This window comes from Shewanella sp. 10N.286.51.B8, from assembly GCF_041469325.1.
Classification (GTDB): domain Bacteria; phylum Pseudomonadota; class Gammaproteobacteria; order Enterobacterales; family Shewanellaceae; genus Shewanella.
Map to the genome: position 1 here is coordinate 1 of NZ_JBFRKG010000050.1, position 50,301 is coordinate 50,301.

At 43.6% G+C, this 50,301-nt stretch carries 45 protein-coding genes and 1 pseudogene; 32 read left to right on the forward strand and 14 right to left on the reverse strand.

The features are described from left to right. The 4 genes and pseudogenes from AB4160_RS17380 to AB4160_RS17395 form a co-directional block, all read right to left on the reverse strand. Positions 1-185: pseudogene (locus tag AB4160_RS17380) on the reverse strand (hypothetical protein); the annotation flags it as partial. Between the two features lie 17 nt (positions 186-202). Further along, positions 203-472: a transposase gene (locus tag AB4160_RS17385; protein ID WP_157936128.1), complete on the reverse strand. Its 270-nt coding sequence runs from the start codon at positions 470-472 to the stop codon at positions 203-205. A gap of 67 nt (positions 473-539) precedes the next feature. Continuing rightward, positions 540-1,166, reverse strand: a complete 627-nt coding sequence (locus AB4160_RS17390) for a tyrosine-type recombinase/integrase (RefSeq protein ID WP_372005671.1) — start codon at positions 1,164-1,166, stop codon at positions 540-542. Between the two features lie 200 nt (positions 1,167-1,366). Next, complete coding sequence (locus AB4160_RS17395; RefSeq protein WP_102440189.1) at positions 1,367-2,230, reverse strand: YicC/YloC family endoribonuclease; 864 nt, start codon at positions 2,228-2,230, stop codon at positions 1,367-1,369. A gap of 304 nt (positions 2,231-2,534) precedes the next feature. On the opposite strand from AB4160_RS17395, the gene lgt reads away from it, so the two are divergent. After that, positions 2,535-3,317: a prolipoprotein diacylglyceryl transferase gene (gene lgt, locus AB4160_RS17400; RefSeq protein ID WP_102520343.1), complete on the forward strand. Its 783-nt coding sequence runs from the start codon at positions 2,535-2,537 to the stop codon at positions 3,315-3,317. A gap of 165 nt (positions 3,318-3,482) precedes the next feature. On the opposite strand, the gene AB4160_RS17405 is transcribed toward lgt, so the two are convergent. Next, positions 3,483-4,547, reverse strand: coding sequence for a 2-dehydropantoate 2-reductase (locus tag AB4160_RS17405; protein WP_372005674.1), 1,065 nt, complete (start codon positions 4,545-4,547; stop codon positions 3,483-3,485). A 156-nt stretch (positions 4,548-4,703) separates the two neighbouring features. On the opposite strand from AB4160_RS17405, the gene rph reads away from it, so the two are divergent. Continuing rightward, complete coding sequence (gene rph / locus AB4160_RS17410; RefSeq protein WP_102440192.1) at positions 4,704-5,417, forward strand: ribonuclease PH; 714 nt, start codon at positions 4,704-4,706, stop codon at positions 5,415-5,417. Between the two features lie 83 nt (positions 5,418-5,500). Continuing rightward, positions 5,501-6,142, forward strand: coding sequence for an orotate phosphoribosyltransferase (pyrE, locus tag AB4160_RS17415; RefSeq protein WP_372005676.1), 642 nt, complete (start codon positions 5,501-5,503; stop codon positions 6,140-6,142). A 100-nt stretch (positions 6,143-6,242) separates the two neighbouring features. Here the strand turns inward: pyrE and folE are convergent, their stop codons facing one another. From folE to coaBC, 5 genes are all read right to left on the reverse strand, one after another. Then, positions 6,243-6,896 (reverse strand): GTP cyclohydrolase I FolE, encoded by a 654-nt coding sequence (folE, locus tag AB4160_RS17420; RefSeq protein WP_303459391.1) that lies wholly within the window; start codon positions 6,894-6,896, stop codon positions 6,243-6,245. 189 nt (positions 6,897-7,085) lie between these two features. Then, positions 7,086-9,050: an alpha/beta hydrolase family protein gene (locus AB4160_RS17425; protein WP_372005678.1), complete on the reverse strand. Its 1,965-nt coding sequence runs from the start codon at positions 9,048-9,050 to the stop codon at positions 7,086-7,088. Between the two features lie 191 nt (positions 9,051-9,241). Then, positions 9,242-9,835 carry a nucleoid occlusion factor SlmA gene (gene slmA, locus AB4160_RS17430; protein WP_076538032.1) on the reverse strand — a complete coding sequence of 198 codons (594 nt, stop codon included), beginning with the start codon at positions 9,833-9,835 and terminating at the stop codon, positions 9,242-9,244. A 34-nt stretch (positions 9,836-9,869) separates the two neighbouring features. After that, positions 9,870-10,328, reverse strand: coding sequence for a dUTP diphosphatase (gene dut, locus AB4160_RS17435; RefSeq protein ID WP_076538029.1), 459 nt, complete (start codon positions 10,326-10,328; stop codon positions 9,870-9,872). Further along, on the reverse strand, positions 10,325-11,524 hold the full coding sequence (gene coaBC / locus AB4160_RS17440) for a bifunctional phosphopantothenoylcysteine decarboxylase/phosphopantothenate--cysteine ligase CoaBC (protein WP_372005681.1): 1,200 nt from the start codon (positions 11,522-11,524) through the stop codon (positions 10,325-10,327). The genes dut and coaBC overlap by 4 nt, the downstream gene beginning before the upstream one ends. Positions 11,525-11,750: 226 nt before the next feature. Between coaBC and radC the strand changes: the two genes are divergently transcribed. The 5 genes from radC to AB4160_RS17465 all read left to right on the forward strand — a co-directional run bounded on the left by radC (position 11,751) and on the right by AB4160_RS17465 (position 15,430). Then, the gene (gene radC, locus AB4160_RS17445) at positions 11,751-12,428 is read left to right on the forward strand and encodes a DNA repair protein RadC (RefSeq protein ID WP_102440196.1); all 678 of its coding nucleotides are present in this window, start codon (positions 11,751-11,753) and stop codon (positions 12,426-12,428) included. 122 nt (positions 12,429-12,550) lie between these two features. Further along, positions 12,551-12,787, forward strand: coding sequence for a 50S ribosomal protein L28 (gene rpmB / locus AB4160_RS17450; protein ID WP_055025225.1), 237 nt, complete (start codon positions 12,551-12,553; stop codon positions 12,785-12,787). 6 nt (positions 12,788-12,793) lie between these two features. Continuing rightward, positions 12,794-12,967 carry a 50S ribosomal protein L33 gene (gene rpmG / locus AB4160_RS17455; RefSeq protein WP_011494790.1) on the forward strand — a complete coding sequence of 58 codons (174 nt, stop codon included), beginning with the start codon at positions 12,794-12,796 and terminating at the stop codon, positions 12,965-12,967. A 394-nt stretch (positions 12,968-13,361) separates the two neighbouring features. Beyond that, complete coding sequence (gene argA / locus AB4160_RS17460; RefSeq protein WP_102440197.1) at positions 13,362-14,687, forward strand: amino-acid N-acetyltransferase; 1,326 nt, start codon at positions 13,362-13,364, stop codon at positions 14,685-14,687. A gap of 218 nt (positions 14,688-14,905) precedes the next feature. Continuing rightward, positions 14,906-15,430, forward strand: a complete 525-nt coding sequence (locus tag AB4160_RS17465; RefSeq protein WP_102440198.1) for a PH domain-containing protein — start codon at positions 14,906-14,908, stop codon at positions 15,428-15,430. Positions 15,431-15,444: 14 nt separating this feature from the next. On the opposite strand, the gene rarD is transcribed toward AB4160_RS17465, so the two are convergent. After that, positions 15,445-16,341 (reverse strand): EamA family transporter RarD, encoded by an 897-nt coding sequence (gene rarD, locus AB4160_RS17470; protein WP_372005683.1) that lies wholly within the window; start codon positions 16,339-16,341, stop codon positions 15,445-15,447. A gap of 195 nt (positions 16,342-16,536) precedes the next feature. Beyond that, positions 16,537-17,001 (reverse strand): thioesterase family protein, encoded by a 465-nt coding sequence (locus AB4160_RS17475; protein WP_102440200.1) that lies wholly within the window; start codon positions 16,999-17,001, stop codon positions 16,537-16,539. 156 nt (positions 17,002-17,157) lie between these two features. Here AB4160_RS17475 and recQ point away from each other — a divergent pair, with 156 nt between their 5' ends. The 7 genes from recQ (at position 17,158) to glpK (ending at position 27,983) form a co-directional block, all read left to right on the forward strand. Further along, positions 17,158-19,029, forward strand: coding sequence for a DNA helicase RecQ (recQ, locus tag AB4160_RS17480; protein ID WP_102440201.1), 1,872 nt, complete (start codon positions 17,158-17,160; stop codon positions 19,027-19,029). A 764-nt stretch (positions 19,030-19,793) separates the two neighbouring features. Beyond that, positions 19,794-21,362: a 2-isopropylmalate synthase gene (gene leuA, locus AB4160_RS17485; protein ID WP_102440202.1), complete on the forward strand. Its 1,569-nt coding sequence runs from the start codon at positions 19,794-19,796 to the stop codon at positions 21,360-21,362. Next, a complete protein-coding gene (gene leuB / locus AB4160_RS17490; RefSeq protein WP_102440203.1) occupies positions 21,359-22,453 on the forward strand; it encodes a 3-isopropylmalate dehydrogenase in 1,095 nt (364 codons plus the stop codon). The genes leuA and leuB overlap by 4 nt, the downstream gene beginning before the upstream one ends. Then, positions 22,453-23,856, forward strand: a complete 1,404-nt coding sequence (gene leuC, locus AB4160_RS17495) for a 3-isopropylmalate dehydratase large subunit (RefSeq protein WP_372005686.1) — start codon at positions 22,453-22,455, stop codon at positions 23,854-23,856. The genes leuB and leuC overlap by 1 nt, the downstream gene beginning before the upstream one ends. A 24-nt stretch (positions 23,857-23,880) precedes the next feature. After that, the gene (gene leuD, locus AB4160_RS17500; RefSeq protein WP_102440205.1) at positions 23,881-24,486 is read left to right on the forward strand and encodes a 3-isopropylmalate dehydratase small subunit; all 606 of its coding nucleotides are present in this window, start codon (positions 23,881-23,883) and stop codon (positions 24,484-24,486) included. Between the two features lie 531 nt (positions 24,487-25,017). Further along, entirely contained in the window at positions 25,018-26,343 is a 1,326-nt protein-coding gene (locus tag AB4160_RS17505; protein ID WP_372005688.1) for an outer membrane protein transport protein, read from the forward strand. A gap of 158 nt (positions 26,344-26,501) precedes the next feature. Further along, complete coding sequence (glpK, locus tag AB4160_RS17510) at positions 26,502-27,983, forward strand: glycerol kinase GlpK (protein WP_372005690.1); 1,482 nt, start codon at positions 26,502-26,504, stop codon at positions 27,981-27,983. Between the two features lie 28 nt (positions 27,984-28,011). Here glpK and AB4160_RS17515 read toward each other — a convergent pair whose 3' ends face one another. Further along, positions 28,012-28,257 (reverse strand): hypothetical protein, encoded by a 246-nt coding sequence (locus AB4160_RS17515; protein WP_303412500.1) that lies wholly within the window; start codon positions 28,255-28,257, stop codon positions 28,012-28,014. A 543-nt stretch (positions 28,258-28,800) separates the two neighbouring features. On the opposite strand from AB4160_RS17515, the gene mraZ reads away from it, so the two are divergent. The 15 genes from mraZ (at position 28,801) to lpxC (ending at position 45,835) form a co-directional block, all read left to right on the forward strand. After that, a complete protein-coding gene (gene mraZ, locus AB4160_RS17520; RefSeq protein WP_102440224.1) occupies positions 28,801-29,259 on the forward strand; it encodes a division/cell wall cluster transcriptional repressor MraZ in 459 nt (152 codons plus the stop codon). 22 nt (positions 29,260-29,281) lie between these two features. Further along, complete coding sequence (gene rsmH / locus AB4160_RS17525) at positions 29,282-30,223, forward strand: 16S rRNA (cytosine(1402)-N(4))-methyltransferase RsmH (protein ID WP_102440209.1); 942 nt, start codon at positions 29,282-29,284, stop codon at positions 30,221-30,223. A gap of 14 nt (positions 30,224-30,237) precedes the next feature. After that, positions 30,238-30,552: a cell division protein FtsL gene (gene ftsL, locus AB4160_RS17530; RefSeq protein WP_102440210.1), complete on the forward strand. Its 315-nt coding sequence runs from the start codon at positions 30,238-30,240 to the stop codon at positions 30,550-30,552. A gap of 10 nt (positions 30,553-30,562) precedes the next feature. Then, positions 30,563-32,299, forward strand: coding sequence for a penicillin-binding protein 2 (locus AB4160_RS17535; RefSeq protein WP_102440211.1), 1,737 nt, complete (start codon positions 30,563-30,565; stop codon positions 32,297-32,299). Next, entirely contained in the window at positions 32,296-33,831 is a 1,536-nt protein-coding gene (gene murE / locus AB4160_RS17540; RefSeq protein WP_372001912.1) for a UDP-N-acetylmuramoyl-L-alanyl-D-glutamate--2,6-diaminopimelate ligase, read from the forward strand. Before AB4160_RS17535 ends, murE begins: the two co-directional genes overlap by 4 nt. After that, positions 33,828-35,201 carry a UDP-N-acetylmuramoyl-tripeptide--D-alanyl-D-alanine ligase gene (gene murF / locus AB4160_RS17545; RefSeq protein WP_372001909.1) on the forward strand — a complete coding sequence of 458 codons (1,374 nt, stop codon included), beginning with the start codon at positions 33,828-33,830 and terminating at the stop codon, positions 35,199-35,201. Before murE ends, murF begins: the two co-directional genes overlap by 4 nt. Further along, positions 35,202-36,284, forward strand: coding sequence for a phospho-N-acetylmuramoyl-pentapeptide-transferase (mraY, locus tag AB4160_RS17550; protein WP_102440214.1), 1,083 nt, complete (start codon positions 35,202-35,204; stop codon positions 36,282-36,284). A 6-nt stretch (positions 36,285-36,290) separates the two neighbouring features. Next, positions 36,291-37,616: a UDP-N-acetylmuramoyl-L-alanine--D-glutamate ligase gene (gene murD, locus AB4160_RS17555; RefSeq protein ID WP_102440215.1), complete on the forward strand. Its 1,326-nt coding sequence runs from the start codon at positions 36,291-36,293 to the stop codon at positions 37,614-37,616. Further along, positions 37,603-38,817, forward strand: coding sequence for a cell division protein FtsW (ftsW, locus tag AB4160_RS17560; protein WP_372005693.1), 1,215 nt, complete (start codon positions 37,603-37,605; stop codon positions 38,815-38,817). Before murD ends, ftsW begins: the two co-directional genes overlap by 14 nt. An 8-nt stretch (positions 38,818-38,825) precedes the next feature. Beyond that, the gene (murG, locus tag AB4160_RS17565) at positions 38,826-39,914 is read left to right on the forward strand and encodes an undecaprenyldiphospho-muramoylpentapeptide beta-N-acetylglucosaminyltransferase (RefSeq protein WP_372005699.1); all 1,089 of its coding nucleotides are present in this window, start codon (positions 38,826-38,828) and stop codon (positions 39,912-39,914) included. Between the two features lies 1 nt (position 39,915). Further along, entirely contained in the window at positions 39,916-41,382 is a 1,467-nt protein-coding gene (murC, locus tag AB4160_RS17570) for a UDP-N-acetylmuramate--L-alanine ligase (protein WP_372005695.1), read from the forward strand. Positions 41,383-41,495: 113 nt separating this feature from the next. Further along, a complete protein-coding gene (locus AB4160_RS17575) occupies positions 41,496-42,263 on the forward strand; it encodes a cell division protein FtsQ/DivIB (protein WP_372005697.1) in 768 nt (255 codons plus the stop codon). Next, positions 42,264-43,499, forward strand: coding sequence for a cell division protein FtsA (gene ftsA, locus AB4160_RS17580; protein WP_076537973.1), 1,236 nt, complete (start codon positions 42,264-42,266; stop codon positions 43,497-43,499). It begins immediately after the preceding gene. 26 nt (positions 43,500-43,525) lie between these two features. After that, positions 43,526-44,704, forward strand: coding sequence for a cell division protein FtsZ (gene ftsZ, locus AB4160_RS17585; protein WP_102440219.1), 1,179 nt, complete (start codon positions 43,526-43,528; stop codon positions 44,702-44,704). A 210-nt stretch (positions 44,705-44,914) separates the two neighbouring features. Beyond that, positions 44,915-45,835 carry a UDP-3-O-acyl-N-acetylglucosamine deacetylase gene (gene lpxC, locus AB4160_RS17590; RefSeq protein WP_076537968.1) on the forward strand — a complete coding sequence of 307 codons (921 nt, stop codon included), beginning with the start codon at positions 44,915-44,917 and terminating at the stop codon, positions 45,833-45,835. Positions 45,836-45,840: 5 nt separating this feature from the next. Here lpxC and AB4160_RS17595 read toward each other — a convergent pair whose 3' ends face one another. After that, entirely contained in the window at positions 45,841-46,293 is a 453-nt protein-coding gene (locus AB4160_RS17595) for a DUF721 domain-containing protein (protein WP_076537966.1), read from the reverse strand. A 27-nt stretch (positions 46,294-46,320) separates the two neighbouring features. Between AB4160_RS17595 and AB4160_RS17600 the strand changes: the two genes are divergently transcribed. Both AB4160_RS17600 and secA read left to right on the forward strand, forming a co-directional pair. Further along, on the forward strand, positions 46,321-47,220 hold the full coding sequence (locus AB4160_RS17600; protein WP_102440220.1) for a M23 family metallopeptidase: 900 nt from the start codon (positions 46,321-46,323) through the stop codon (positions 47,218-47,220). A 58-nt stretch (positions 47,221-47,278) separates the two neighbouring features. After that, positions 47,279-49,999 carry a preprotein translocase subunit SecA gene (secA, locus tag AB4160_RS17605; protein ID WP_102440221.1) on the forward strand — a complete coding sequence of 907 codons (2,721 nt, stop codon included), beginning with the start codon at positions 47,279-47,281 and terminating at the stop codon, positions 49,997-49,999. Positions 50,000-50,301: the final 302 nt, after the last annotated feature.

The following is a 50,301-nucleotide window of genomic DNA, read 5'->3' on the forward strand; positions in this document are numbered from 1 at the left end:
CGTTTAAATATCTTTCGAAAACCATAAGCCCTATGCTTCTCTGCGATGCCTGATACGGCCTCAATGATGTCATTATCATCGATACGCTTGAGTTGGTAATAAAATGTGCAACGACTAATACTTAGCGCATCACAAGCCAACACAACACCTAGGCCAAATTCATTAATGGCATAGTGGGCTAACACCTTCCGCTCTGCTGGCTTTATAGCTTTTTTTCAACAATGTCTTTTAACGCCATGTTTTGCAAACTGACATCTGCAAACATCTTTTTAAGCTTGGCATTTTCGGCTTCTAATTCACGCATACGGGTTAAATCAGAGGCTTGCATCCCACCGTATTTCGATTTCCATTTGTAATAGGTACTTTGACCAACATTATGTTTGCGGCATAACTCAGGCACAGTAAGGGCGCCTGATTCACCTTCTTTGAGGATGTTGATGATTTGGCTTTCTGTAAAACGTGTCTTTTTCATGTGATTCTCCATTTGGTTTAGTGTAAATGGAAAACTCTATTTAAAACATTCTGATTTTAAGGGAGGGTTACATGAGCTCTTCGATGGTTAAGGCTCTGTCTTTACTCTTTTCTACTCCACCAGCATCAGAAACAGAAAATGCACTCGCTGGATTTGCGCCAAGCAGATCCAGTTTTATGCCGTGATTGAAAAGTTGCTTGCTGTACATCAGAGCATCGTTAGCTATTGCTGGTCGGTTAGAGGCTGCGATAGTCTGTAATACTGCTCTTATGTCTCTGGCGGTGACGCTATCTACGTTGAAGCTACCTATATGGGGAGCAATGTCTTTACGGTAGATACGTTCGGGGATTTCGTGATGTTTGAGTCTTTTGATATTACCTAAATGCCAATCGGCAAAGAGATCATCAACGGTTTTAATTTCGGCTTGTTCGGCGCGTTTCTTGGCAACGAGAGGATCTAGACCATCACGAAACTGCTTCATTTTAATTGCGGCTTCAGCGCGTGCATCTGCTAACGAAAGATCACTGTATTTAGCCAGTGTCATCTCTTTGCGTTTCTTGTTGGCGGTGTAGCGGAGCATCCAAAATGGTTTGCCGGATTTGGGAACGACAAAATATAAACCTTCACCATCAGCGAATCGGCCAGGTTCTCCTTTAGATTTTGCTGCAACTTCCTTTGCGGTTAACTTTCCCATAAGCCCCTTAGTCTCCAGTCAAATACAAGGGTGGGTGTTTTTACCCACCGCCATGCATTGACTATATACTAAGTTACTCACCATATCACCCACCATTTAGTGTTGGAAAGTGGTGGGTGTATATGGACCTCTTTGGACCGATATTTAATTAAATTGTTTAAAATCAGTGGTAAAAGGTTTTGTTTGGACTCTATTGGATATCATTCAACGTTTTGGATCTGCTCGCGCATTTGCTCAATAAGCACTTTAAGTTCTACCGCTGCGGCGGTGACTTCTGCACTGATTGATTTAGACGCTAAGGTGTTAGATTCGCGGTTAAACTCTTGCATCATGAAATCTAAGCGGCGGCCTTGTGCGCCACCTTTTTTGAGGATTAAGCGCGTTTCTGCAACGTGTGCATCAAGGCGATCCATTTCTTCTGCGACATCCATCTTTTGTGCAAGTAGCACCATTTCTTGCTCCATACGAGCAGGATCAAGTTCGCCGGTGATTTCAGCTAAACGGTTGGTTAGCTTGTCACGTTGCCATTGCATCACGGCTGGCATGTGCTCGCGCACGATGGCCACTTGTTCAACAATTTGGTCTAGGCGGGTTTGCAGCATAGTGTTGATTGCTTCACCTTCACGGCCGCGAGCTTCGATAAATTGCGCTACAGCGCCATCAAAAGCCACCAGTAAGTCTTTATTGATGTCGCCCATGTCTTGCTCTGCGCCAGACATCACACCAGGCCAGCGTAGAATGTCGGCTAAGTTAAGCTCGCCATGGCTAGATTCTTTCTTTAACCACTCTGCTGCGTTAAGTAGTTGCTTGGCCAAGTCTTGGTTTAGGCGCATTTCACTGCTGCCAGACTCTGATAGTTCATAACGTAAGTTGACCTCAACCTTGCCGCGGTTTAAGCGTTTACGTAGGCGATCGCGCAATACTGGCTCTAGGCTACGCATTTGCTCTGGTAAGCGTAAGTAGGTTTCTAAGTAGCGTTGATTGACTGAGCGGATTTCCCACGAGGCTGTGCCCCATTCGGCTTTGTGCTCAATGCGAGCGTAGGCGGTCATACTTTGGATCATTGTGAACCCTGATTAATTAGCAACGTAAATAGTGTGTCGATTATAGTCTGCTGATTGTGAAGGTCAAAGCTTAGCAAGTTTTATCAACTGGCTTTTGAGCTATTTATACTGGTTAGTGTGCAACTTAAGCGGCTTTTATCAGTCACAGCATTGCGATTAAGGTACGAGTGTCGTCTACCTATCATGGAAATAGTCTGCTGTGGTGACCATAGTCATCGAATTAAGCCGATGAATTGTTTATAGTAGCGGCAATTATTTGCTCACGCCTGCTGCGTGAGTGGTTGTTAATGTTTGGAGTAGTCAATTGGACCATTTTGTGTGGAATCTCGACCCAGTATTAATTTCATTTATGGGTTTACAAGTACATTGGTATGGGGCTTTGTTTGCGGTAGCCATTGCCAGTGGTTTTCAAGTTATGAAGCACATGTACAAAAAAGAAGGTTTAGATGTCGCATCGCTAGATAATTTACTGACTTATTGTGTGGTGGGGATTATTGTTGGCGCCCGTTTAGCGCACTGTTTCTTTTACGATCCAAGTTACTATTTTGCCAATCCAATGAAGATTTTGGCCATTTGGGAAGGCGGTTTAGCCAGCCATGGCGGCGGTTTAGGTGCCATTTTAGCGCTTTACTATTACAAGCGTAAAACCGATATGCCGTTTTTGTTTTTACTTGACCGCTTAGCCATTGCGACAGCGATATTTGGCTTTTTTGTACGGATGGCAAACTTTGCCAATTCAGAGATTTTAGGGCTACCGACCACTAAACCGTGGGGCATTATTTTCGAACGTATTGATATGCTGCCGCGCCATCCGGCGCAGTTATATGAGGCCATTAGCTATTTAGTTATCTTTATTGCTTTGTTTGCTGTGTATAAATTTACCAACTTAAAACAAAAGCACGGGGTTATTTTTGGACTGTTCTTGTGTAGCGTATTCAGCGCACGTTGGGCCATCGAAATGGTCAAGGTTAAGCAAGCCGCTTATGCCACAGATTGGACAATGAGTGCAGGGCAATTATTGAGTATTCCATTTTTAGTGGTAGGTGTGGCGCTGTTGGTGCTGCCTATGATTAAAAAGACTAAGTAGATTTAGCGAGACTATTTACGACTATTAATTGTTTTAAGGCGTTAAAAAGCCGAGTTGGTTGCTGCATGCAGTGATGAGCTCGGCTTTTTTGTATCTAGCTGAAAGCAATGCTAGCGGTATATCAGGGCTAACTTTCTGTAAGTGCTGGCGCTATATAGGTGCGAGTTAAGCTCGGATCATGAGGTAAATCTCATCGATACTGATTGTCTTGCCTTGCTCTAATTTTTTAATTCCTGCGACTATAGCGCTGTTTACTGGGGTTGCCACTTGGTGGTTGAGCCCAAGCTTTACGACTGCGCCATTTAGGTAATCAATTTCTGTGGGGCGCTGTGCTTGTATATCTTGCCACATCGATGAACGTGCGTGCGGGTCGATTGCCAACATGGGTTTTGCTATCAAGGTAAATAAGCTATCAGGTAGCGATAAAATCAGCGGTAGCAAGCTGGGTTTAACTTTGGCGAATTGGGCCAGTGGTAAGTGTGCTTGTTTGCAGACCTTAAGCCACTCTTGCATTGCCATGGCCAGCAGTTTTCGGGTTTTGCGCTGGCTTAATTGCTGCTTTATCGGTACATCACATATGGCGTTTAAGGCGTTATTGAGGTTGAGCAGTAATTTACCATTAATAATGGCCGCCATATCGGTTGCTAATGTGCAGCTGATATTTGCCTGTGCTTTGTTCATCGCGGTGTCAATGGCGTGAGTTTGCGGGCATGTTTCGAAGGTAAATACCCCTTCAGTGCCTTTATGAAAGCTGGCGTTGTCTTGCTGCAATACATTAAACGGGGTGATGCCCTGAAAGATTTGCCTTACTTGATTGCGGTTTTTAAAGGCTTGCTGAAGGATTTCAAGGCTACCTAGGCCATTTTGCATTAATACGATGGCGCTTTGCTGGGTTGATATTGCTAATAAGTCATCGATGATGCTGGTAAGTTGGTGGCATTTTAGGGTGACAAAGATGACATCGAATTGCGTTATTTGCTCATTATCGCCGCTATTATTATCACTTTTATTACGGCTCTTATTAACAGACTGGTTGATATCGGTCATCAGTGCATCTGGCATGACGCGTTGATCTAAGCCTTGATAGTCGGTAAGCCGAATACCGTTATTTTCAATAATGCTGTGTTTAATCCGTGGCCGGCAAATAACACTGACATCAAGCTTAGCGAGCTTGAGTTCGCCTGCTAAAAAACAGCCTGTTGAGCCGGCACCAAAGATGGCAATTTTCATGTGTCTCACATCATTTAAACAATATTTAATCCCTCAGTGTGCCGTTTTGTTAATAAAAATCCAATAAGGGTTTTGTTAAGCGTGGCATCCACTGAAACAAGTCACTATAATATGCTGCGAAATTAAGTCATCAATTCCACACTATAGGAAATGCATATGCGTCCAAGCGACAGAACACCTGCACAATCTCGTCCAGTTACGATTACTCGTCAATTTACAGCTCACGCTGAAGGTTCGGTGTTGGTTGAATTTGGTGACACAAAAGTTTTATGTACTGCCAGTTTTGAAGAAGGCGTACCACGTTTTCTTAAAGGCCAAGGCCAAGGCTGGGTAACTGCTGAATACGGTATGCTTCCGCGTTCGACTCATAGCCGTATGCAACGTGAAGCTGCTCGTGGCAAGCAGTCTGGTCGTACTCAAGAAATCCAACGCTTAATCGGCCGTTCATTACGTGCAGCTGTTGATATGAAAGCATTGGGTGAAAACACTATCGTTATCGATTGTGACGTGATTCAAGCTGACGGCGGAACACGTACTGCAGCGATTACTGGTGCTTGTGTTGCATTAGTTGACGCGCTGAACTGGGCTCGTGGTAAAGGCATTTTAAAAACTAACCCGCTTAAGTTCTTAATTGCTGCTGTTAGTGTTGGTATTTATAAAGGTGAGCCAATCTGCGATTTAGAATATATCGAAGATAGCGCTGCTGAAACTGACATGAACGTTGTGATGACTGAAACTGGCAAGATGATTGAAATCCAAGGTACTGCTGAAGGCGAGCCATTCAGTCATGAAGAGCTATTAAGCTTACTTGAGTTAGCCAAGCACGGCATCCGCGAAATCGTGGACATTCAGAAAGCGGCATTAAGCTAAAAATTGATTTGAATTAAGGGCCCATTAGGGCCCTTTTTTAAAATGTATTCTACAAAAAATGATAACAGTATAAAGGAGATAATGTGAAAGCATATCAACGTGAGTTTATTGAATTTGCGCTTGAGCGTCAGGTATTACGCTTTGGTGAGTTTACCCTGAAATCAGGCCGTACTAGCCCATACTTTTTTAATGCGGGTTTATTCAATACGGGTCGTGATTTAGCACGTCTTGGTCGCTTTTATGCTGCTGCATTAGTTGATTCTGGTATCAATTACGATTTAGTGTTTGGCCCTGCTTATAAGGGCATTCCAATTGCAACGACCACAGTGGTTGCCTTGTGCGATCATCATGATAAAGATGTGCCATATTGCTTTAACCGTAAAGAGGCGAAAACTCATGGTGAAGGCGGCTCATTAGTGGGTAGTGAACTTGCTGGCAAAGTGATGTTAGTGGATGATGTGATCACCGCGGGCACCGCAATTCGTGAATCGATGGAAATCATTGAAGCCCATGATGCAAGCCTTGCAGGCGTATTGATTGCCCTAGACAGACAAGAAAAAGGCAAAGGCGAGTTATCAGCTATTCAAGAAGTTGAGCGTGACTTTGGCTGTGACATCGTTTCTATCGTTAAGCTGTCTGACTTGATTAGCTATTTATCTGAAAAACCTGGCATGGAAAAAGAGCTAGCGTCAGTGAGTGCTTATCGAGCGCAATACGGTATTTAATCTGTTTTGTATTAATAGCGAGAAAGCAAAAGCCAGACATGATGTCTGGCTTTTTTGTGTTTGGTTGTGCAATTACCATCTTCTAATCAATAGTATTTAATTAGCACTTAGACTGATGTAAAAACTCAGCGCGGGTAGCAGGATTTGATTTAAACACCCCACCTAACGCTGTGGTGGTGGTTGAACTGGTTGAGTCCATAACGCCACGGGATTTAACGCAGTAATGCACTGCATCCATTTTTACCGCCACATCTTTGGTTTCAAGCAAGGTTTGCAGGGCAACCAGCACTTGCTGAGTCAGTCTTTCTTGTACTTGTGGACGCTGGGCAAAGAAGCGCACGATGCGGTTAATCTTCGACAGGCCAATAATCTTAGTACGGGGCAGATAAGCAACTGTAGCAAAGCCATCAATGGTCACTAAGTGATGCTCACAGGTGCTGGTGAGGCTGATGTCTTGCACTCGTACCATTTCATCAACGCCCATCTTATTATCGATGACAGTGATTTTAGGGAAGTTCTGGTAATCAAGGCCGGAGAAGATTTCATCAACATACATTTTGGCAATGCGGCGTGGGGTGTCCATCAAGCTATCATCCGATAAATCCAGCGACATTAATGTCAGGATTTCTTTCATATGATGCTCAATTTTCTGCTTACGCTCTTCTGCTGTGTAAGTTTGAGGCAGCATTGGGGTTTCAAGCCCTTGTTCAGTTAGTGCTGCTTTAACTTTCAACGCGGCTTCACTTAGTGCCATCTTATCCTCCAACCACAGGGGTAATACTTAATGAGTGTATGCTAAAAATGACGTTAACGCTTTATGGGCAAGCGCTGCATCAAAGATCAGGGACGGGATAATAACGTGATTTAGGTCAAATTAATATTATTGAAATAAAAAAAGCCGACCTTTTTAGTCAAGTATCGGCTTTGGTGTGAGGCGACAAAATTACAACTTGAGATTATCTTTCAAAAAACTCAACATCTTATTGTAGTATTTGGCTCTATGTTCATCATTATAAAAGCCATGACCCTCATCATCCATGACTAGTTTTTGATAAGGGTATTTGTGCTGCTTTAAGCCTTTTTCTAATGACTCTAACTGCTCAATGGGTGCTCTCTCATCATTGCCGCCATGAACGAGTAATAAGCTGGCTTTAAGCTTATCGGTATTAAAGGCGGGTGACATGGCTTTAAGTTGTTGAGGGTTTTCCCCAAGCACATCTTTTAAATAGCTAGTGCCACTTCGAGATTCTTGTACATCACCTTCTTCAAACATCATTTCTAAATCGTAAACACCGGCAAAGCCAATGGCGCACTTGAATAAATCAGGCTCAATAATGGCACTTTGTAGGGCGCTGTAGCCGCCAAAACTGCCGCCCACAATACAAATGCGATCTTTATCTGCAAAACCTTGGTCAACTACATATTTGGTGCCATCAATGATGTCGTATTGAATCTCAGAGCCCCACTTTTGATAACCATCTTGTTGAAATTGTCCACCAAAACCACCTGAACCTCGAAAGTTAACCTGTAATACCGCCATGCCTTGATTCGCCAGTAACTGATTTTGTGGGTCAAAACCCCAATTGTCGCGGATATAATGTGGGCCGCCATGGGGGTTAACAATCAGTGGTAGGTTTTTGGCTTCTTTACCTGCGGGCAAGGTGAGGTAACCAGAAATCGTTTTGCCATCACGACTGGTGAAGCTGATAGGTTTCACTTCAGCCATGGCATCAGGGTCTAGCCAGCTTTTTTCAGACAAAAGATATTCAAGTTTGGTGTTTTCGGTATCAAATAAGTAGTAATCACCAGGGTTGCGATCGTTGAAGGCTTTAATGATAGCGAGTTTAGCGTCGTTAGTTTCACTGACTATTTGGATTTGATGTCCAGGTAGTGATGCCAGCAATTGTTTAACTAGTTTGGAGTGGGGATCTTGTTTATCTACAAAGGCATAAGTTGGATATCCGCTATCGAATTCGACGGCATAAAGCTGTTTGGTTTTTTTATTAATCCAATAGTTGCTTGGGTCAACATCTTCATCTTGAACAACCAGTTGCTTTTCGCCGCTAGTTAAATCAATTTTATACACCCCCAAGGTGTGATTGTCTTCTCTGCCTGCGGCAAAAATGGTGTCAGGGTTATTGGCGAATGAAATGGGATAAAAATCAGTCAAACCAAGATTAAGCTTGCTACTGTTCAGCCAATCGCCTTCATGGCGATAAAATATTTGGGTTTTATTTTGACTATCGATACCAGCTACAAATTTTACTTCGCCTGTATGATTGGTTAAAAAGCTAGCTTTACCTATGGGAGAGGTAACGATTTTGCGTCTTTTACCAGTATAGAGATCGACACGATATACATCTTGAAGGCTATCATAACCTCTCGAAAGCGCACTGCTCCATGGTATCGCATTGACCAGCATGTGTTTATTGTTTTCTGGCATTGGATCAAGTATGAATGCAGTGGCATTAATAGCGGTGTTTTTCTTTATATGGGAACCGGTTTGTTGCTCGCCACTGTTATAGCCAAATAAGTATTTTTTGCGTGAGCCATCAGCGTTAATAGCAAATAATTCGCCATAATATTGTGGAATGTCGGACCAACCTTTTAAATAGACTTTTTGTAGCACAATACGTTCATGGTTTGCCCATACATAATTGCCGACTTCGGCATTACCTGGAAAGTTGAGCGCATTGAGCAGCTTTTTGGTTTTTGTTTCTAAAATAACTAAGGTTTTTTTGCCATTGTGGCTAGTTAATGCACTGAGGTAATCACCTTCTGGAGAAATTTTGACATCGCTAAACTTTGCCCCTTTACTGAAAAGGCTCGCATCAGATAATGATGCCGCATGAGATATTGAGGGAATAAAGGCCAGCAGACAGGCTGCAATAACAGCAGTGTGTTTCATAAACATCCTTGTTAATTTTTGTAGTGGTAATATTTATCGATAGCTATCGATAAACTAAAGCCAAAGTACGACATTTAATTAACAAATACAATTTATCGGCAATAAAAAACGCACCGAAGTGCGTTTTAGATATGTTGTTGTTTTGTGTTAATTCAACGACCATAATAAGCGATATTAGCAATGCTAATAGGTTAGCTTCTCAACAGTTGCTGCTGAATAAACTGCCACTGTTCATCGAAGTGCTTAGTGGGCTTTTGTTTGAACTCACTACGCACAAACTGAGCGATTCTCCCTTCTGCTACTGCAAGCAGTAGGTTGGCAAGTATGGCTTCGTCGATATTAAAACCTTTGCCTTCACGGAGGGTTTTTTCACGCAGTATTTGTTTGATTTGGGTTTCAATTTTTGCAAACAGTGCGCTAATGCGGCTGCGTAAACGTTCATTTTCACCTAAAAGTGCATCACCATTGAGCACCCGTGAGATCCCCGGGTTACGCTCTGAAAACACCAGTAAGAGTTGCAGTACCAGCTCACAACGTTTCATGGTGTCTTTTTCTTCATCCATGATGATATTCAAGCGCGATAAAATCGCATCTTCAATAAACTCGATCAAGCCTTCAAACATTCTCGCTTTACTTGGGAAGTGGCGATATAACGCCGCTTCTGAAACACCAACTTCAGCTGCCAACTTAGCAGTGGTAATACGTTGACCAGGGCTGGTTTCCAGCATATGCGCAAGGCACTGTAAAATGTGCTCACGACGATTTATTTTTGGGCTAGCCGCCATTATTTATTCCTAGGATTGTGACTACTTGTAAAGGTTATTTGGTGCCAGAATGACCAAATCCACCTTCACCACGTTCTGAGGTATCAAACTCATCGACTAAGGTAAACTGCGCCTGTACTACAGGCACAAAAACTAACTGCGCTAAACGATCGCCTATTTCGATGCTGTAGGCTTTATCGCTGCGGTTCCAGCAAGACACCATTAAGGGGCCTTGGTAGTCTGAATCAATTAAGCCGACTAAATTGCCTAATACGATGCCATGTTTATGACCTAAGCCTGAGCGAGGCAAGATCACGGCAGCTAAGCTTGGATCGGCAACATGTACAGCTATGCCAGTTGGGATTAATACGGTTTCACCTGGCTCGATAACCATAGTGGTATCAATCATGGCACGTAAGTCCATACCTGCACTGCCTGGGGTGGCATAAGCAGGTAAAGGAAACTCGCTGCCAATACGCGAGTCGAGAAGTTTAAGTTCTACAGGTGTTTTCATGATGTTTTAATCTTTGCTGCTATCAAAGTAAGTAATTGCGTTGCCAGTGTCAGTTTGTCTGTTGCGGGTAGTTTTTCACTACCGTCTTTCCAGAACACCTGCAGCGCATTGTTATCGGCGTTAAACCCTAGACCTGCAATTGATACGTCATTGGCAGCAATAAGATCTAATTTTTTGCGTTCAAGCTTGCCACGGGCATATTCTTCTACGTTATCGGTCTCTGCAGCAAAACCTACAGTGAAAGGTCGATTTTTTAGCGCTGAAACGCTGGCTAAGATATCAGGATTGCGAACGAGCGCAAGTTGCATATGCTCAGCCGACTTTTTGATTTTAGATTCAGCGACGGTGGCGATGCGGTAATCGGCCACTGCAGCGCAGCCGATAAAAATAGCTTGGTCTTCAATGTTTTCCATGACGGCATCTAACATCTGTTGTGCTGATTCGACATTGATGCGCTTAACGCCTGAAGGTGTGGCCAGATTAACAGGGCCGCTAATGAGGGTGACTTCAGCGCCCATTTGGGTTGCGGCTGCGGCTAATGAAAAGCCCATTTTACCTGAGCTATGGTTAGAGATGTATCGAACCGGATCGATTGCTTCACGGGTTGGGCCCGCAGTCAGGATCAATTTGTAACCGTTTAATGGTTTTTCAGCTGGGGCGAAATACTGCACCAGTTGCTCAGCAATGGCCAAGGGCTCTTGCATTCGACCTGGGCCGACTTCGCCACAAGCTTGATCGCCACTGGCAGGCCCCCAAACGGTGATGCCTTTACGTTTAATGTTGGCAAGGTTCTCTTGGGTTGCAAGGTTGCGATACATTTGCTGGTTCATGGCTGGGCAAACGATAATTGGCGCTTCAGTAGCAAGGCAGGTGGTGGTTAACAGTTCATCTGCCATACCTGCATTAATACGCGCAATGAGGTTAGCTGTCGCTGGTGCGACGATAACCACATCAGTCCATCTGGCGAGCTCAATATGTCCCATTGCGGCTTCAGCTGCTGGATCGAGTAAATCTGAGGCCACAGGATGACCTGATAGCGCTTGAATTGTCAGTGGGGTAATAAACTCCATGGCGCTTTGGCTCATGACCACACGAACATCAGCACCGCGCTCTTTAAGGCGGCGTATTAAGTCGGCACTTTTATAGGCAGCAATACCACCACCTATGCCTAGAAGGACTTTTTTATTTGTCAGCATGTTTTGCTCAATCCTGCTCATCGCGATATTGCGGCTAAGATATCACAATCTAAATAAGGATGATGATCCGAAATTAAAAATATAGACCATAATAATGTGCTAAGGGTCACAACAACTAAGGGTCACAACTCGCTATTTACAAAAAGTTATTGCTACCCACTATCTATAACTTACTCATACAAGTATGAGTGCCCCCATCACGGATGACATTAAACAAGGAGTGTTTATGGCGATTAAAGACTGGCCTGAAGGAGAAGGGCCAAGAGACAAATTATTACATTTAGGTGCAGGGCATTTATCGGATGCCGAGTTACTGGCGGTTTTACTGCGAAATGGCATAGCAGGTCAAAATGCGGTCGATCTTGCCCGAGATATGATTGGTCAGTTTGGCGGATTAAGGGCTTTATTTTGTGCACCGCGTAGTCAAGTTTGCCAATTGTCGGGTGTTGGGCCGGTAAAATATGCCCAATTACAGGCGGCATCGGAGATTTCTAAGCGAATTTCGCAAGAAAATCTGCGTAGAGGGCAAATTTTGGTAAATCCTGATTTAACTCGGGACTATTTAATGAGACAATTAGCAGACCGATCCTATGAAGTGTTTGCATTACTATTGTTGGATAGCCAACATAGAGTGATTCAATTTGTAGAATTATTCCGCGGAACGATTAATTCTGCATCAGTCTACCCACGTGAAGTGGTGAGCTTGGTGTTGGAAAAAAAAGCTGCGGCAGTCATAGTGTGTCATAATCACCCGTCTGGCATTGCAGAGCCAAGTCAGGCAGATCGGCAAATTACTGACAGATTAAAAAAAGCCTTATCTACTATCGATGTTTCTCTTTTAGATCATATGGTTGTAGGCGATCAGGAGATAGTTTCTTTTGCTGAACGCGGGTGGATAAATTAAACAACGCTTGACCTTATTTTTGTTATCGTGTATAAAATGCGCCCTCTTTGTGCCTCGGGCGACGGCCACACGAGGCACATAAATGCTCGAGCGTTTTAAAATTGTTTTTGGAGAAGATTGACATGTCAAGAGTATGCCAAGTTACTGGCAAGAAGCCTATGGTTGGTAACAACCGTTCGCACGCTAAAAATTCGACTCGTCGTCGTTTTTTACCTAACCTACAAAACCACCGTTTTTGGTTAGAAGAAGAAAAACGCTTCGTGCAACTACGTGTATCTACCAAAGGTATCCGTATCATCGACAAAAAAGGTATTGAAGTTGTTGTTAAAGAACTTCGTGCCCGCGGCGAGAAGGTATAATAGAAAATGGCTAAATCTAAAGGTAATCGTGAGAAGATCAAATTAGTATCTAGTGCTAAAACTGGTCACTTCTACACTACTGAAAAAAATAAGCGTAACATGCCTGAAAAAATGGAAATCAAGAAATTTGATCCAGTTATTCGCCAGCACGTTATGTACAAAGAAGCTAAAATCAAGTAATTGATTTTGTTCTTTTAAAAAAGTCCCTTTATGGGGCTTTTTTTTTGCCTGTCAAAAATGTAATCCAGATCTCCGCGTTATCAATTTCAATCAGTTATGCTTTTCTCTTGCTTTATAAACAACGCCTTACAGTGATAGAGGTCGTTACGCTTATTTTGTCTTCATTATTCACTTATTGACGCTATATTGCCGCCTTATGCATAAACGCCATTTGAACTATTTGGCGGTTATGTGAGCTTATTTACTGCTTTATAGGCACTATTTATGGTCTAAAACTATTACTAATGCGATAAAATGCTTTTAAAGTGAATTTAAATGCAATATTATTGCGTAATTATATTGTTGGTGGTTTTGTCACTGACTGTTCTGATTGATTATTTGTTTAGGGGTTAATGTGCCTTTAAGAACCACAGAGCTGGTTGATGGTTTCCGCCATTCAGCGCCATACGTTAATGTTCATCGCGGAAAAACCTTTGTTGTCATGCTTGGCGGCGAAGCCCTGCTGCATAATCAATTTAGAGGCATCTTAAACGATGTCGCCTTGTTGCACTCCTTAGGGATTAAAGTGGTGTTGGTCTACGGCGCAAGGCCGCAAATTGATAGCGCCATGCACAGTGCGGGTATTGAACCGAGTTATCACAACGGCGTGCGCATTACTGATGAAGACTCATTAAAAGTGATTAAACAAGTTGCAGGCTCAGTGCAATTTGATATTACAGCAAGGCTGTCAATGAGCCTTGGCAACACCCCAATGCAAAATGCACAAATCAACCTTGTCAGTGGCAACTTTGTTATTGCTCAGCCTTTGGGAGTCGATGACGGGGTGGATTTTTGCCTAACGGGCAAAGTGCGCCGTATTGATACTCAAGGTATTGAACGCCAGCTGGAAAAAAATTGTATTGTATTGATGGGGCCTATTGCGGTTTCTGTCACTGGCGAATGTTTTAACTTAACTGCCGAAGAAGTGGCCACCAAAGTGGCTATAAAGCTTAAAGCCGACAAAATTATTGGTTTTAGTAATACCCACGGCATTTTGGGCAAAGACGGCGAGGTGATTGCTGAGCTGATGCCAAATGGCGCGCAGTCCATCTTGGATGAAATGCAAACGGCGGGTAAATCCTGTGTGGGCACCATGGCGTTTTTAAAGGCCAGTATTGATGCTTGTCGTAATGGCATTCCACGTTGTCACTTGGTGAGCTACCTTGAAGATGGCACTTTGCTACAAGAGTTGTTCTCCCGTGAAGGTATTGGTACCCAAATTGTTACTGAAAGCGCTGAGCGCTTAAGACGCGCCACCATTGGCGATATCGGTGGAGTATTAGACCTTATTCGCCCATTAGAGGAGCAAGGGGTGCTAGTGCGCCGCTCCCGTGAGCAGCTGGAAATGGAAATTGAGCAGTTTATGTTGATTGAGCGCGATAGCTTAGTCATTGGCTGCGCGGCGTTATATCCCTTTGAAGAAGACAATGCCGGTGAGTTTGCCTGTTTAGTGGTGCATCAAGACTATCGTGATGCTGACAGAGGCAGTGTGTTGCTGAACAATATTATTGGCCAAGCACGGGTTCGAGGTTATTCGAAACTGTTTGCCTTAACCACCCGCAGTATTCATTGGTTCTTGGAGTTCGGCTTTAATATTGTTGATGTTGAACAGCTGCCTAACGCAAAAAAGAAGCTGTATAACTTCCAACGCAATTCAAAAGTTCTGGCGTTGGACTTGTAAGCTGTATTGCGATTGTGCCGTTATAGCAATGCCACCGTGGAGGTTACTTTACGGTGGCATTTTTGTGTATTTCAGATGTTAACTCATCATGGTTACTGATTTTTAGGCAAGATTTGGGGTGATAAAACTATGCCGGTCAGCATGTTATGAAGATTATGATAATATTGAAAAATGAATAAAGATGTATCCTTATAAAAACACATCACTAAGTAGGAAAAATGACTGAAATAGCATTAGCAGGATTAAGCAGTCACGGCATGTTCAATTTTGTCGGGGTGCTGGTTGGGTTAGTAGGGCTAACGGCGCTGATTTGGGTAAAGAAATTACCGAGCACTGCGTTGTATGTTAGCTACGGGATTATTTTATTCCTGTTTATGCTGTTCTCATGGACCCTGTATCAAACCAATAATAGCCAGTTGACGCTAAAGCCTGACAATAAGCCTTTGACGTTATCGATCCCCCTTTACAGTCAGGATTTCAACACGGATGAATTACTTTGGCAGCAAGTGAGAGTAGTGGACTTAACAACTGAATTAGAATTAACGCCACAGTGGCGTACAAACGGCATAGGCATTGCCGGATACTCACTAGGATGGTTTACCCTTAAAAACGGCGATAAGGCGCTGGTGTCACTCACAAGGGACGATGCCTTGCTACTGCCAACCACTAGAGGCTATGTAATGCTAGTAACCCTAGAGGATAACGAGGCCGCAATGAAAGCCATTGCGGCAATGAAGCATTGAAAAGGCGATAGCTATTAGCTTTGCTTTAAGCGGCGACGGCGCTGCAGCGCCATATCAGCGGTAAACAACACTAATGCACTCCAAATAAAGCCAAATGTGACCCCTTTTTCAATATCAAAAGGCTCTTTGAATAAAAATATTGCCAACATGAACATGATACTTGGGCCAATATACTGGAAAAAACCCAGCATGGATAATGGGATACGAATGGCTGCCCCTGCAAAGCACAATAGTGGAATGGTGGTAACAATACCTGCGGCCACTAAGGTTAAGTTCATTCCAATATCGTTAGTGAGCATATTTGCCGATGCGGTATCAAGCGTTAGGGCTAAATAAGCTAATGCCACAGGCAGTAAAATAGCGGTTTCAACCAATAAACCCGCTTTAGCATCAATGTTGACTTTTTTACGTAATAAACCATAAAAACCAAATGATGCTGCCAGCGCTAAAGACACCAATGGGATAGAGCCAAAGGAGATGAGCTGGATGAGCACCCCGATACAGGCAAGCGCCACCGCAAACCACTGTAATTTTCGTAACCGCTCAGATAAAAATACCATTCCAAGCAATACGTTAAATAGTGGATTAATGAAATAACCTAAACTGGCATCGAGCATGTGGCCGTTGTTAATCGCCCAAATGAAAATCAGCCAATTAAGTGCAATCAGTACCGAGGTCAGCGCCAACACCAGTAATTGTTTTGGCTTTTTCAATAACAGTCTTAGGCGTGAAAATCCGCCAATAAACTGCATTAAAATGATGATAAAGATAAAGGACCACACCACGCGGTGAGCCAAGATTTCGAAGGCTGACACATCAGCCAGTAATTTAAAATACAGTGGTGCTATGCCCCATAAGCAATAAGCACAAATGGCGAGGATAATGCCTTTACGTGTTTCAATATCTTGCATGAATTTCCACAAACAACTGACAAAGAGAGGGCGATTGTAGGTTGCCTTTGCCGATCTCTCAAGCTAATCGCTGGATCATTTTTCAATAAGATCCACTAATTAGCCTCAGCATTATCGCAGTTGGTATAAAGCGGCAAACTAAGATGTTTTAAGTTTATGTTTGTGTTGGTTTTTTATGGATTTAGTCCTAATGAGTTAACCCACCATATAGGTCCCAGTACCGAAGGCGATATGGGTACCTTGTTCATTATGTAATTCCATGCGACAGACTGATACCCGATTACCTGAACGAATGACGCAACCAGTGCCAGTAAATATTTCTCCACGTCCAGGGCGCAAAAAATCAACCCGCATATCAATAGTGCCTAAGGTGGTTAGACGTTGTTGTAATTGCTCCAAGGTCCAGTCGTCTCTGCTTGATACTAAGCCGGCAAAACAGGTCAGCCCGCCAACTACATCGAGCAAGGTTGCCGTCACTCCGCCGTGTAAAATATTTTGATGAATATTACCAATAAGCTCAGGCTTCATTTTTATCACCACTTCGACACCATTTTCGTCATAGCGCTTTATCTCTAAGCCGAGTAAATTATGAAATGGCACATGTTGGTCAAATATTTCAGCGACTTGCTTTAATGCTTGAAGTTGGACATCCGTAGTCATATGCAGCCTAATTTCTATCGTTATTATTGTAGAGCATTTAATCTAGCCTAATCCCTTTGGTAAAATCAATGCTGCATATTTGAGCTGTTGCGGTTTGTGTGCAGACATCTTCGCCTCAGTGCTTTAAAATGCTGCATCTGATCTCAAGCCCTATTAATGGATAATCTTATTTCTAGCCCAGTCGAGTCTCAAGTTCCAGCGCAAGCGATTGTCTCAGCAACCCCAGTTGTGGAAGATGTGCTTGGACAGCAATTACAGCAAATCTTTGGTTATCGTGACTTTCGCGAAGGTCAGCGTGAGATCATTGAGCAGACCTTAAGTGGCCAAGATACCCTAGTGATTATGCCAACCGGTGGCGGTAAGAGTATGTGTTATCAGTTGCCAGCATTGATCCTCCCGGGATTAACCATTGTGGTCTCGCCGCTGATTTCGTTAATGAAAGATCAAGTTGATAGCTTGACTCAGTCAGGTGTTGCCGCCGCATATTTGAATTCCTCTTTACCCCGCGATGAAACCGTTGAGATTTTAAAACGCTTACACAAAGGCGAAATTAAACTGCTTTATGTATCACCAGAGCGTTTGCTGCGGCCTGACTTTATCGAGCGGATGCATGAGTTACAAATCTCACTGTTTGCCATTGATGAGGCTCACTGTATTAGTCAATGGGGTCATGATTTTAGACCTGAATATGCCGCCCTTGGCCAACTGAAACAGTTGTTCCCGTATGTGCCACTGATGGCGTTAACCGCGACGGCCGATCAGGCCACCCGTGAAAGTATTTGTCAGCGCCTTCAAATCAGTCCTTTTTGTTTACTCTCCAGTTTTGATCGCCCCAATATTCGCTATACCGTGGTTGAAAAACTTAATGCCGCTAACCAGCTCAAACAGTTTTTACAATTGCAAAAGGGCAGTAATGGCATCATTTATTGTAGTAGCCGTAGGCGAGTCGATGAAGTTGCTGATCGCTTAAAACTGCAAGGCTTTAGTGCAGCGGCGTATCATGCGGGGATGACCCAAGAAGAGCGTGGCGCGATTCAAGATAAGTTTTTAAAAGACAAAATCGATATTGTGGTCGCCACTGTGGCATTTGGTATGGGGATTAACAAATCCAACGTCCGCTTTGTGGTGCATTACGATATCCCCAAAAGTGTAGAGTCTTATTATCAAGAAACAGGCCGTGCCGGCCGTGATGGTTTAGATGCCGAAGCTTATATGTTGTTTGATCCTGCCGATATAGGCCGCGTTAAGCACTTGATTGAGCAATCAGAACCTGGCCCACAGCAAGACGTTGAATTACATAAAATGAATACCATGGCAGCCTTTGCTGAAGCGCAAACCTGCCGTCGACAAGTATTACTGCATTACTTTGATGAAAGTGGCTCAAAACCTTGTGGTAACTGTGATATTTGTCTCGACCCTCCTAAGCGTTATGATGGCAGCGAAGATGCCAAAAAAGTGCTGTCGTGCATTTTTAGACTCAATCAATATTTCGGTGTTAACCAAGTCATTGATGTATTGCGGGGCTCAAAAGCTGCCAACGTGATGGATCGCGGCCATAACAAGCTGTCCACTTGGGGCATTGGTAAAGATCACAGTCATGAATATTGGCTCAGTGTGATTAGGCAACTTATTCATTTAGGTTTAGCTAGCCAAGATATTACTCGCGGCTCTTCAGTAAAGCTAAATGAATCAGCACGACCAATATTACGCGGGGAAGCCAGCTTACAGCTAGCTGAACCTCGCATTCAATTAGTGACTACTAAGCGCCGCACCAGTTCATCACGTGCACCGCAGCAATATGATCGTAAATTGTTTGCCAGGCTCAAGCTACTGCGCCGTGAACTGGCTGAAAAACATGATGTGCCACCATACTTGGTGTTCAATGATGCCACCTTAGCGGAAATGGCGGCGATGGTGCCCACCAGTGCCGGTGAAATGCTGGCAGTAAATGGTGTCGGTGAGCGAAAGCTAAGTCGCTTCGGCGGTGATTTTCTTGATGAAATTAGTCAGTATTTGATTGAGAATTAACTCACTCGCCTTCAAGGCTATGTTAATTGCTTTAGCTTAACCTGCTTATCTGCAGCATTGGCGGTGACTACTTAGCCGCTAATGCTGGTTCTAGTTCCTTATAAACACTCCTACCTAATCATTTGATGGCTTTGATTGCCCTAGTCTGTTTGCATTTTAAAACAAGCATGTCATGGTTTATCTTCCTCGCTTAGCCTCGTAAAGAGCTAAGCTTCTTTGTGCTTAGATATAACTAAAGCCTTCCTTTAAACAGATTAATATTAGAAATTTCAAATCCATTTTTTTTGCATATTAATAAAGTCAAAAATAAACGATAAATTACGTGTAAACAGCAGTGTACGGGCATGTGGGGATTTATTTGTGCTTAAAAGCGATGAGTAAATCAGGCTTTTAAGCTGCAGTGTTGCACAAAAGATGAATAAATTGGGGTTGACACAGCCAGCTGGTCAGGATAAAAAGTGGGTATAGATAAATTAATCGCAGAATAATTAGTTAAATAAAATGAATATTTATAGTGGTAACATTTTACTGGGTCTCCTTCTTCTCTTACGCAATATTTGCGCGGAGTCCTTTGTGTTACAAGCTAAATAAGTTTACTAGTATTCACAAACCCCGCGCTAATAGCCGCGGGGTTTTTTGTTTCTGCCTCTGATTGATTTATATAACAAACAAAAAGTCTAATGAACTAAATGAGCAAAGCACTCAAATCCATTAGCAAAGCGAACAAACTTTAACGTGAATAACCAGGTTCGATGGAGAAAAAGATGTCCGATAGAGTCATAATATTTGATACCACATTAAGAGACGGCGAGCAGGCGTTAGCAGCCAGTTTAACGGTTAAAGAAAAGCTGCAAATTGCATTGGCTCTTGAGCGTTTAGGTGTTGATGTTATGGAAGTGGGCTTTCCTGTGTCATCGCCTGGTGATTTTCAGTCAGTGCAAACCATTGCAAAAACCATTAAAAATAGCCGAGTGTGTGCCTTATCTCGTGCATTAGAAAAAGATATCGATGCCGCAGCGCAAGCATTATCTGTTGCTGATCAGTTTCGAATTCATACCTTTATTTCAACCTCAACCATTCACGTTGAAAGCAAATTAAAGCGTTCATTTGATGACGTATTAGAAATGGCAGTGAGTGCGGTTAAATATGCCCGCCGCTTTACTGACGATGTTGAGTTCTCTTGTGAAGATGCTGGGCGTACCCCCATTGATAACCTTTGCCGTATGGTAGAAGAAGCTATTAAAGCGGGTGCTAGAACCATTAATATCCCAGATACCGTGGGTTACACCGTCCCAAGTGAGTTTGGCGGCATTATTCAAACCTTATTTAACCGAGTGCCGAATATCGATCAAGCGGTGATTTCGGTGCATTGTCATGATGATTTAGGTTTATCGGTAGCGAACTCAATTACTGCTGTTGAGCATGGTGCTCGCCAGATTGAATGTACGGTTAATGGTATTGGTGAGCGCGCTGGTAATTGTTCATTAGAAGAAATAGCGATGATTTTGGCAACCCGCAAGAATTTACTCGGGCTTGAAAACAACATTAATGCCAAAGAAATTCACCGCACTTCATCCCTTGTAAGCCAGCTATGTAATATGCCGATTCAGGCTAATAAAGCGGTAGTGGGGACTAATGCATTTTCGCATTCATCAGGTATTCACCAAGATGGCATGCTAAAAGCTAAAAATACCTATGAGATCATGACGCCTGAAAGCATTGGCCTTAATCGTAATAACTTGAATATGACTTCGCGCTCAGGTCGACACGTGATTAAGCACCGCATGGAAGAAATGGGCTATAAAGAAACCGATTATGATATGGATAGTCTTTACGATCAGTTTTTGAAATTGGCAGATAAAAAAGGCCAGGTATTTGATTATGATCTTGAAGCCTTAGTGTTTATCGAAGCGCAATCTCAAGATGATGATAAGTACTCACTGCAACATTTAATGGTGCACTCAGATTCAACTGAAGGTGTAGCCACTGCCACGGTGCGTATAGTGGTTGATGACAAAGAAATAACCGAAGCGGCAACCGGTAATGGCCCAGTCGATGCGGCATACAATGCTATTGCCCGTGCAACTGGTCGCAGCATCAATATTACTAATTACAAATTAAGCGCTAAAGGCGAAGGGCAAAACGCCTTAGGCCAAGTGGATATTACAGCTGAATACAATCAGCAAACATTCCATGGTGTCGGCTTGGCAACAGATGTTGTCGAGTCATCGGCTCAAGCGTTAGTTCATGTAATGAACTTAACCTATCGCGCCGATAAAGTGGCTGATTTTAAACAACAGATTCATAAAGAAAGGGAGTTAGGTGGAGTATGAGTTATCAAATAGCTGTATTGGCCGGAGATGGTATTGGGCCAGAAGTCATGGCTGAGGCACGTAAAGTGCTTAATGAAGTTGAAGCCCGATTTGCGCTGGACATTGAATATGCTGAGTACGATGTGGGTGGTATTGCCATTGATAACCATGGTTGCCCGCTGCCTGATGCAACCTTAAAAGGCTGTGAAGCCTCAGATGCCATTTTATTCGGCAGTGTTGGCGGGCCTAAGTGGGAAAACTTAGCCCCCAATGATCAGCCAGAGCGTGGCGCATTATTACCGCTACGTGGTCACTTTGAACTGTTTTGTAATTTACGTCCGGCAAAATTACACGCAGGGCTTGAACATATGTCACCATTGCGAAGTGATATCTCTTCACGTGGCTTTGATGTGTTATGTGTGCGTGAATTAACGGGTGGCATTTACTTTGGTAAGCCAAAAGGTCGTCAAGGCGAAGGCCTGGATGAAGAAGCCTTCGATACCATGCGCTATAGCCGTCGTGAAATAGAGCGTATTGCCCGAATTGCGTTTCAGTCTGCTCAAGGTCGCCGCAAAAAAGTCACCTCAGTAGATAAAGCTAACGTATTAGCCTGTTCAGTGTTATGGCGTGAAGTGGTTGAAGAAGTGGCTAAAGACTACCCTGATGTGGAGCTTGAACATATCTACATCGACAATGCCACCATGCAATTATTACGTCGCCCAAATGAATTTGATGTGATGCTGTGTTCGAACCTATTTGGTGACATAGTGTCAGACGAAATTGCCATGTTAACCGGCTCAATGGGGCTATTATCTTCAGCAAGCCTTAACAGCAGCGGTTTTGGTATGTATGAACCTGCTGGTGGTAGTGCACCTGATATCGCAGGTCAAGGCATTGCTAACCCTGTGGCGCAAATTCTATCTGCAGCCTTATTACTACGTCATAGCTTAAAACTTGAAGATGCCGCGAGTGCGATAGAACGCGCAGTAGGTAAAGCCTTATCAGCTGGCTATTTAACTGGTGAGCTATTAAGTAGCGATGAGCGTCATAATGCAAAATCAACCAGTGAAATGGGTGACTATATCGCTAATGCTATTAAGGAAGGTGTCTAATGGCAGCAAAAACCTTATATGAGAAAGTATGGGATGCCCATATTGTCGCATCACCTGACTCAGAAGCGCCGATTGTTTATGTTGACCGTCACTTGGTTCATGAAGTGACATCACCACAGGCTTTTAGTGGTTTAAAAACAGCGGGTCGTAAATTACGCGCCCCTGAAAAAACCTTTGCCACTATGGATCATAATATTTCGACCTTAAGTGCTAGCCTTGATGCCATGAGCCCAATGGCGCGTATTCAGGTGGAAACCCTAGCGCAAAATTGTAAAGAATTTGGCGTGAAGCTATATGACATCCATCATCCAAATCAAGGCATAGTCCATGTCATGGGGCCAGAGCTTGGTATTACCTTGCCCGGTACTGTGATTGTTTGTGGTGATTCACATACAGCAACCCACGGCGCTTTTGGCGCATTAGCATTTGGCATTGGCACCTCTGAAGTTGAGCATGTGTTAGCCACCCAGACGTTACGTCAGTTAAAAGCTAAAACCATGAAAATTGAAGTCCGTGGTCATGTGGCTGAGGGCATTACGGCTAAAGATATTGTATTGGCAATCATTGGCCGTTTGGGTATGGATGGCGGTACCGGTTACGTGGTTGAGTTTTGCGGCGAAGCCATTGAAGCTTTATCAATGGAAGGGCGCATGACCTTATGTAATATGGCCATTGAAATGGGCGCCAAAGCTGGCATGGTCGCACCTGATCAAACTACTTTTGATTATCTTGAAGGTCGTGAATTTGCCCCTAAAGCTGATGCTTGGACGCAAGCAGTTGCAGATTGGACCGCACTTAAAACGGATGCTGATGCAGTATTTGATGCCGAAGTGGTACTTGAAGCTGCAGAAATCGCGCCGCAGTTAACTTGGGGCACTAATCCAGGCCAAGTGGTATCTATTGATGCACAAGTGCCTAACCCTGAGTCTGAGCCCAATGCAACTGTGCGTGACAGCATGGAAAAAGCGCTTGAGTATATCGGCCTGACTTCTGGCACCAATATGGTGGATATTGCGGTTAATAAAGTCTTTATTGGCTCATGTACTAACTCCCGTATTGAGGATTTACGTGCCGCAGCCCATCATGTTAAAAACCGTAAAGTGGCCGAAGGCGTCACCGCTATTGTGGTACCGGGTTCTGGACAGGTGAAACTGCAAGCAGAAGCGGAAGGTTTAGATAAAATATTCCTAGAGGCAGGGTTTGAATGGCGCTTGCCTGGTTGCTCAATGTGCCTGGCAATGAACGATGACCGTTTAGAGGCTGGCGATCGCTGTGCATCTACTAGTAATCGTAACTTTGAAGGTCGCCAAGGGCGTGGCAGTCGAACTCACTTAGTGAGCCCTGCTATGGCTGCAGCTGCAGCGATTGCCGGTCACTTTGTTGATATTCGTAAGCCTTATTAATTGCCAACCCACTAGGAGAAACAGATGCAAGCTTTTACAGCACATACGGGTTTAGCGGTTGCAATAGATAGCGCAAATATTGATACCGACCAAATTATCCCGAAGCAATTTTTATCAAAAGTCACTCGTGATGGTTTTGGGGTGCACTTATTTCATGATTGGCGTTATTTAGATGACGCGGGCGAGCAGCCTAACCCGACTTTTTCACTTAACTTACCGCGTTATAAAGGCGCGTCTATATTGCTAGCACAAGAAAACTTTGGCTGTGGATCAAGTCGAGAACATGCACCGTGGGCATTAGCTGACTTTGGGCTACGGGTGATTATCGCGCCAAGTTTTGCAGATATTTTTTACGGTAACTCCATTAACAATGGCTTATTACCTGTGAAGTTAACCGCAGCGGAAGTGAGCCAATTAATGGCTGAAGTTGATGCTCAAGAAGGAGCTGAAATCAGTGTTGATTTGCAAGCTCTTACTGTAACGTCACCACAAGGCAGTACATTTAGCTTTTCATTGGCAGAGTCAGCAAGGCACAAGCTGCTTAATGGTTTAGATGCCATCGGCTTAACGCTGGAATTTGCTGCGGCAATTAGCGACTATGAAGCCAATATTCCTGCTTGGCGTGGCTGATGTAAGAGTGACGAGTCAATTGTAAGTTCAACATTGGCGATTAACATTTAAGCTTACACTTGTACCAACGTGGTATTAAATAAAGCCTTCTAGCTAACCCTAGAAGGCTTTTTTATGTGTCTCAACAATAATTTACTATATATCACATTGTATTTATTGGTTTATTTATTCATAAGATTTGGCGGTTTATATCGGTAGTTAAAAAAACTATAAAATTCAGCGCAGGTTTGTGAGTTGTATATTCTTTAGTAAGTTATTGAATATAAATATTAAAAATATTTTGGTTAACTATTTTTAATATGCTTCAGCGAATCAATTAGTGTAATTGACGCTTTTTTCTCGCTTGGTGTGTGATCCTTATCACTTAAAAATATTGCAAACACCGAAAAGGTAGTTATTTCTTCTGTTTTTAGGCATTTAGTTGTAAATATATTCTGCATCAGTACACTTGCCCCGATTTCAAATTGAGCTATTGCTCTAATGATGTAAGAGATTAAGCAAATAATAAATTTGCATACCCGGGGACAAATGATGAAAAAGAAATTATTAACCGTGGCAGTAAGCGCCATGCTGTTAGGGGCAACGACTCAAGTAAGTGCAGCAGGCTTTCAATTAGCTGAATATTCTTCTACAGGTTTAGGCCGTGCTTTTGCTGGTGAAGCTGCGATGGCGGATAATGCTGGCGCCCAAACTAAAAACCCTGCCATGTTGACTTACCTTGAAGGTCGCCAATTGTCTGCAGGTGCTATTTATATTATGCCTAATGTTGATGTGCTGGGTGATGTTAATCTTCATTTGAGCGGTGACCCTATCGTGATCCCGAGCAACGCCATTGATTTTGCTGGTGATGCACTTATCCCAAATTTTTATTACTCGAATCAGTTAAACGATAACTGGACGTGGGGCCTGGCTTTTCATTCAAATTACGGTTTAGCGACAGAATTAGATGCCACCCATTCAGCGGCTATTTTTGGTGATGATACTGCAATCACTACTGTGGAGTTTAACCCTAACATTGCTTATAAAATCAATGATGCTGTCAGCATTGGTGCTGGCCTGCGTATTGTTTATGGTGAAGGTAATGTTGGCGCATCAGTGCCAGGTTGGATTGAAGATATTCCACAACTTCCAATTGAAGCTGGCACGAGTCTGAAATACATGGAAGGTGATGACATTGCCATCGGTTGGAAAGTGGGTTCTAGCTGGCAGATTAATGACAAGCATCGCGTAGGTTTTGCTTATCACAGTGGGGTAGAGCTGGAATTAGACGGACATGCATCAGGCCTAGCTTATGACGGCGGCCAAGATATCAGCATTGAAGGTAATTTACCGATTGAGCTACCTGCATTTGCAGAACTTGCATCTCACCATCAATTAACTGAAAACTTTGCCATGCATGCCAGTGTTAACTGGACTCAGTGGAGTGTTTTTGATGAGTTAGTGGCTTATTTCCCTGGTGAAATAAAACCTATCGATCCGTCAACTGGACTACCAATGGATTCTGATTCGGTTAAAGAAGAAAACTTCAAAGATAACTGGCGCTTTGCACTAGGTTCAACTTACCAGTTAAATGATAAGTGGTTAGTGCGTGGCGGTATGGCATTAGATAAAGGTGCTGCACAAGACGAATACCGTTCAACCACGATTCCTGATTCAGATCGTTTATGGTTTAGTGCGGGTGCAGGCTATCAAGCGTCTAAAAACCTTACTGTTGATTTTGCCATTACTTACATTAAAGGCATTGGTGACGCACCAATCAATGAGACTCTAAAGTTTCTAGGTTCATCAATTAACTACAGCGGCGATGTTGAAGCGGATGTGTGGTTAGCAGGTGTGCAGTTTAGCTACAAAATGTAGTCGATAAGATTGCCGATAAATTTTAAGCCTCGCATTAGCGGGGCTTTTTATTGGCCTGAGATTTTTAGCAAAGCGCACAATCTCGAGCCATTGACTTGTTAACCATGAAAATCTAATTATGATTAACACAAAATCAGTACCCATTCTTAAGGCTGAAGATGAATCCAAAGAAATATGTCATAGCATTAGATCAAGGCACAACCAGCTCTCGGGCCATTGTATTTGACCATAAAGCCAATATAGTCGCGGTGGCGCAGCGTGAGTTTTCTCAGATATATCCTCAGGCAGGTTGGGTTGAGCACGATCCAATGGAAATTTGGTCATCTCAAAGTTCATCATTGATTGAAGTGCTATCTCGAGCAGGTATTAGCGGTGATGATGTTGCCGCTATGGGCATCACCAACCAACGTGAAACCACCGTAGTGTGGGATAAAAAAACCGGCAAGCCGATTTATAACGCCATTGTGTGGCAGTGTCGTCGCAGCCAAAGTATATGCCAGCAACTCAAAGCCGATGGTTATGAAGCTTATATTAAATCCGCCACAGGCTTGGTGCTCGACCCGTACTTTTCCGCCTCAAAAATCAAGTGGATTCTAGATAATGTTGAAGGTGCAAGAGAAAAGGCCGAGGCCGGTGAGTTGTTATTTGGCACCATAGATACCTGGCTGGTGTGGAAGCTCACAAAAGGCAAAGTACATGTTACTGAACCCACCAACGCCTCACGGACCATGTTGTTTAACATCCATCAGCAGCAGTGGGATGACAAGTTATTAACGGCCTTTGGTATTCCGGCTTCGATGTTACCTGAAGTGAAACCCTCTTGTGCGGTCTACGGTTCAACCAGCATTGTCGGTGGCGATATTACCGTGGCGGGTATGGCAGGGGATCAGCAATCGGCATTATTTGGTCAATTATGTTTTGAACCTGGAATGGCCAAAAATACCTATGGCACAGGCTGTTTTTTACTGATGAACACCGGTGATAAGGCAGTGGTATCGGATCATGGCCTATTAACCACCATTGCTATAGGCGCTGATTTAAAGGTTAACTATGCCCTTGAAGGGGCAGTATTTATGGGCGGCGCGGTGATCCAATGGCTGCGGGACGAAATGGGCTTGATCCAAGATGCTCATGACACTGAATACTTTGCCAATAAAGTGGACGACACCAATGGGGTATATTTAGTACCAGCCTTTGTCGGCTTGGGCGCTCCGTATTGGGAAGCGGATGCCAGAGGCGCGATTGTCGGACTTAGCCGCGGGGTTAATCGTAGCCATATTATTCGCGCAGCGTTAGAAGCCATTGCATATCAAAGCAAGGATTTACTCGAGGCAATGATACAAGACTCAGGGGTCGAACTTAAACAAATCCGCGTTGATGGTGGCGCTGTGGCGAATGAGTTTTTAATGCAGTTCCAAGCCGACATCAGCAATGTTGATGTGATCCGTCCGCAAGTGACTGAAACCACAGCCATGGGAGCAGCCTTTTTAGCAGGTCTTGCGGTTAACTTTTGGCAGTCTACAGAAGAGTTACAAAACATTGCCGTGGCTGATAAGCATTTTTCACCAGCAATGGATGATAGCTGTCGTCAGGATTTGTATCGCGGATGGAAAAAGGCGGTGAGGAAAACCATCGGCTAAAGGGCATTTTTAAATCACTGGTAAACGATTAAATTTCAATATCAATATGTGTGAAGTTGGTATTGTCACTAGTGGCCTGCTTTGCGTCAGCGCTGGTGCTAGCTTGGGCCTGCTGTTTTCTGGTTAATGGTGCTGGTGGCAATTGTGCTTGCGGCGCTTCATGGCTATCAGCACTGATAACAGCTGAGTCAGTGACTTTTTTCACCTCTTTTTTAGGCGTGGTAACCTGCCTTGGCGGTCTGGCAGTCACAGCATAGAGAATATCTAGGTTCATTATTACCTCCTTCAAGGCTGTATTCAGTATATCTTGTTATCGGCCGTTTTGATTGTAAATTGAGCGGCTATTGGTTTGAATATATGACGCCAGCAGTCATCCTTGTTTGAGGATGTTTTAGCGTAAAGGCAATATTAAAAGTTTGGAATTTGCTTAGGTTTAAAAGCGCAAGGCAGCAATAAAATTTGTTGAACTGGTTTTTCTCACATCGTGAGTGAATATTTATTATACAAGATATAACTTTGATACAGTGGGCATTGTCATTTTAAGATGATAATGGTCAATTTTTAGCACATTTTAGTCACATTTTACTCGATAGAGTCGTTGTTATGTGTATGGTTTCGTTCATTTAGCCCCATAAAATCCACTTTCCTCCACCTAGAACAAATTAAATCAAATTTGCTGCGAACCCGCTTCAGAACTGGATTTAATTAATCTTCTCATCCCTTGACAATACTTGTGTTGTGTCCCTAAACTTAAGGGTTGTGGGGAATTGTGGATTTTTGTGGGAATTTTAATAACAAATCATAGGGATTAATGATCGTGTTTCGGGGCGCCAGTGCGATAAATATGGATGCAAAAGGACGGATCGCAATACCAATGCGATACCGAGAATCCTTGCGTGTTGAGCACAGTGGCATTGTCGTCATCACCGTTGATATCCAATCAGCTTGTTTATTGATTTATCCAATCCATGAATGGGAACTGATAGAAGCAAAACTAATGCAGCTGTCAGACACCAATCACATTGAACGATCCATGAAACGAAGATTATTAGGCCACGCTCATGAATGTGAGTTAGATGGTAATGGTCGTGCGCTCGTTCCCCCCGCATTAAGACAATTTGCCAGCCTGCAAAAGAAAACCATGCTGGTGGGTTTGCTGAATAAGTTTGAGTTGTGGGATGAAGCCGCTTGGCAGTTGCAGATGGACGAAAGTCATCAGCTAATTCAAGCAGAAGATCTCACTAGCCATGAAAGATTAGCTAATTTTTCATTATAAATAATTAATTAAGAAGAGTCTGATGAGCCAAGAATTTGCCCATTTATCTGTACTGCTACAAGAAACCGTTGATGGTTTAAATATCCAAGCGGATGGCATCTATATTGATGGCACCTTTGGTCGTGGTGGTCATTCAAGGCATGTGCTGAGTCAGCTCGGTGAAAACGGCCGCTTGATTGCCATCGATAGAGATCCGCAAGCCATTGAAGCGGCTAAACAGTTCGCCGATGATCCTCGCTTTCAAATTGTGCATGGTGGCTTTGGCCAGTTGGCCGAATACGTTACTGAGTTAGGTTTGAAAGGCAAAATCAATGGCGTGTTATTGGATTTAGGCGTGTCTTCACCGCAATTAGATGATGCTGAGCGTGGTTTTAGTTTTTTACGTGATGGTCCATTGGATATGCGTATGGATAACAGCCAGGGTCAAACGGCCGCTCAGTGGTTAGCGAGAGCTGAAATTGAAGATATGGCTTGGGTATTTAAAACCTATGGCGAAGAGAAAAACTCGCGTCACATCGCTCGCTGTATTGCTGCTGATCGAGATGAAAAACCCTTTTTAAGAACCAAAGATTTAGCTGACCTTATTGCCCGAATTACTAAAAATAAAGAGCGTAATAAGCATCCTGCAACGCGGGTGTTCCAGGCGATTAGAATTTATATCAATAGTGAATTAGAGCAAATTGATCAAGCCCTTGAAGGTGCTGTGTCGGTACTGGCCCCAGAAGGGCGTTTATCGGTGATCAGTTTCCATTCATTAGAAGATCGTATGGTGAAGCGCTTTATTCGTCGCCATAGCCAAGGTGAAAGCGTACCTCATGGCTTGCCCATCACTGAAGCTGAAATTAATAAATCTAAAAAGTTAAAAGCCATTGGTAAGGCGATGAAGCCTTCTGATGTCGAAATTGAACAAAACCCACGAGCAAGAAGCTCGGTGTTGCGCGTTGCGCAGCGACTTGATTATTAATTACTGAGGTTATATTGGCACCGTCATCAATCAATTTATCCCGCATTGTGTTAGCCGATATTTGGCAGCACAAGTGGATATTATTGCTGACGCTAATTGTAGTCGGCAATGCGATGAGTGTGGTGTATACCAGCTATGCGACCCGAAAACAGACCTCGCAATTAGATCAGCTATTACAAGAACGTGATCGTTTAGATATTGAATGGCGCAACTTGTTGCTGGAAGAGCAATCTAAGTCAGAACACAGTCGAGTGACAAGGATCGCCACTAAAGATTTAAAAATGGTGCGACCACTACCTAAAGAAGAAGTGGTTATAAGGCTGCAATGAGAAAGGAATAATGAGCAGACAAGCTAAACGTAAATTAAACCCTGAACTGATCCCATGGCGACTATTCGTTGTGGTGGGTTTTGTGCTGCTGCTGTTTACTGCGTTAATTGCCCGTGCCGCCTATATTCAAATTATTGAGCCTGAAAAACTACGTCACGAAAGTGACATGCGCACCTTACGCACCACCAGTAATCAAGTACAGCGCGGCCTAATCACCGACAGAAATGGTGAAATGCTGGCAGTGAGTGTGCCAGTACGAGCTGTGTGGGCTGATCCTAAAATATCCCACGATAAAGATGCATTTAAAGATATGCGCCGCTGGAAAGCGCTGGCAGATATTTTACATGAGCCAGTTGATGAGATTGTGAGTAAGGTGCAGCGCGACCCTAAAAGGCGCTTTATTTACCTTAAGCGTCAAGTGACCCCTGCGGTAGCGGAATACATCAAGCAACTGAAAATTGCTGGCATCTATTTAAAGTCTGAATCACGCCGCTATTATCCCGCAGGTGAAACTGCCGCCCAGCTAGTGGGTTTAACTAATATTGATGATGTAGGCATTGAAGGCATCGAAAGTGCTTACGATAGCTGGCTTACTGGTACCCCTTCAAAACAAAAAGTCCGTAAATCCCGCGATGGTAAAGTAGTACAGCGTTTAGATATGGTGGAAGAAGGCGAGAGCTCAAATGATTTAGTCTTGAGTATCGATCAACGCATTCAGCAGCTAGCTTATCGCGAATTAAAACGCGCCACAGAAATAAACCAAGCCACTTCAGGCTCAGTGGTGGTACTTGATGTACACACCGGCGAAGTACTGGCGATGGTGAATACACCGTCATATAACCCCAATTCTCGAGAAAACTTACAATCTCACCGCATGCGCAACCGCGCCTTAACCGATACTTTTGAGCCGGGCTCCACTGTAAAACCTTTTGTGGTCGCAGCTGCGCTGCAAGCGGGCACTGTTGAACGTGATGATATGATTAACACCTCACCAGGCTGGATGCGTGTTGGTGGCCGTCAAGTGCGTGATACGGTTAATTACGGCAATATGACCTTAGATAAAATCTTGGTTAAGTCTAGTAACGTGGGGATCAGTAAAGTCTCTTTATCGATGCCCGTGCAAGAATTATTGGGGACTTACCAGTCAATGGGCTTGGGTAATTATTCAGGAATTAACTTAGCAGGTGAAAGCGCCGGCCTTATCCATGATCGTCGTCGTTGGTCTGACTTTGAACGCGCGACCTTATCTTATGGCTATGGTTTAACGGCCACCCCACTGCAATTAGCCAGAATGTATGCCACTTTAGGTAGCGGCGGTGTCTTGTATCCAGTATCAATTTTAAAGCTAAAACAAGCACCTAAAGGTGAACAAGTTATTTCACAGCAAGTCGCCCAAGATGTCATGGAAATGATGCTAGGGGTAACTGAACGTGGCGGCACCGCCACCAAAGCCCATATTGATGGTTATCCTATTGCGGGTAAAACGGGTACTAGTCGTAAGTCTGTCGCCGGTGGTTACGGTGATGATTATGTCGCACTGTTTGCCGGGGTTGCGCCAGTGCATAATCCCCGTTTAGCTATTTCTATTGTGGTTAATGAACCCAAAGGCGACCGTTATCACGGTGGCGATGTGGCAGGCCCCGTATTTGCAAAAATTATGTCTGGTGCGTTACAGATGCTGAATGTAGAACCATTAAATGAACAAGAAAAAGTTAAATTGGCCGCCATTGCTAAGAGGGCTGAATAATGCTGCTTAGTGATTTATTAGCACCCTGGTTTCATTATGCTGGCGTTGAGTCAGTGGATACGCTGAGCCTTGATAGCCGCCAAGTATCCCAAGGTGGTTTATTTGTCGCCTTGCCAGGCCACAAGGTTGATGGCCGTAAATTTATCAGTAAAGCCATTGAAAGTGGTGCAGTGGGGGCGTTAATTCATACCGATAACCCTGATGAACATGGTCAAGTTGAATACCAAGATAATGGCGCGGTGCTGATATCGTTTTTTCAATTAACTCGGCAGCTTTCGGCTGTTGCAGCGCAGTTGTATCCGGTTAATCATTCACCAATGGCGATTATTGGGGTTACGGGAACTAATGGTAAAACTTCTGTTAGCCAGCTTATTGCGCAATTGGTATCACTTAAACAGCAAAAAGCTGCAGTCATGGGTACATTGGGCAATGGTGTTTGGGGTCAATTAATCGATAGTGGCAATACCACTGCTGATGCCATTACTTTGATCCGTCAATTACACCAATTTCAAGCCGAACGGGTCAATGTGTGCGCCATTGAAGTCTCCAGTCATGGCTTAGTGCAAGGCCGAGTGGAAGCCGTGCCTTTTGATACTGCTATTTTTACTAATTTAAGTCGTGATCACCTTGATTACCATGGTGATATGGATGCTTATGGCGCAGCTAAAAAGCGTCTGTTCACCTTTTCCTGCGTCAAAAATGGTTTGATTAATCTTGATGATGGTGTTGGTCAGCAATGGTTCGATGAGCTAACAACAGATTCCATCTATGGCTTTAGCATTAGCGCCAATAAAACGGCGCAATTTTATACTGACAATATGCAGTTCAATGATGCTGGTGTGCAGTGTGATTTTGTTTACCCGCACCTGGATAATCACAGCAGCCAAAAAACGACTTTAGCACTACGCGGACGCATTGTTTCGCCTTTATTGGGTGACTTTAACTTAGCAAACCTTGTGGCAGCCCTAAGTGGCTTGTATTTGCAAGGTTATGACATGCAAGAGTTACTTGAATTAGTGCCACTATTAACGCCCGTTGCTGGTCGCATGGAGCGCTTTAATCAGCCAAAGGGGCCCACCTTGGTAGTTGATTATGCCCATACTCCGGATGCTATCGAACAAGCGTTAAAAGCGCTGCGGATTCATTGTAAAGGCAAGCTTTGGTGTGTCTTTGGTTGTGGCGGTGATAGAGATAAAGGCAAGCGGCCTTTAATGGCCCAAGCGGCCGAGCAGTTTGCTGATACTGTGATGGTCACCAGTGACAATGCTCGTAGTGAAAATCCTGCGGCCATTATTGAGGATGTATTAGCGGGTTTGGCATTTCCTGAGCGTGCACTAACACAAGTTGATCGCATTAAAGCAATTAACACCGTGGCTTCACTGGCTCAAACAGGCGATATTGTGTTGCTTGCAGGTAAAGGCCATGAAACCTATCAAGAGGCTAATGGCATCAGAACTGAATATGATGAAAGAGCACTGGCTATCGAACTCACTCAGCCAACGTCTAACATGGCATTAAAGGAGCGCTTATGATTGCCCTGATGCTTTCACAGCTGGCGCAAACCCTTAATGGCAAGCTCGTGGGCGATGACATTTGTATTGATGATGTCAGCAGTGATAGCCGAGCGATGCAAGCCAATACCTTATTTGTGGCGTTAAAAGGCTTACGTTTTGATGGCCATAGCTTTGCAAAAACCGCCATTGATAATGGCGCTAAAGCCTTATTGGTTGAACGTCAGCTTGAGCTTGATATTCCGCAAATTATAGTGGCAAATAGCCAAATAGCCATGGGCGAAATCGGCGCGTTAGTGCGCGCTAAGGTAAACCCTAAAGCCATCGCTTTGACGGGCTCAAATGGCAAAACTACAGTAAAAGAAATGGTGGCAGCTATTTTAAGCCAGCATCATAGCGTGCTTTATACCGCCGGTAATTTTAATAATGAAATCGGGGTACCGTTAACCTTATTGCGATTAACCCAAGAGCATGAATATGGCGTTTTTGAACTGGGCGCCAATCATCAAGGCGAGATTAACTATACTTCATCTTTGGTGATGCCTCAGGTGGCGCTGGTAAATAATATCGGCCATGCACACCTAGAAGGTTTTGGTTCAATTGAAGGCGTGGCTCACGCCAAGTCGGAAATCTTTAACCACCTCAGCGCAGATGGCACCGCCATTATCAATGCCGATGATGACTTTGCTGAGTTTATGGCGCAAAAATCAGCCGCATTTAAGCAGCTGCGTTTTTCTAAAGTAGCCACCACAGATGCAGATATTAAAGCATTAGCGCTTAAAGCTGATGCAAGTGGTTGTTATGCCTTTAATTTAGAAGTTTCTGGCCAGTCCCATTTTGTGCAGCTTCCTTTAGCAGGAGAGCATCAGGTCAGTAATGCTTTAGCTGCCAGCGCCATTTGTACTGCATTAGGCGTCGCCCTCAAAGATATTATTAACGGGCTTTCAAGCCTAACGCCAGTAAAAGGGCGAATGGTGCCGCACAAGCTGGGGCGTATTTTACTGGTTGATGATAGTTACAATGCCAACCCAACATCAGTGGACGCTGCGATTAACTGGTTAAAACAAACTCGAGGTTTTCGATGTTTAGTGCTGGGAGATTTGGGTGAATTGGGCGACAATAGCGCCCTTTTGCATGCCGAGGTCGGCCAACAAGCCAAATCAGCGGGTATTGATGCCTTGTTTTGTTGCGGACAGCTAAGCGCTGAAACCAGCAAAGCCTTTGGTTCTGAACACTTTAGTGATTCAAAATCCGTCGCGCAGGCAATGATTAAAAAAGTAAATCAGTTATCGGGTGAGGTAACTATTTTAGTTAAAGGTTCACGAAGCGCAGCAATGGAAACTGTAGTCGAAGTGTTGTTGGATGCCAATGGGCGTGGGGAGTTTGTGTAGATGCTGGCTTATTTAGCTGAGTATTTAACCCAATTTTATAGCGGGTTTAATGTTTTTTCATATGTAACGTTTAGAGCGATCTTAGGTTTGATGACAGGGCTTATTTTTAGCTTGTGGTTTGGTCCTAAATTGATCGAACGTTTGCAGTTATTACAAATTGGCCAAGTGGTCAGAAATGACGGCCCAGAGTCACATTTTAGTAAGCGTGGCACCCCTACAATGGGTGGTTTGCTGATCTTGGCAGGCATATTTGTCAGTGTTTTATTATGGGGTGATTTATCAAATCGATATGTCATCGTCATGCTATTTGTATTAGGTACTTTTGGCGCGATTGGTTTCTTAGATGATTATTTGAAAGTGGTAAAAAAAGACTCTAAAGGTCTGATTGCTCGCTGGAAATATGCATCGCAATCCATAGCGGCATTAGCGGTAGCCATCTATTTATATAGCTCGGCAACGCTGCCGGGTGAAACCCAGCTAGTGGTGCCATTTTTAAAAGATGTGATGCCGCAACTTGGACTGCTTTATATTGTTCTTGCGTACTTCACCATAGTGGGTGCCAGTAACGCGGTTAACTTAACCGATGGTCTTGATGGTTTAGCTATCATGCCAACTGTTATGGTAGCAGCTGCATTTGCATTGATTGCCTATTTATCAGGTCATGCACAGTTTGCGAGTTATTTACATATTCCACACTTGCCGGATGCTGGTGAACTAGTGATTGTATGTACCGCGATAGTCGGGGCTGGTTTAGGGTTTTTATGGTTTAACACCTACCCAGCGCAAGTGTTTATGGGTGATGTAGGCTCATTAGCATTAGGTGCAGGATTGGGCGCCATTGCAGTGTTAGTCCGCCAAGAAGTGTTATTGGTGATTATGGGCGGCGTTTTTGTGATGGAAACGGTGTCGGTGATTTTACAGGTGGGTTCATATAAATTGCGCGGTCAGCGGATTTTTAGAATGGCACCTATTCACCACCATTACGAATTAAAAGGTTGGCCGGAGCCAAGAGTGATTGTGCGCTTTTGGATTATTTCACTATTCCTAGTCATGCTAGGGCTGGCAACGCTTAAGTTAAGGTAGTTAGCAATGCAAACATGCTATTCACACATCGTATTGGGATTAGGCGCAACAGGTATTTCTGTTGTGCGCTACTTAATGTCCCAAGGTATTACCCCACTGGTGATGGATAGCCGCAGAACGCCGCCTGGAAGCGATACTCTGGCAGCAGAGTTCCCTGAGGTTGAACTAATTACTGGTGGCTTTATGTGCCGCTCTTTAGTGCAGGCGCAGCAAATTATTGTCAGTCCAGGCATCGCTATTGATACGCCGGAAATTCGCGCGGCGATGGACATGGGTATTGAAGTGATTGGCGATGTGGAGCTGTTTGCCCGTGCGGTTGCTGAAAAGTCACCTTGCGTGGTAGCGATTACTGGCTCAAACGGTAAAACCACTGTGACTACCTTGGTTTACGACATATTAAAAGCAGCCGGTAAAAAGGTCGCTGTTGGCGGCAATATTGGTATTCCTGTATTAGATTTACTGGCAACCGATGCGGATATTTTTGTATTGGAGCTATCTAGCTTTCAGCTGGAAACCACTTTTAGCTTAAATTGTGTGGCGGCAACCTGCCTTAATATTAGTGAAGATCATATGGATAGATATCATGATCTGCATGCTTATAGAGAAGCTAAGTTACGCTTATATCCACAAAGCCGCTTTGTGATGTTTAACCGTGATGACCCACTGACATTTCCTGATGAGCCAACAAACCAAAATACCTTTGGTTTAGGTGTACCTGAAGGCGATGCTTGGGGGATTGCTGATGGCAAGATTTTCCACGGTGAAAGTGAAATCATGAATCTGCATGAGGTCAGTTTAATCGGCAGTCATAATCACGCCAATTTACTTGCTGCTATGGCACTAACCGATGCTTGCGGTATTGATAAAAAGTTTATGACCGAGGTTGCCAGCAACTTTAAAGGTCTTGAACATCGTTGTGAAATGGCGGGTATTAAGCAAGGCGTTACCTATATAAATGACTCTAAGGCGACTAATGTTGGTGCAACTGTAGCGGCATTAAATGGCTTAAGTGATCATTTAGGTGACTTAGTACTGATTGCTGGCGGAGACGGTAAAGGCTCAGACTTTAAAGAGCTGAGGGAGTCGCTCAATAACGTCACTCAATTAATTACCTTTGGTAAAGATGGTGCAAAAATCGCAGCTTTAAAGGCTGATAGTATTCAGGTCAGCGATCTTGCTGCAGCGGTCAATAAAGCCGTAGAAATAACGTTCTCAGGCGATATCGTATTGTTGTCACCAGCTTGTGCGAGTACTGATATGTACAAAAACTTTATGGAACGCGGCAATGACTTTAAGCAATTAGTGGAGCAAATTGCCGATGGCGAAGGCTGAGCAGCAACTTAGCTTATTCCAACAAGTCCTCAAGCAGCCGTGGCCTAATATCTTGTCTGAGAGTGGGCCTAGTGAGCAGCTATATGACCGCAGTTTATTGGTTGCGGTAATGGGCTTGATTGCATTTGGTTTTGTGATGGTGATGTCTGCCTCAATGCCAGAAGCGCAAAAACTGACAGATAACCCATTTCATTTTATTTATCGTCATGTGGCGTATTTAATGGGTTGTGGCGTGATTGCTTACGCTGTGCTCAATATAGAAATGAAAACCTGGGAACGCTATAGCGCGTATTTGGTGCTGGCTGTGTTACTGATGCTGGTTGCAGTCTTGATTGTCGGAACCACAGTTAATGGCGCGACGCGCTGGTTAAGTGTTGGACCGGTGCGAATTCAAGTGGCTGAAATCGCAAAGTTTGTGTTTATTGTTTACATGGCGGGATATTTAGTCCGTCGTCATGGTGAATTAAGGGAGAACAGTAGGGGTTTTATTAAGCCTATTATCGTATTTACCTTATTCGCAGTATTGATTTTAGCGCAACCAGATTTAGGTACCGTAGTGGTATTGTTCGTCTGCACTGTAAGTCTGTTATTTCTTGCTGGTGCACGGATTTTAGACTTTTTAGTGTTGATGTTTTTTGGTATTGGCTCGTTTATCTTTTTGGTGATTTTTGAGCCTTACCGGATGCGGCGGGTAACCTCATTTATGGACCCGTGGGAAGACCCATTTGGTAGCGGATATCAGTTGACTCAGTCATTAATGGCTTATGGCCGTGGTGACTTATTCGGTCAAGGTTTAGGTAATAGTATTCAAAAATTATCTTACCTGCCTGAAGCGCATACCGACTTTATCTTTGCCGTGATTGGTGAAGAGTTAGGCTTCGTAGGTATTGTTTGTGTATTAACAGTATTGTTTTTTGTGGCATTTAGAGCCATTCGATTGGGCAATTTATGTTTGAGTATTCAACGCCCGTTTGAAAGTTATTTAGCCTACGGTATTGGTATTTGGATTTGTTTCCAAACAGTGGTTAACGTTGGCGCCAGTATCGGTATGTTACCGACTAAAGGCTTGACGTTACCTTTTATTAGTTATGGTGGCAGTAGTTTGTGGGTGATGACAGCGGCAGCGATGTTATTGATCCGCATCGACCATGAACGGCGAATAAGTTTGATTCAAGCGGTGCAAGGGAGAGTAAAAAAATGAGCCCTAATATGACCAACGCACCGAAATTATTGGTAATGGCGGGCGGTACAGGTGGACATGTGTTCCCTGCATTAGCGGTAGCTAAAGCGTTAGCAGATAAAGGTTGGCAAGTTCGTTGGTTAGGGACGGCCGACAGAATGGAGGCAAGGTTAGTGCCTCAGCATGGGTTTGATATTGAGTTTATCGATATTAAAGGGGTGCGAGGCAATGGCATTATTCGAAAATTAGCCGCGCCTTTTAAAATTTTACGTTCAATCATTCAGGCAAAAGCCTTTATTAATGAATATAAGCCCGATGTTATTTTAGGCATGGGTGGCTTTGCCAGTGGCCCTGGCGGGGTTGCGGCTAAATTATCAGGCATTCCACTGGTGCTGCATGAGCAAAATGCCATCCCAGGAATGACCAACAAGTTGTTATCTAAGATTGCCAGCAAAGTATTGTGTGCATTTCCCAATACATTTTTGCCCGCAGTTAAAGCGGAGGTGGTCGGTAACCCTATTCGTCAAGAGTTACTTGAGTTAGGACAAAGCGCCAAATTTGCTGAAGATGAAGCCTTAAAAGTATTAGTGGTGGGCGGCAGTTTAGGCGCCAAAATTTTTAACGATGTTATGCCAGCTGTTGTGGCGCATATTAGCCTGCATCATTCGGTGACCGTTTGGCATCAGGTGGGCAAAGGCAATGAAGCGAAAGTAAAAGCGTTTTATCAAGATAAAGGTCAAGCTGCTAGCGTCAATGTAGCTGAGTTTATTGATGATATGGAAGCGGCTTATCGCTGGGCAGATGTGGTTGTTTGCCGTTCTGGTGCATTAACCGTATCAGAGCTGGCAGCCGTAGGACGCGGCAGTATCTTGGTGCCTTATCCACATGCTGTGGATGATCACCAAACTAAAAATGCTTCAGTATTAGTTGAAGCGGGAGCGGCATTTTTATTACCGCAAACCATATTAAATGCAGATAATTTAGCTGAGAAGTTAACCCTCTTTGCTGAAAACCGACAAGTTGTTTCACAGATGGCACATCAAGCCAGAAGTGTTGCTGTATTAGATGCAACCCAACGAGTCGCGAGTATTTGTGCTGAATTAGCACGAAAGGATTGACATGACCAAGACAGAAAAGTACGCCCAATTACGCACCATGATCCCAGAAATGCGACGGATTAAGAAAATCCATTTCGTCGGTATTGGCGGTGCTGGTATGGGTGGAATTGCAGAAGTATTAGTGAATGAAGGCTACCACATCAGTGGATCTGACATCGCTGAAAACACAGTGACACAAAGGTTAGCCAGTTTAGGCGCTAAGATTATTATTGGCCATCAGGCGCAAAGCGTGGTTGATGTGGATGTGGTGGTCGTGTCAACGGCTATTAACAACGAGAACCCAGAAATCATTGAAGCGAAGCAGCGCCGCATTCCTATAGTGCGCCGTGCTGAAATGCTTGCTGAGTTAATGCGTTATCGCCATGGTGTAGCCATTGCAGGCACGCACGGTAAAACCACTACAACTAGCTTAATTGCCAGTGTTTATGGCCAAGCTGAGCGCGATCCGACATTTGTGATTGGCGGCTTATTAAATAGTGCTGGTACTAATGCGCGTTTAGGCACTAGTCGTTATTTGATTGCAGAAGCCGATGAAAGTGATGCCAGCTTTCTGCATTTGCAGCCAATGGTGAGTGTGGTTACCAATATTGAAGCTGATCATATGGATACCTATGGCGGCGATTTTGAAAAATTGAAAACAACCTTTGTCGACTTTTTACATAACCTGCCGTTTTATGGTGTTGCGGTGATGTGTATTGATGATGAAGTGATTCAAGAGATTATGCCAAGAGTCGGCCGTCAGGTAGTGACTTACGGTTTCAGTGAACAAGCGGATGTGCAGGCACTTAACTTTAAGCAAGTCGGTCATCAAAGCCAATTTAGCGTGCGCCGTAAAAACCGTGATGATTTAGATATCGTGTTAAATCTTCCTGGTGAGCACAATGTACTAAACGCGCTTGCTGCCATTGCTGTCGCATCAGAAGATGAAATTGATGATGAAGCGATTGTAACAGCCCTTGCTGACTTTGAAGGCATTGGGCGACGTTTCCAGCATCTTGGCGAGTTTGACACCGCTAACGGCAAAGTAATGCTGGTTGATGATTACGGTCATCACCCAAGTGAAGTACTGGCAACGATTAAAGCCGCTAGAGCAGGTTGGCCAGATAAGCGTTTAGTGATGGCCTATCAGCCTCATCGTTACAGCCGTACTCGCGACTTATATGATGACTTTGTCGAGGTGCTGTCACAAGTTGATGGGCTGCTATTACTGGATGTCTATGCCGCTGGCGAAAGTGTCATTCCTGGTGCAGATGGACGCGCTTTATGTCGCTCTATCCGTTTAAGAGGGCAAGTGGAACCGATATTTGTGGCTTCACCTGAGCTGTTAACCGATGTGTTGCCAGACGTATTGCAAGATGGTGATTTATTACTCACTCAGGGCGCAGGTAATATCGGCGCTTTGTCCAAATTGTTAGCCACGACCAATTTAGGCTTTGATAATTTAAACAATGCTAAAAGTGGTGAGTGATTTTTGTACTATAAATGATTGTAAAATAGATACTTTATTACAATCAGTATGCTAGATATAATGGTGAATTGGCCAATGAAAGTGACATTGTATATTGTGGAGTTACAGTAACCGTGGCGTGGAGTGATAAAGCCCGTCAGTTGCGAGGCCATTTGAGTGAAATCAACTGGTACTTGTATACAGGCTTATTGTTTTTACTCATGGTGTTAATGACCATATTTTGGGCCAGTTTAAAGTTAAATACGCTGCTAAATGATGCAGACGCCTTGCCCATTGAGGCTGTAGCGATTCATGGCGAGCGCTTATATACCAGTGACGCAGATATTCAAGCGGCACTGCAGGCCTTAATGCAGAGCAGCTTTTTTAGTGCCGATGTGGTTGAAGTGCAGCACGCGCTAGAGGCTTTGCCTTGGGTATATCGCGCGTCAGTAAGACGCGAATGGCCTGCTAAGTTGAAAGTGAACTTGCAAGAGCAACAAGCGGTAGCACACTGGAATGGTAATGATTGGCTTAATTTGGATGGTGAAGCTTTTAAGGCGCAATCCCATCCCATGATTGCTGCCCTGCCCATGTTATCAGGGCCTGAGGATATGTCAGCTGAAGTGTTAACTAGCTATCAGCAATTAGCAGATTTATTAAGTATTAATGGCTTTACCTTAGCAAGTTTAAGTTTAAGTCCACGCCATGCTTGGCATGCAACACTAGATAACGGCATCCTCCTTGAATTAGGTCGAGAAGATAAGATGTCGAGAATACAAAGATTTATAAATGTTTACCCTGAAATAATACAAAATAAAAAGCCAATAGCGACAATCGATTTACGCTATGACACAGGTGTTGCCGTTGGCTGGGATGATACTAAAACAGAGAGTCGACATTAAATGACCAAGAATCAGGAAAGAAATCTTATCGTAGGCTTAGATATCGGTACATCTAAGGTCGCAGTTATCATTGGCGAAGTTCTGCCAGATGGCGAGATAAGCGTGGTTGGTTTAGGTAATCACCCTTCTCGTGGTATGGACAAGGGCGGCGTAAATGATCTGGATTCAATTGTTAGAAGTGTACAACGTGCATTAGACCAAGCTGAATTGATGGCCGATTGCCAAGTATCATCAGTGTATTTAAGTATTTCAGGTAAACATATCGCCTGCCAAAACGAAAACGGCATGGTGTCAATTAATGACGAAGAAGTTACCCAAGAAGATGTGGACAATGTCATCCATACAGCTCGTTCGGTGAAAATCCCGACAGAGCGAAGAATTTTGCATGTGTTACCACAGGAATACTCAATTGACGTTCAAGACGGGATAAAAAGCCCAATTGGTATGTCGGGTATGCGAATGGAAGCCAAAGCGCACATCGTTACTTGTGCTAACGACATGGCGAAAAATATTACTAAGAGCGTTGAGCGCTGCGGCCTAACTGTTGATGACTTGGTGTTTGCAGGTATTGCATCAGCTGACTCAGTGCTGACCAATGATGAAAAAGATTTAGGCGTGTGTATTGTTGATATCGGTGGTGGCACCACAGATATTGCGGTTTATACCAACGGTGCACTAAGGCATTGCGCAGTGATATCAGTCGCAGGCAATCAAGTCAGTAGTGACATAGCTAAAATATTTAGAACACCGCTGACCCATGCAGAGCAAATCAAAGTACAGTTTGCCAGCGCCAGAAGCGCTATGGTTAGTCGCGAAGATAGCATTGAAGTCCCCTCAGTTGGTGGCAGACCTTCTCGCAGTATGTCACGTCATACGTTAGCAGAGGTTGTCGAGCCAAGGTATCAAGAGCTATTTGAATTAGTGCTTAAAGAATTAACTGACAGTGGTTTAGAAGATCAAATTGCTGCAGGGATCGTGTTAACAGGCGGTACATCAATGATTACCGGCGCGGTGGATATTGCTGAAGCAACATTTGGCATGCCAGTAAGGGTTGCATCACCGCTACCAGTTAAAGGATTAAATGAATATGTAGATCAACCTATTTACGCTACAGGAATAGGTTTGCTTCATTACGGCGCCAGACGCGTAATCGAACGTCAGTTCGAACGTCCTGAACGTCAAGGGGTTACCAGTCTTTTGAATCGGGTCAAAAGCTGGTTTAAGGGTGAATTTTAATAACGCAGACAAACGGAGATCAGACTATGTTTGAGATCATGGACACTCATAACGACGAAGCGGTGATTAAAGTCATCGGCGTCGGTGGTGGCGGCGGTAACGCAGTCGAACATATGGTAAAGCACAGCATCGAAGGTGTTGAATTTATCGTAACTAACACGGATGCTCAGGCATTACGTAAGTCAGGTGCTGGTTCAACTATTCAATTGGGGCGTGATGTCACCAAAGGTTTAGGTGCTGGAGCAAACCCTGATGTTGGTCGTCAAGCGGCAGAAGAAGATAAAGAAAACATTCGTGCAGCAATCAAAGGATCTGACATGATCTTTATTGCCGCAGGTATGGGCGGTGGTACCGGTACTGGTGCAGCCCCTGTTGTGGCTGAAATTGCCCGTGAAGAAGGCATTTTAACCGTTGCTGTAGTCACAAAGCCTTTTCCATTTGAAGGCAAAAAACGCATGTTATTTGCTGAGCAAGGTATTGCAGAGCTGGCAAAGCATGTTGATTCATTGATTACTATACCTAACGAAAAGTTATTGAAAGTATTGGGCCGTGGTACATCATTATTAGATGCATTTGCTGCAGCTAATAACGTATTGCTAGGCGCAGTGCAGGGTATTGCTGAGTTAATTACTCGTCCTGGTTTAATCAACGTGGATTTCGCCGACGTTAAAACGGTTATGTCTGAAATGGGTAATGCCATGATGGGTACAGGCGTTGCAACTGGTGATGATCGCGCTGAAGAAGCGGCAGAAGCTGCTGTGGCTAGTCCATTACTAGAAGATATTGATCTTGCTGGCGCTCGTGGCGTATTGGTGAATATCACCGCTGGTTTAGATATCAGTATTGAAGAGCTAGAAACAGTGGGTAACCACGTTAAAGCTTATGCATCTGATAACGCAACAGTAGTAGTCGGTGCAGTAATTGATCCTGAAATGAGCGAAGAGCTACGCGTAACTGTAGTTGCTACAGGTATCGGCGCAGAGAAAAAGCCTGATATTCAATTAGTGACAAAACCAGTTTCACGCCCAGAGCCTGCACCAATTGAAGTTAAAGCTGAGCCAGTTGAAGAGCAAGTTGCGGCAACAAATTATGTTGCACCAACAGGTAATGCTGTTCCTGCTCAGCAACCAGTAGCACAGCCAACAGCTCGCGCAGATGGTGACTATTTAGATATCCCAGCATTTTTACGTAAACAAGCTGATTAATTACAGTTTGGTAGTAAAGTTAGAATGTTGAATGCATAAGATGTTGATAAAATGTTGCTTGTGTAAGTAGAGGCGTATTAAAAACCACTAAATGGTACTTTTTTTGTGAAAAGGCAATTTTATGGTAGTATACCGCCTCAGCTTGCTGGGTAAACTCAGTATATATAGCGCATGAATGTTTATTTTAAAGTGATTAAAACGGGTAACTGAATGATTTTTCAAAGAACTGTTCAAAAGATGGTGAAGAGTACTGGTGTCGGGCTTCATTCCGGCAACAAGGTCACTCTGTGCATTATGCCCGCACCTGTCAATACTGGTATCGTACTTCGTCGTACAGATTTAAGCCCTGCAGTGGAAATTCCTGCTAAGGCTCATCTTGTGCGTGAAACAACTATGTGTACGGCATTAGTTAATGATGAAGGTGTTCGCATTTCAACTATCGAACATTTATTTGCAGCACTTGCAGGCCTTGGCATTGATAACGCAGTTATTGAAGTTGATGCTCCTGAAATCCCGATTATGGATGGCAGTGCAAGTCCGTTTGTTTTTTTACTGCAAAGTGCAGGTATTAAAGAGCAAGCAGTCGCTAAAAAATATATCAAAATCAATAAAACTGTGCGTGTTGAAGACGGCGATAAATGGGCAGAGTTAAAGCCATTTAAAGGCTTTAGAGTGGATTTTAAAATCGACTTTAATCACCCAGAAATCTCTCGTAGTCAACAGCATATGGTTATGGATTTTTCAACATCTGCATTTGTGAAAGATATCAGCCGTGCAAGAACATTTGGTTTTATGCGAGATATTGAATATCTTCGAGCCAATAACTTAGCACTGGGTGGCAGCATGGAAAATGCCGTCGTGCTTGATGAATATCGTGTCCTTAACCCTGATGGTCTGCGTTATGAGGACGAATTTGTTAAGCACAAAATTCTTGATGCTTTTGGTGATTTATATGTCGCAGGGCATGCCATTGTTGGTGAGTTCTGTGCGTATAAAACGGGTCATGCTTTAAATAACCAATTGGTTAGAGCGTTATTAGCCCAACAAGAAGCGTGGGAGTTAGTCAGCTTTGAAAATGAAGTCGATGTACCGTTAAGCTTTATGGTACCCGGCGCAGCGTCTTTCGCATAATATAGTTAAGATTGCCTATTACGGCTGGCCAATGCAGCCAGCCGTTTTAGTTTTTCACCTAGTGACCCTTCAACATGATCAGCCAACGTTTGTAAATGTTCTGCCGCGACAGGGCTAATAGTTGCGTAATTAGTTGAGGTTTTGCTTGGTGATATTGCTAACCCTGGGTTAACTTTAACCTCTATAGCGGTAAGCATTGGAAGGGTTTCTTCCTTAAGTTGTTGCAGTAATTTGGTCTTTTGGAAGTTTATTCTAGCAGCCCAAGCAGCCGATGTAGTTTCAATTACAAGAACACCCTGCCGAAGATTAGCGACTTTAAGCTGTTCAACAACAGGACCTGTTAAACTCTGCTTTACGTAATTATTAAGTTGATTTAATAGTTCTGCTTTTTCAGCCAATGCCGGTAATTGTCCAGATTGATGTAGTAAGCTACTGAGATCTTGCGGGGGCTTTTTCATATGATAATAAGATGGCTGAGTTAGGCTATGAGTGTAACAGTTTTTATCCAAGGTCGAAACGGAGTAACTCGCTGGCATCCTAGCAAGCGTTGGTTACTTCTACCTATCCTATTAGTTGTAGCGGGAACCGGCATCTATCAACAAAGTGCCGATCGTTTTGCTGAGCAACAAACCAAAGTTGATGAAAATAAAAAGTTGCGCGAGCAACAAAAGCAGCAAGTCATTAGCCTCAAACAAGCAACAGAAACCCAATTAGCCACATTGGTGACTCATGTCGCCTCTATGCAAGCAAAAATTACCCGCCTCGAAGCCCTCGGTCAGCAAGTTGCTGAAAATAATTTACTCGAAGATCAATTCGACTTTGCCACAGAAGTGGGTGTCGGAGGATTGAGTGAAATAGGCACAGGCGTGGAAATAAACCAACTGTTAAATGATATGACCCAGTTGGTATCAAGAATTGATAATAATAATGTTCAGCTGTCTCTACTTGAAACAGTGTCAACTAATCTCCATATAGATGAAGAACGTTATATATCAGGGCGGCCAATCGTAAAAGGTTGGTTATCTTCGCCCTACGGTTTACGGAATGACCCTTTTAATGGTCGTAGAACAATGCATAAAGGTATTGATTTTGCGGGCACTGAAGGCGGCGATGTTATTGCAACTGCTGCAGGTGTAGTAACGTGGTCTGGAAATATGCTTGGATATGGTGGGTTAGTCGAAATTGATCATGGAAATGGTCTTCGAACCCGCTATGGACACAACAAATCTATGTCAGTAAACCTAGGTGACGTCGTTGCCAAAGGCGATAAAATTGCCAGTATGGGAAGCACAGGCCGTTCAACTGGTCCCCACGTGCATTACGAAGTTTTGCGAAACGGACAGCAAATAGATCCAAGAAAGTTCGTCTATCGCAAAGCGAGTTAATAACATTTTCGGTTAAGTCGCTCATTTGAGCTCAACCTACAAGAGATAAGTGATTAAGATGTTAGGCAAATTACTGACAAAAGTATTCGGCAGTCGTAACGACCGTACCTTGAAAGGTTTAGGTAAAGTTGTAACTAAAATTAATGCATTAGAAGCTGAATATGAAAAGCTGACAGATGAACAACTAAAAGCAAAAACAGACGAGTTCCGTCAGCGTATTGAAAATGGTGAAACCTTAGATGCGCTTATGGCAGAAGTATTTGCCACAGTGCGTGAAGCATCTAAACGTGTTTTCGAAATGCGCCACTTCGATGTGCAATTACTCGGTGGTATGGTACTTGATAGTAACCGCATCGCTGAAATGAGAACCGGTGAAGGTAAAACCTTAACCGCAACTCTGCCAGCATATTTAAATGGTATTACCGGTAAAGGCGTCCACGTCATTACCGTGAATGATTACCTTGCGCGTCGTGATGCGGAAAATAACCGTCCATTATTTGAATTCCTAGGGCTTAGCGTTGGTATTAACGTGGCAGGCCTTGGTCAAGCAGAAAAGAAAGAAGCGTATAACTCTGATATTACCTACGGGACTAACAACGAGTTTGGTTTCGATTACCTGCGTGACAACATGGCGTTCTCTCCTCAAGAGCGAGTTCAACGTCCGCTGCATTACGCACTGATTGATGAAGTTGATTCAATCTTAATTGATGAAGCGCGTACACCATTGATTATCTCTGGTGCAGCAGAAAATAGCTCTGAGCTATATATCAAAGTAAACACCCTTATTCCTAACCTTATCGTTCAAGAGAAAGAAGATACAGAAGATGAGATTGGTGAAGGTGATTTCAGTATCGATGAAAAAGCCAAACAAGTTCATTTTACAGAGCGTGGCCAAGAAAAAGTTGAATTACTGTTAGTTGAGCTAGGTGTGCTCAATGAAGGTGATTCACTGTATTCAGCAGCTAACATCTCATTACTGCATCACGTAAATGCAGCATTAAGAGCGCATACCTTATTTGAACGTGATGTTGATTACATTGTTCAAGACGGTGAAGTGATTATTGTTGATGAACATACTGGCCGTACCATGCCAGGTCGTCGCTGGTCAGAAGGTTTACATCAAGCTGTTGAAGCAAAAGAAGCAGTCAACATTCAAAATGAAAACCAAACATTAGCGTCAATCACATTCCAGAACTACTTCCGTCAATATGAGAAGCTAGCAGGGATGACAGGTACAGCTGACACTGAAGCATTCGAGTTCCAACATATTTATGGACTTGATACCGTCGTGGTACCAACTAATAAGCCAATGGTACGTAATGATATGCCTGATTTGGTTTATCTTACAGCAACAGAAAAATACAATGCCATCATTGAAGACATTAAAGGTTGTCGCGAACGTGGTCAGCCTGTGCTTGTGGGTACGGTATCAATCGAGCAATCAGAATTATTAGCGACCTTATTAAAGCAAGCTAAGATCCCACATTCAGTATTGAACGCCAAGTTCCATGAAAAAGAAGCAGACATTGTTGCTCAAGCAGGTAGCGCTGGAGTAGTGACTATCGCAACTAACATGGCCGGTCGTGGTACCGATATCGTGTTAGGTGGCAACTGGAAAGTTGAAGTTGATGCATTAAAGGATCCAACTGAAGATCAAATCGCTCGCATTAAAGCAGAATGGCAAGTTCGTCATGATGCAGTTATTGCTTCGGGTGGTTTACACATTTTAGGCACCGAGCGTCACGAGTCACGTCGTATCGATAATCAGCTTCGTGGTCGTGCAGGCCGTCAAGGTGATGCGGGTTCATCGCGCTTTTATCTTTCAATGGAAGATAGCTTAATGCGTATCTTCGCATCTGAAAAAGTATCTGGCATGATGAAAAAACTGGGTATGGAAGAAGGCGAAGCCATCGAACATCCTTGGGTATCTCGTGCAATTGAAAATGCGCAACGTAAAGTAGAAGCGCGTAACTTCGATATTCGTAAGCAATTACTTGAATATGATGATGTCGCTAACGATCAACGCCAAGTTGTTTATTCTCAGCGCAATGAGTTAATGGACGCAGAAAGCATTGAAGACACCATTTCAAATATTGAACAAGATGTCGTTAGTGGTGTGATTGATCAATATATTCCACAGCAGTCTGTAGAAGAGTTGTGGGACGTACCAGGTCTAGAGCAGCGTCTTGCCCAAGAGTTTGGTCTTCAACTAACCATTCAACAATGGTTAGATACAGAAGATGACCTTCACGAAGAAACTTTACGTGAGCGTATTGTATCAAGCTGGAGCGAAGCATATAAAGCTAAAGAGCAGATGGTTGGTGAGCAAGTGCTACGTCAGTTCGAAAAAGCAGTCATGCTACAAACATTAGATGGTCTGTGGAAAGAGCATTTAGCAGCAATGGATCACTTGCGCCAAGGTATTCATTTACGTGGTTACGCACAAAAGAATCCAAAGCAAGAGTATAAACGTGAATCATTTGAGTTATTCCAACAAATGTTGGAGTCACTAAAACACGATGTCATCAGTGTACTCTCTAAGGTACAGGTTCAAGCACAATCAGATGTTGATGATATGGAGCAGCGTCGTCGTGACGAAGAAGCCAAGATCCAACGCGAATACCAGCATGCAGCATCAGAATCGCTAACAGAGAATAAAGAAGCTGAAGCAGCAACGCCAAGAACTGTGATTAGAGACGGTGAGAAAGTTGGCCGTAATGACCCTTGTCCATGTGGCTCAGGTAAGAAGTACAAGCAGTGTCACGGTAAACTGACCTAAAACACCGCAATATTTAATAATTTAAAAGGCAGCTATTTTTAGCTGCCTTTTTTGTACCTAATAAATAGTATAAAAAACAGTCGCCTCAAGTGTTTTTGTGGATAACACTGGGGGTAAAATCTGGGTAACGTGTGATTAATAAAAAAGATCGCAAATAATGCGAAAAACTTTTAAAAAGCCCTTGCACCAATTCAGAATCTGCCTATAATGCGCATCCACTGACACGGCAAACCACGCACTAGCATGGGTTACACGCCAAATCAGTTCACTGTAAAGTGACGCTGAAAATTGTTTTTAAATAA

Excerpts from the sequence above, each read along its gene's own strand:
- AB4160_RS17385 (WP_157936128.1), bottom strand. The coding sequence starts at position 472 with ATGAAAAAGACACGTTTTACAGAAAGCCAAATCATCAACATCCTCAAA.
- AB4160_RS17390 (WP_372005671.1), bottom strand. The coding sequence starts at position 1,166 with ATGGGAAAGTTAACCGCAAAGGAAGTTGCAGCAAAATCTAAAGGAGAA.
- AB4160_RS17395 (WP_102440189.1), bottom strand. The coding sequence starts at position 2,230 with ATGATCCAAAGTATGACCGCCTACGCTCGCATTGAGCACAAAGCCGAA.
- AB4160_RS17405 (WP_372005674.1), bottom strand. The coding sequence starts at position 4,547 with ATGAAAATTGCCATCTTTGGTGCCGGCTCAACAGGCTGTTTTTTAGCA.
- rph (WP_102440192.1), top strand. The coding sequence starts at position 4,704 with ATGCGTCCAAGCGACAGAACACCTGCACAATCTCGTCCAGTTACGATT.
- folE (WP_303459391.1), bottom strand. The coding sequence starts at position 6,896 with ATGGCACTAAGTGAAGCCGCGTTGAAAGTTAAAGCAGCACTAACTGAA.
- AB4160_RS17425 (WP_372005678.1), bottom strand. The coding sequence starts at position 9,050 with ATGAAACACACTGCTGTTATTGCAGCCTGTCTGCTGGCCTTTATTCCC.
- slmA (WP_076538032.1), bottom strand. The coding sequence starts at position 9,835 with ATGGCGGCTAGCCCAAAAATAAATCGTCGTGAGCACATTTTACAGTGC.
- dut (WP_076538029.1), bottom strand. The coding sequence starts at position 10,328 with ATGAAAACACCTGTAGAACTTAAACTTCTCGACTCGCGTATTGGCAGC.
- coaBC (WP_372005681.1), bottom strand. The coding sequence starts at position 11,524 with ATGCTGACAAATAAAAAAGTCCTTCTAGGCATAGGTGGTGGTATTGCT.
- radC (WP_102440196.1), top strand. The coding sequence starts at position 11,751 with ATGGCGATTAAAGACTGGCCTGAAGGAGAAGGGCCAAGAGACAAATTA.
- rpmB (WP_055025225.1), top strand. The coding sequence starts at position 12,551 with ATGTCAAGAGTATGCCAAGTTACTGGCAAGAAGCCTATGGTTGGTAAC.
- rpmG (WP_011494790.1), top strand. The coding sequence starts at position 12,794 with ATGGCTAAATCTAAAGGTAATCGTGAGAAGATCAAATTAGTATCTAGT.
- AB4160_RS17465 (WP_102440198.1), top strand. The coding sequence starts at position 14,906 with ATGACTGAAATAGCATTAGCAGGATTAAGCAGTCACGGCATGTTCAAT.
- rarD (WP_372005683.1), bottom strand. The coding sequence starts at position 16,341 with ATGCAAGATATTGAAACACGTAAAGGCATTATCCTCGCCATTTGTGCT.
- AB4160_RS17475 (WP_102440200.1), bottom strand. The coding sequence starts at position 17,001 with ATGACTACGGATGTCCAACTTCAAGCATTAAAGCAAGTCGCTGAAATA.
- recQ (WP_102440201.1), top strand. The coding sequence starts at position 17,158 with ATGGATAATCTTATTTCTAGCCCAGTCGAGTCTCAAGTTCCAGCGCAA.
- leuA (WP_102440202.1), top strand. The coding sequence starts at position 19,794 with ATGTCCGATAGAGTCATAATATTTGATACCACATTAAGAGACGGCGAG.
- leuB (WP_102440203.1), top strand. The coding sequence starts at position 21,359 with ATGAGTTATCAAATAGCTGTATTGGCCGGAGATGGTATTGGGCCAGAA.
- leuC (WP_372005686.1), top strand. The coding sequence starts at position 22,453 with ATGGCAGCAAAAACCTTATATGAGAAAGTATGGGATGCCCATATTGTC.
- leuD (WP_102440205.1), top strand. The coding sequence starts at position 23,881 with ATGCAAGCTTTTACAGCACATACGGGTTTAGCGGTTGCAATAGATAGC.
- AB4160_RS17505 (WP_372005688.1), top strand. The coding sequence starts at position 25,018 with ATGAAAAAGAAATTATTAACCGTGGCAGTAAGCGCCATGCTGTTAGGG.
- glpK (WP_372005690.1), top strand. The coding sequence starts at position 26,502 with ATGAATCCAAAGAAATATGTCATAGCATTAGATCAAGGCACAACCAGC.
- AB4160_RS17515 (WP_303412500.1), bottom strand. The coding sequence starts at position 28,257 with ATGAACCTAGATATTCTCTATGCTGTGACTGCCAGACCGCCAAGGCAG.
- rsmH (WP_102440209.1), top strand. The coding sequence starts at position 29,282 with ATGAGCCAAGAATTTGCCCATTTATCTGTACTGCTACAAGAAACCGTT.
- AB4160_RS17535 (WP_102440211.1), top strand. The coding sequence starts at position 30,563 with ATGAGCAGACAAGCTAAACGTAAATTAAACCCTGAACTGATCCCATGG.
- murF (WP_372001909.1), top strand. The coding sequence starts at position 33,828 with ATGATTGCCCTGATGCTTTCACAGCTGGCGCAAACCCTTAATGGCAAG.
- mraY (WP_102440214.1), top strand. The coding sequence starts at position 35,202 with ATGCTGGCTTATTTAGCTGAGTATTTAACCCAATTTTATAGCGGGTTT.
- murD (WP_102440215.1), top strand. The coding sequence starts at position 36,291 with ATGCAAACATGCTATTCACACATCGTATTGGGATTAGGCGCAACAGGT.
- ftsW (WP_372005693.1), top strand. The coding sequence starts at position 37,603 with ATGGCGAAGGCTGAGCAGCAACTTAGCTTATTCCAACAAGTCCTCAAG.
- murG (WP_372005699.1), top strand. The coding sequence starts at position 38,826 with ATGACCAACGCACCGAAATTATTGGTAATGGCGGGCGGTACAGGTGGA.
- murC (WP_372005695.1), top strand. The coding sequence starts at position 39,916 with ATGACCAAGACAGAAAAGTACGCCCAATTACGCACCATGATCCCAGAA.
- ftsA (WP_076537973.1), top strand. The coding sequence starts at position 42,264 with ATGACCAAGAATCAGGAAAGAAATCTTATCGTAGGCTTAGATATCGGT.
- ftsZ (WP_102440219.1), top strand. The coding sequence starts at position 43,526 with ATGTTTGAGATCATGGACACTCATAACGACGAAGCGGTGATTAAAGTC.
- lpxC (WP_076537968.1), top strand. The coding sequence starts at position 44,915 with ATGATTTTTCAAAGAACTGTTCAAAAGATGGTGAAGAGTACTGGTGTC.
- AB4160_RS17595 (WP_076537966.1), bottom strand. The coding sequence starts at position 46,293 with ATGAAAAAGCCCCCGCAAGATCTCAGTAGCTTACTACATCAATCTGGA.
- AB4160_RS17600 (WP_102440220.1), top strand. The coding sequence starts at position 46,321 with ATGAGTGTAACAGTTTTTATCCAAGGTCGAAACGGAGTAACTCGCTGG.
- secA (WP_102440221.1), top strand. The coding sequence starts at position 47,279 with ATGTTAGGCAAATTACTGACAAAAGTATTCGGCAGTCGTAACGACCGT.